General features: G+C 69.1%; 55 protein-coding genes, 1 tRNA gene and 1 pseudogene (1 of these 57 running past the window's edge). 25 read left to right on the forward strand and 32 right to left on the reverse strand.

All coding sequences use genetic code 11. The features are described from left to right. From ACWDX9_RS12340 to ACWDX9_RS12355, 4 genes are all read right to left on the reverse strand, one after another. Positions 1-1,862: heavy metal translocating P-type ATPase (locus tag ACWDX9_RS12340; RefSeq protein WP_449952363.1), on the reverse strand; the 1,862-nt coding region annotated here is incomplete at its 3' end. Positions 1,863-1,881: 19 nt separating this feature from the next. Then, positions 1,882-2,781, reverse strand: a complete 900-nt coding sequence (locus ACWDX9_RS12345; RefSeq protein ID WP_449952366.1) for a hypothetical protein — start codon at positions 2,779-2,781, stop codon at positions 1,882-1,884. Further along, positions 2,778-2,990, reverse strand: coding sequence for a heavy-metal-associated domain-containing protein (locus ACWDX9_RS12350; protein WP_364267437.1), 213 nt, complete (start codon positions 2,988-2,990; stop codon positions 2,778-2,780). Before ACWDX9_RS12350 ends, ACWDX9_RS12345 begins: the two co-directional genes overlap by 4 nt. 64 nt (positions 2,991-3,054) lie before the next feature. After that, positions 3,055-4,389 (reverse strand): MFS transporter, encoded by a 1,335-nt coding sequence (locus ACWDX9_RS12355; RefSeq protein ID WP_449952371.1) that lies wholly within the window; start codon positions 4,387-4,389, stop codon positions 3,055-3,057. Between the two features lie 367 nt (positions 4,390-4,756). On the opposite strand from ACWDX9_RS12355, the gene ACWDX9_RS12360 reads away from it, so the two are divergent. The 5 genes from ACWDX9_RS12360 (at position 4,757) to ACWDX9_RS12380 (ending at position 8,423) form a co-directional block, all read left to right on the forward strand. Continuing rightward, positions 4,757-4,876 (forward strand): DLW-39 family protein, encoded by a 120-nt coding sequence (locus ACWDX9_RS12360; protein ID WP_020542320.1) that lies wholly within the window; start codon positions 4,757-4,759, stop codon positions 4,874-4,876. Positions 4,877-4,892: 16 nt separating this feature from the next. Next, positions 4,893-5,621, forward strand: coding sequence for an HAD-IA family hydrolase (locus ACWDX9_RS12365; protein WP_357752501.1), 729 nt, complete (start codon positions 4,893-4,895; stop codon positions 5,619-5,621). A gap of 15 nt (positions 5,622-5,636) precedes the next feature. Beyond that, positions 5,637-5,709, forward strand: a tRNA-Ala gene (locus ACWDX9_RS12370). Between the two features lie 896 nt (positions 5,710-6,605). Further along, positions 6,606-6,992, forward strand: coding sequence for a hypothetical protein (locus ACWDX9_RS12375; protein WP_449952373.1), 387 nt, complete (start codon positions 6,606-6,608; stop codon positions 6,990-6,992). 600 nt (positions 6,993-7,592) lie between these two features. After that, on the forward strand, positions 7,593-8,423 hold the full coding sequence (locus ACWDX9_RS12380) for a hypothetical protein (RefSeq protein ID WP_449952376.1): 831 nt from the start codon (positions 7,593-7,595) through the stop codon (positions 8,421-8,423). Between the two features lie 1,152 nt (positions 8,424-9,575). Here the strand turns inward: ACWDX9_RS12380 and ACWDX9_RS12385 are convergent. The 8 genes from ACWDX9_RS12385 to ACWDX9_RS12420 all read right to left on the reverse strand — a co-directional run bounded on the left by ACWDX9_RS12385 (position 9,576) and on the right by ACWDX9_RS12420 (position 16,362). After that, positions 9,576-11,441: a WD40 repeat domain-containing protein gene (locus ACWDX9_RS12385; protein WP_449952378.1), complete on the reverse strand. Its 1,866-nt coding sequence runs from the start codon at positions 11,439-11,441 to the stop codon at positions 9,576-9,578. A 299-nt stretch (positions 11,442-11,740) separates the two neighbouring features. Next, positions 11,741-12,163 (reverse strand): PIN domain-containing protein, encoded by a 423-nt coding sequence (locus ACWDX9_RS12390; protein WP_449952381.1) that lies wholly within the window; start codon positions 12,161-12,163, stop codon positions 11,741-11,743. Beyond that, positions 12,160-12,480: a type II toxin-antitoxin system Phd/YefM family antitoxin gene (locus ACWDX9_RS12395; RefSeq protein WP_449952384.1), complete on the reverse strand. Its 321-nt coding sequence runs from the start codon at positions 12,478-12,480 to the stop codon at positions 12,160-12,162. Before ACWDX9_RS12395 ends, ACWDX9_RS12390 begins: the two co-directional genes overlap by 4 nt. Before the next feature lie 598 nt (positions 12,481-13,078). Continuing rightward, entirely contained in the window at positions 13,079-13,771 is a 693-nt protein-coding gene (locus ACWDX9_RS12400) for a hypothetical protein (protein ID WP_449952387.1), read from the reverse strand. A gap of 46 nt (positions 13,772-13,817) precedes the next feature. Continuing rightward, entirely contained in the window at positions 13,818-14,399 is a 582-nt protein-coding gene (locus tag ACWDX9_RS12405; RefSeq protein WP_449952390.1) for a hypothetical protein, read from the reverse strand. 56 nt (positions 14,400-14,455) lie between these two features. Beyond that, a complete protein-coding gene (locus ACWDX9_RS12410; RefSeq protein WP_449952392.1) occupies positions 14,456-15,394 on the reverse strand; it encodes an alpha/beta fold hydrolase in 939 nt (312 codons plus the stop codon). 60 nt (positions 15,395-15,454) lie between these two features. Further along, positions 15,455-15,937: an RNA polymerase sigma factor gene (locus tag ACWDX9_RS12415; RefSeq protein ID WP_449952395.1), complete on the reverse strand. Its 483-nt coding sequence runs from the start codon at positions 15,935-15,937 to the stop codon at positions 15,455-15,457. Further along, positions 15,934-16,362, reverse strand: a complete 429-nt coding sequence (locus ACWDX9_RS12420; protein ID WP_449952398.1) for a hypothetical protein — start codon at positions 16,360-16,362, stop codon at positions 15,934-15,936. The genes ACWDX9_RS12415 and ACWDX9_RS12420 overlap by 4 nt, the downstream gene beginning before the upstream one ends. 102 nt (positions 16,363-16,464) lie before the next feature. On the opposite strand from ACWDX9_RS12420, the gene ACWDX9_RS12425 reads away from it, so the two are divergent. The 5 genes and pseudogenes from ACWDX9_RS12425 to ACWDX9_RS12445 form a co-directional block, all read left to right on the forward strand. Next, positions 16,465-16,890 (forward strand): hypothetical protein, encoded by a 426-nt coding sequence (locus tag ACWDX9_RS12425; protein WP_449952400.1) that lies wholly within the window; start codon positions 16,465-16,467, stop codon positions 16,888-16,890. Between the two features lie 172 nt (positions 16,891-17,062). Beyond that, positions 17,063-17,596 carry an RNA polymerase sigma factor gene (locus ACWDX9_RS12430; RefSeq protein ID WP_449952403.1) on the forward strand — a complete coding sequence of 178 codons (534 nt, stop codon included), beginning with the start codon at positions 17,063-17,065 and terminating at the stop codon, positions 17,594-17,596. Continuing rightward, positions 17,596-18,699: a CU044_5270 family protein gene (locus ACWDX9_RS12435; protein WP_449952406.1), complete on the forward strand. Its 1,104-nt coding sequence runs from the start codon at positions 17,596-17,598 to the stop codon at positions 18,697-18,699. The genes ACWDX9_RS12430 and ACWDX9_RS12435 overlap by 1 nt, the downstream gene beginning before the upstream one ends. A gap of 105 nt (positions 18,700-18,804) precedes the next feature. Then, positions 18,805-19,428, forward strand: coding sequence for a hypothetical protein (locus ACWDX9_RS12440; protein WP_449952409.1), 624 nt, complete (start codon positions 18,805-18,807; stop codon positions 19,426-19,428). Positions 19,429-19,705: 277 nt separating this feature from the next. Next, positions 19,706-20,938: pseudogene (locus tag ACWDX9_RS12445) on the forward strand (ATP-binding protein); the annotation flags it as partial. Between the two features lie 1,686 nt (positions 20,939-22,624). On the opposite strand, the gene ACWDX9_RS12450 reads toward ACWDX9_RS12445, so the two are convergent. After that, positions 22,625-23,461, reverse strand: coding sequence for an ABC transporter permease (locus ACWDX9_RS12450; RefSeq protein WP_449952412.1), 837 nt, complete (start codon positions 23,459-23,461; stop codon positions 22,625-22,627). After that, on the reverse strand, positions 23,458-24,483 hold the full coding sequence (locus ACWDX9_RS12455; protein ID WP_449952415.1) for an ATP-binding cassette domain-containing protein: 1,026 nt from the start codon (positions 24,481-24,483) through the stop codon (positions 23,458-23,460). The genes ACWDX9_RS12450 and ACWDX9_RS12455 overlap by 4 nt, the downstream gene beginning before the upstream one ends. A 133-nt stretch (positions 24,484-24,616) precedes the next feature. On the opposite strand from ACWDX9_RS12455, the gene ACWDX9_RS12460 reads away from it, so the two are divergent. After that, complete coding sequence (locus tag ACWDX9_RS12460) at positions 24,617-24,955, forward strand: MiAMP1 family antimicrobial peptide (protein WP_449952418.1); 339 nt, start codon at positions 24,617-24,619, stop codon at positions 24,953-24,955. Positions 24,956-24,974: 19 nt separating this feature from the next. On the opposite strand, the gene ACWDX9_RS12465 is transcribed toward ACWDX9_RS12460, so the two are convergent. From ACWDX9_RS12465 to ACWDX9_RS12475, 3 genes are all read right to left on the reverse strand, one after another. Then, positions 24,975-25,721 (reverse strand): hypothetical protein, encoded by a 747-nt coding sequence (locus ACWDX9_RS12465; RefSeq protein ID WP_449952420.1) that lies wholly within the window; start codon positions 25,719-25,721, stop codon positions 24,975-24,977. Between the two features lie 79 nt (positions 25,722-25,800). Beyond that, the gene (locus ACWDX9_RS12470; protein WP_449952423.1) at positions 25,801-26,565 is read right to left on the reverse strand and encodes a class I SAM-dependent methyltransferase; all 765 of its coding nucleotides are present in this window, start codon (positions 26,563-26,565) and stop codon (positions 25,801-25,803) included. A gap of 170 nt (positions 26,566-26,735) precedes the next feature. Further along, positions 26,736-27,380 (reverse strand): DNA alkylation repair protein, encoded by a 645-nt coding sequence (locus ACWDX9_RS12475; RefSeq protein WP_449952531.1) that lies wholly within the window; start codon positions 27,378-27,380, stop codon positions 26,736-26,738. Positions 27,381-27,756: 376 nt separating this feature from the next. On the opposite strand from ACWDX9_RS12475, the gene ACWDX9_RS12480 reads away from it, so the two are divergent. Genes ACWDX9_RS12480 through ACWDX9_RS12500 form a run of 5 tightly spaced genes read left to right on the forward strand, consistent with a single transcriptional unit; the run spans position 27,757 to position 33,487 of the window. After that, a complete protein-coding gene (locus tag ACWDX9_RS12480; RefSeq protein ID WP_449952425.1) occupies positions 27,757-29,202 on the forward strand; it encodes an ABC transporter substrate-binding protein in 1,446 nt (481 codons plus the stop codon). Then, positions 29,199-30,143, forward strand: a complete 945-nt coding sequence (locus ACWDX9_RS12485; protein ID WP_350742198.1) for an ABC transporter permease — start codon at positions 29,199-29,201, stop codon at positions 30,141-30,143. Before ACWDX9_RS12480 ends, ACWDX9_RS12485 begins: the two co-directional genes overlap by 4 nt. Positions 30,144-30,145: 2 nt before the next feature. Then, positions 30,146-31,015 (forward strand): ABC transporter permease, encoded by an 870-nt coding sequence (locus ACWDX9_RS12490; RefSeq protein ID WP_449952428.1) that lies wholly within the window; start codon positions 30,146-30,148, stop codon positions 31,013-31,015. A gap of 13 nt (positions 31,016-31,028) precedes the next feature. Beyond that, positions 31,029-31,829 carry a creatininase family protein gene (locus ACWDX9_RS12495; RefSeq protein WP_449952431.1) on the forward strand — a complete coding sequence of 267 codons (801 nt, stop codon included), beginning with the start codon at positions 31,029-31,031 and terminating at the stop codon, positions 31,827-31,829. Further along, positions 31,826-33,487, forward strand: coding sequence for an ABC transporter ATP-binding protein (locus ACWDX9_RS12500; protein ID WP_449952434.1), 1,662 nt, complete (start codon positions 31,826-31,828; stop codon positions 33,485-33,487). The genes ACWDX9_RS12495 and ACWDX9_RS12500 overlap by 4 nt, the downstream gene beginning before the upstream one ends. Before the next feature lie 22 nt (positions 33,488-33,509). On the opposite strand, the gene ACWDX9_RS12505 is transcribed toward ACWDX9_RS12500, so the two are convergent. Continuing rightward, on the reverse strand, positions 33,510-34,190 hold the full coding sequence (locus tag ACWDX9_RS12505) for a GntR family transcriptional regulator (protein WP_449952437.1): 681 nt from the start codon (positions 34,188-34,190) through the stop codon (positions 33,510-33,512). 58 nt (positions 34,191-34,248) lie between these two features. Between ACWDX9_RS12505 and ACWDX9_RS12510 the strand changes: the two genes are divergently transcribed. Both ACWDX9_RS12510 and ACWDX9_RS12515 read left to right on the forward strand, forming a co-directional pair. Then, a complete protein-coding gene (locus tag ACWDX9_RS12510) occupies positions 34,249-34,980 on the forward strand; it encodes an HpcH/HpaI aldolase family protein (protein ID WP_449952440.1) in 732 nt (243 codons plus the stop codon). Between the two features lie 10 nt (positions 34,981-34,990). Next, the gene (locus ACWDX9_RS12515) at positions 34,991-35,785 is read left to right on the forward strand and encodes a carbon-nitrogen hydrolase family protein (RefSeq protein ID WP_449952442.1); all 795 of its coding nucleotides are present in this window, start codon (positions 34,991-34,993) and stop codon (positions 35,783-35,785) included. A gap of 76 nt (positions 35,786-35,861) precedes the next feature. Here ACWDX9_RS12515 and ACWDX9_RS12520 read toward each other — a convergent pair whose 3' ends face one another. Both ACWDX9_RS12520 and ACWDX9_RS12525 read right to left on the reverse strand, forming a co-directional pair. Beyond that, positions 35,862-36,206, reverse strand: a complete 345-nt coding sequence (locus tag ACWDX9_RS12520; RefSeq protein ID WP_449952445.1) for an ester cyclase — start codon at positions 36,204-36,206, stop codon at positions 35,862-35,864. After that, entirely contained in the window at positions 36,203-36,637 is a 435-nt protein-coding gene (locus tag ACWDX9_RS12525; RefSeq protein WP_350742211.1) for a MarR family winged helix-turn-helix transcriptional regulator, read from the reverse strand. Before ACWDX9_RS12525 ends, ACWDX9_RS12520 begins: the two co-directional genes overlap by 4 nt. Here ACWDX9_RS12525 and ACWDX9_RS12530 point away from each other — a divergent pair. Beyond that, positions 36,632-37,024: a hypothetical protein gene (locus ACWDX9_RS12530; RefSeq protein WP_449952447.1), complete on the forward strand. Its 393-nt coding sequence runs from the start codon at positions 36,632-36,634 to the stop codon at positions 37,022-37,024. The genes ACWDX9_RS12525 and ACWDX9_RS12530 overlap by 6 nt on opposite strands. A gap of 91 nt (positions 37,025-37,115) precedes the next feature. Here the strand turns inward: ACWDX9_RS12530 and ACWDX9_RS12535 are convergent, their stop codons facing one another. Both ACWDX9_RS12535 and ACWDX9_RS12540 read right to left on the reverse strand, forming a co-directional pair. Continuing rightward, complete coding sequence (locus tag ACWDX9_RS12535) at positions 37,116-37,760, reverse strand: class I SAM-dependent DNA methyltransferase (RefSeq protein ID WP_449952450.1); 645 nt, start codon at positions 37,758-37,760, stop codon at positions 37,116-37,118. Between the two features lie 70 nt (positions 37,761-37,830). Continuing rightward, the gene (locus ACWDX9_RS12540) at positions 37,831-38,556 is read right to left on the reverse strand and encodes an ArsR/SmtB family transcription factor (RefSeq protein WP_449952453.1); all 726 of its coding nucleotides are present in this window, start codon (positions 38,554-38,556) and stop codon (positions 37,831-37,833) included. A 64-nt stretch (positions 38,557-38,620) separates the two neighbouring features. Here ACWDX9_RS12540 and ACWDX9_RS12545 point away from each other — a divergent pair, with 64 nt between their 5' ends. After that, on the forward strand, positions 38,621-40,006 hold the full coding sequence (locus ACWDX9_RS12545; RefSeq protein ID WP_449952456.1) for a DHA2 family efflux MFS transporter permease subunit: 1,386 nt from the start codon (positions 38,621-38,623) through the stop codon (positions 40,004-40,006). Between the two features lie 9 nt (positions 40,007-40,015). Here ACWDX9_RS12545 and ACWDX9_RS12550 read toward each other — a convergent pair whose 3' ends face one another. Continuing rightward, complete coding sequence (locus ACWDX9_RS12550) at positions 40,016-40,981, reverse strand: S66 family peptidase (RefSeq protein ID WP_449952459.1); 966 nt, start codon at positions 40,979-40,981, stop codon at positions 40,016-40,018. A gap of 170 nt (positions 40,982-41,151) precedes the next feature. Further along, positions 41,152-41,478: a hypothetical protein gene (locus ACWDX9_RS12555; RefSeq protein WP_449952462.1), complete on the reverse strand. Its 327-nt coding sequence runs from the start codon at positions 41,476-41,478 to the stop codon at positions 41,152-41,154. A 526-nt stretch (positions 41,479-42,004) separates the two neighbouring features. Here ACWDX9_RS12555 and ACWDX9_RS12560 point away from each other — a divergent pair. The 5 genes from ACWDX9_RS12560 (at position 42,005) to ACWDX9_RS12580 (ending at position 47,318) form a co-directional block, all read left to right on the forward strand. Next, entirely contained in the window at positions 42,005-43,354 is a 1,350-nt protein-coding gene (locus ACWDX9_RS12560) for an arabinofuranosidase catalytic domain-containing protein (protein ID WP_449952465.1), read from the forward strand. A gap of 143 nt (positions 43,355-43,497) precedes the next feature. Continuing rightward, positions 43,498-45,909 carry a sensor histidine kinase gene (locus tag ACWDX9_RS12565; protein WP_449952467.1) on the forward strand — a complete coding sequence of 804 codons (2,412 nt, stop codon included), beginning with the start codon at positions 43,498-43,500 and terminating at the stop codon, positions 45,907-45,909. After that, positions 45,906-46,340, forward strand: coding sequence for a roadblock/LC7 domain-containing protein (locus ACWDX9_RS12570; protein WP_397375473.1), 435 nt, complete (start codon positions 45,906-45,908; stop codon positions 46,338-46,340). The genes ACWDX9_RS12565 and ACWDX9_RS12570 overlap by 4 nt, the downstream gene beginning before the upstream one ends. Next, entirely contained in the window at positions 46,337-46,738 is a 402-nt protein-coding gene (locus ACWDX9_RS12575; RefSeq protein WP_355212771.1) for a DUF742 domain-containing protein, read from the forward strand. Before ACWDX9_RS12570 ends, ACWDX9_RS12575 begins: the two co-directional genes overlap by 4 nt. After that, positions 46,719-47,318: a GTP-binding protein gene (locus ACWDX9_RS12580; protein ID WP_350742709.1), complete on the forward strand. Its 600-nt coding sequence runs from the start codon at positions 46,719-46,721 to the stop codon at positions 47,316-47,318. The genes ACWDX9_RS12575 and ACWDX9_RS12580 overlap by 20 nt, the downstream gene beginning before the upstream one ends. A gap of 6 nt (positions 47,319-47,324) precedes the next feature. On the opposite strand, the gene ACWDX9_RS12585 is transcribed toward ACWDX9_RS12580, so the two are convergent. The 8 genes from ACWDX9_RS12585 to lanL form a co-directional block, all read right to left on the reverse strand. Further along, a complete protein-coding gene (locus ACWDX9_RS12585) occupies positions 47,325-48,371 on the reverse strand; it encodes a radical SAM protein (RefSeq protein ID WP_449952472.1) in 1,047 nt (348 codons plus the stop codon). Next, positions 48,368-50,131, reverse strand: coding sequence for an ABC transporter ATP-binding protein (locus ACWDX9_RS12590; RefSeq protein ID WP_449952474.1), 1,764 nt, complete (start codon positions 50,129-50,131; stop codon positions 48,368-48,370). The genes ACWDX9_RS12585 and ACWDX9_RS12590 overlap by 4 nt, the downstream gene beginning before the upstream one ends. After that, entirely contained in the window at positions 50,113-51,873 is a 1,761-nt protein-coding gene (locus ACWDX9_RS12595) for an ABC transporter ATP-binding protein (protein ID WP_449952476.1), read from the reverse strand. Before ACWDX9_RS12595 ends, ACWDX9_RS12590 begins: the two co-directional genes overlap by 19 nt. 64 nt (positions 51,874-51,937) lie before the next feature. Next, positions 51,938-52,072: an ALQxL family class IV lanthipeptide gene (locus ACWDX9_RS12600; RefSeq protein WP_363978582.1), complete on the reverse strand. Its 135-nt coding sequence runs from the start codon at positions 52,070-52,072 to the stop codon at positions 51,938-51,940. Next, positions 52,072-52,191 (reverse strand): ALQxL family class IV lanthipeptide, encoded by a 120-nt coding sequence (locus ACWDX9_RS12605; protein ID WP_350742719.1) that lies wholly within the window; start codon positions 52,189-52,191, stop codon positions 52,072-52,074. The genes ACWDX9_RS12600 and ACWDX9_RS12605 overlap by 1 nt, the downstream gene beginning before the upstream one ends. Positions 52,192-52,224: 33 nt before the next feature. Continuing rightward, positions 52,225-52,344, reverse strand: a complete 120-nt coding sequence (locus ACWDX9_RS12610; RefSeq protein ID WP_350742721.1) for an ALQxL family class IV lanthipeptide — start codon at positions 52,342-52,344, stop codon at positions 52,225-52,227. Positions 52,345-52,433: 89 nt separating this feature from the next. Next, a complete protein-coding gene (locus ACWDX9_RS12615; protein ID WP_449952478.1) occupies positions 52,434-54,215 on the reverse strand; it encodes a S9 family peptidase in 1,782 nt (593 codons plus the stop codon). Beyond that, a protein-coding gene (gene lanL, locus ACWDX9_RS12620; protein ID WP_449952480.1) for a class IV lanthionine synthetase LanL crosses the window boundary here: on the reverse strand, positions 54,212-56,180 show its 3' portion. 719 nt of this gene lie beyond the right edge of the window; 1,969 of the gene's 2,688 nt are visible here — the last part of the coding sequence; its start codon lies beyond the right edge, outside the window — the gene reads right to left on this strand; the stop codon is at positions 54,212-54,214. Before lanL ends, ACWDX9_RS12615 begins: the two co-directional genes overlap by 4 nt.

The raw sequence follows: 56,180 nt of genomic DNA on the forward strand, positions 1-56,180 counted from the left end.
ACGACCCGGCCCTCGGACTGCAGCTTCTTGACCACCTCGACCTTGTCGGCGGGCAGCACCTCGGCGATCACCTCATCGATGCCCACCTCGGCCGCAACGGTCCTGGCCACCGCCTCGTTGTCCCCGGTCAGCAGCACCGGCCGCAGGCCGAGCGCTCTGAGCTGCTCGATCGCCTGGCGGCTGGTGGCCTTGATGACGTCGGCCACCACGAGGACGGCGCGGGCCTGGCCGTCCCAGCCGACCGCCACCGCGGTGCGGCCCTTGGCCTGCTCGGTTTCCAGCGCGCTTTGCAGGCTGTCGGGCAGGTGCTGGGACCATTCGGCCAGCAGTTGCGGGCGGCCGACCAGCACCGCGTGGCCGTCCACGATCCCCTGCACGCCCAGGCCTTCGACGTTGGCGAAGTCCTCCACCGTCGTCTTTGACTGGGCCGCGCGGGCGATGGCCTGGGCGATCGGGTGCTCGGAGGCGTGCTCCAGCGCACCCGCCAGCCGGAGGACCTCCTCGCGGTTCTCCCCCTCGGCCAGGTGCACCGCTACCAGGGTCATCTTGCCTTCGGTGACCGTGCCGGTCTTGTCCAGCACGACGGTGTCGACCTTGCGGGTGGACTCCAGCACCTCCGGACCCTTGATCAGAATCCCGAGCTGGGCACCCCGCCCGGTGCCCACCAGCAGCGCGGTCGGCGTGGCCAGGCCCAGCGCGCACGGGCACGCGATGATCAACACCGCCACCGCCGCCGTGAACGCCGCCGCCACCCCGTTGCCGGTCCCCAGCCAGAAGCCCAGCGTCCCGACCGCCAGCGCGATCACGATCGGCACGAAGATCCCCGAGATCCGGTCCGCCAGCCGCTGCACCGCCGCCTTACCGGTCTGCGCCTCCTCCACCAGCTTGGCCATCTGCGCCAGCTGCGTGTCCGCACCTACTCGGGTGGCCTGGACGATCAGGCGGCCGCCCGCATTCACCGTGGCACCCGTGACCGCGTCCCCCGGCCGCACCTCCACCGGCACCGACTCGCCGGTCAGCATCGAGGCGTCCACCGCCGAGGAGCCTTCCAGGATGACGCCGTCGGTGGCGATCTTCTCGCCGGGCCGCACCACGAACGTGTCGCCGGCCTTGAGCTGGTCGGTGGGGATCCGCCGGCCGTCGGCCAGCTCCACCTCCTTGGCGCCCAGCTCCAGCAACGCCCGCAACGCCGCCCCCGCCCGCCGCTTGGAACGGGACTCGAAATACCGGCCGGCCAGGATGAACGCGGTCACCGCCGCCGCGGTTTCGAGGTAGATGTTGCCGGAGCCGTCGGTGCGCTCGATCGTGAAGGAGAACGGGTGGGTCATGCCCGGCGTGCCCGCGCTGCCGAAGAACAGCGCCCACAGCGACCAGCCGAACGCGGCCAGCGTGCCGACCGAGATCAGCGTGTCCATCGTCGCCGCGCCGTGCCGCAGGTTGGTCCAGGCCGCCTTGTGGAACGGCCAGCCCGCGTACACCACCACCGGCGCCGCCAGCACCAGCGACAACCACTGCCAGTTCGTGAACTGCAACGCCGGGATCATCGCCATCGCGACCACCGGCACACTCAGCACCACCGCGGTGATCAACCGCTGCCGCAGTTCGTCCTGCGGGGGTGCTTCGCTCGGAGCCGGGGCAGCCGGCAGCGCGGCCGTGTACCCGGCCTTCTCCACCTCGCTGATCAGGTCCTTCGGGTCCACGCCATCCGGGAAGGTGACCTTCGCCTTCTCCGTCGCGTAGTTCACCGTCGCGCTCACACCGTCGAGCTTGTTCAGCTTGCGCTCGATCCGGTTCGCGCACGACGCGCAGGTCATGCCACCGATCGACAGCTCGACGGATCTGTCCTGGGCCAGGGAAGTCATCACCCCTCCTTTTCCTGATTCAGTGCCCGTGACCGCTGGTGCCCGGCTGGGCCGGTCCCGCACCACTCGCCCGGGCGGTGAAGTCCGCGGTACGGACCTTGCCGTCATGCTGGAAATCCAGGAACAACCGGTAGTCGCCGCCGCTGGGCACCTCGGCGTAGAAGGTGATCTCCGGCCCCGCCTTCACGCTCTCCTCCGGATGCACGTGCAGGTAGGCCAGGTCACCGGCCCGCAACGCCACCAGATGCCCGTACGCTCCCAGATACGGCTGCAGGTCCGTCACCGGCTTGCCGTCCTTGCTCACGCTCAATGTCAGCTTGCTCGCCTGACCGGGTACGAGATCACCCGCCAGGGAGACCGTGTAGCCGTCCACCTCAGCCGTACGAGCCACCGGGGCAAGAGGCTGCGGCTTGTAGTCACCCGCGACCAGCAGATCCGCACCCAGCGTCAGGTTACCGCCGCCCACCGGAGTGAAGTCCGCGAAGGCCCGGTACGCGCCCGGCTCCGCCAGCGTCAGCCGCACCGACCACGCCCCGTCCCCGTCCTGGACGGGGTGCAGGTGCTGGAAGCTCGCCAGATCCCGCGACACCACGATGAAATGCAGCTTCTTGTCATGCTCGACCTGGTAATCGGTCACCGGCCTGCCATCAGGGCCGGTCACCGTGAAGCGGAAGTCGGTCGGCTCGCCGGCCTTGACGGTGGTCAACGGGTTGAGGGTGTAACCGTTCTCGGACACTTGAAGCCCCCTAGGGGTATCGCTCTTCGTCTGTTCGTGCTCGCCTTGCGGGGCCATCGCGGCATGGTCCTCGGCCTGCGCCGGGGCCGCCGTCGGGCCGACCACCTGGCCCACGCCCAGGGCGCCGCCGAAGACGACGGTCAGCCCCAGGACGTAGGCGCCGAGCTTGGCGGCGGCGTTCATGCCTGGCCCGCCAGCTCGTATCCGGCCTCCTCGACCGCGGCGGCGATCTCCGCCCGGTCGACGGGGCCTTCGCTATTGACCGTCAGCAGGCCGCCGGCCAGGTCCACCTCCACGGAGGTGATCCCCGCGACCCCGCTGACCTCTTCCTTCACCGAGCTCACGCAGTGGCCGCAGGTCATGCCCTTGACGATGTAGGTGGCGGTGCTCATGACGTCTCCTTCTTCGTAGTCTAACACCCTACCCCCCTAGGGTATGTAGAAGGGTTTTTGGGATTCAGCCGACAGGGTCGCTCTCGCGTACGGCCGGCCTGCGCATGAGAGCGGCCGTGAGCGCCGCGCCCAGGACGGCCACCACCGCGGCGCCCGTGAAGGCGGCCTGGAAGCCGAGCTGCTCCTGGGAGGTGGCCAGCGCGGTCATGACGGCCAGGCCCAGCGCGGAGCCGACCTGGTAGGTCGTGTTGACGATGCCGGAGGCGAGCCCCGCCTCCTCCGGGCGGGCGCCCGACATGGCCGACATCATCGCCGGGATGTATGCCAGGGACATCCCGACCGCCGCGATCAAGCTCGCGGGGAGCACGTTCGTGGCGAACCCGCCGGTGAACCCGAGCGCGGCCACCCCGGCCGCCAGCACCGCCAGCCCGACCACGATGAGCGGCTTGGCCCCGAACCTGCCCAGCAGCCTTGCGGTGATGCCGATCATGAAGATCATGATCGCCACGGTCATCGGCAGCAGCGCCGCGCCGCTGGCGAACGCGCCGTACCCGAGGACCTGCTGCAGGTAGAGGTTGAGGAAGTACCACATGGGGATCCAGGCCGCGCCGAGCAGGGCCATGGCCAGGTTGGAGGTGGCCAGGCCGGGCGTGCGCCAGATGGCCAGGGGCATGAGCGGCTCTCGTACCGTACGCTGCACGAACAGGAACAGGGCGAGCAGCGCCGCGCCGCCGAGTCCGGCCGGCCAGTTCGCGGCGACGATGGCGTACACGACGAGCGCGATGCCCGCGGTGACGGACGCGGCGCCCACGAGGTCGACGGATCCGCGCTTGCCGCGCACGGCGGGCAGCAGCCTGGTGACCGCCAGCGTGGCCAGGCCGATCGGGACGTAGATGATGAAGACCCAGGGCCAGCTCAGATACTCGGTGATCACGCCACCGAGGAACACGCCCGCCGTGCCACCCGCCGGGGCGGCGGCGCCGTACAGCGCCATGGCCTTGCCCAGCTCGCGGGCGTTGTGGCCGAAGAGCATCATGAGCAGCGCCATGGCGGCGGGCGCGATCAGCGCCCCGCCGATGCCCTGCACGGCACGCCCGGCCACCTCGACCCAGGCGGTGGTGGCAGCGGCGGCGACCACGGATCCGGCGATCAGGACCGCCCACCCCGTGACGAACACCCTGCGCGCCCCGAACAGGTCGGCCAGTCGCCCGCCGAGCAGCAACAACCCGCCGAAGGCGACCACGTAGGCGTTGAACACCCACTGAAGCCCGCCGTCGGAGAAGCCCAAGTCGCGCTGCATGTCGGGGAGCGCGACGCCGATGATGGAGGTATCCATGATCACCATGAACTGTGCCGCCGCGAGCACGAGGAGCGCCCACCAGCGTCTTTCGTCAGCCATGACGTGACCCCTTCCTTCCTTGCTACCCCCGGGGGGTATATCTGGGAACGGCGAGGAACGTAACACACCCCCATGGGGTATGTCCAGTTCGAAGTCATGCGCGCCCGGGCGCGATATTTGGCATGATCGAGCTGTTGCCTGACGGGTGACCCCCTGAGTGGAGGGGGATGGACACGGAGAGGAATCCGAGATGTCGTGGGGGATGGGGTTAACGCGCCTCACCTGGGGCTGACCACTCGTTCTCCGCGCATTCCGCGCATCTGGTCTGTGCGCAACACAGGGAGCGCAGCCATCCCTTGCTAGGCTGCATGTCAACCGTTGGGTCTCACCCCGGCAGGTGAGGCCGTCGAAGAAGTGGGGTCACACCGTGAAGAAGCTGCTCGTTCTGGCGCTGATCGCCCTTGGGGGGTTGCTGATCTGGCGTAAGGTGCAGGCCGACCGCGCAGAGCTCGATCTCTGGACCGAGGCGACCGGCAGCGAGAACTAAACCGACCGGCGAGGCGATGAGTGACGTCGTCCCCATCAAGCTGGTGTGCCTGGACCTGGCAGGCACCACAGTCGGTGACATCGCCATGGTCGAGCGCGCCTTTGCCGAGGCGATCGCGACCCAGGGCATAGTGCCCGGGACCGGAGCATACGCGCGTGCCATGGTTCACGTGCACCGGTCCCGGGGCTGCCCCAAGATCGATGTCTTCCGTGGGATCTTCCCCGGGAACGAGGCCCAGGCGCAAGCGGCGAACCTGACGTTCGAGCGCTCCTACGAGGGCACTCTGGAGCGGGCGGGTCTCGTCCCCATGCCCGGAGTTCTGGAGGTCCTCGACAAACTCCGCGGCACCGGCATCAAGCTCGCCCTGATCACCGGCTTCAGCCGCACCACCCTGAGCCGCATCCTGAGCGTCCTCGGCTGGCACGACAAGATCGACCTGGCCATCTCCCCCGAAGACGCCGGCGGCCGCGGCCGCCCCTGGCCGGACATGGTCCTGCACGCGGTGCTGCGTCTGGGGGCGGAGGACGTCCGCCAGGTGGCCGTCATCGGCGACTCCGAAAGCGACATGCTCTGCGGCAGGCGCGCGGGGGCGTCGATCGTGGCGGGGGTGATGACCGGGGTCCACAGCCGGGAGCGCCTTCTGAAGGGCGGCGCGACCCACATCCTTGACTCGATCGCCGACTTCCCTAGTTTGGTACTGAGCGATGACCTTGGTACGACGCAGGTAGCTTCGTCCGCCCGGTAAGCTATCTTCGTCGAAGGGGCCTTAGCTCAGTTGGCAGAGCGCCTGCTTTGCAAGCAGGAAGTCAGGAGTTCGAATCTCCTAGGCTCCACCCCAGGTCAAAGGCCACTCCCCGTGATCGGGAAGTGGCCTTTACGATCTTGTACAGCTGCAAAGTACAGCTACAGCCTCAACCGTTCTCCACACGCTCGCCCTGCTCCTGCGGGATAGGGAAGACGTACCGCTGGGAGATCTCCTTGAGTGCGTCAGCACATGCTGACTGCACCGGCTCGGAATCCGCGTACCTGAGCTTCAGGCTCGCGTACGGCTTGTGGGGACACGGCCCCCGCCCGGAGGTCGTCCCGTGCCAGCCGCATAGGCCCTTGTATCCCTCTGTGCCTGGGTTGTGATTCTTGCGTTCGTAGGGCTTCACCCAAATCACGACATCCGCCATGACTGCTGACGTTACGAGCGTTGGCAATGGAAGGGTAGAGATCGGCTGCAGTACAAAGCCGAGAACTGCCAGAAGGCCCACCCGGCAGGGGTGGCCTTTCGTGATAGATCCTTTTGCCTCTAGCGTTCTAGATGATCTCCTAGGCGCTTGAGTGCCTTACGTGTCTCTTCGGAGGACACTTCGTTGTAGATGTTCATGGTCACCACGATCTGCGAGTGACAAAGGATCTGCATGGCCACGTGCCCACCCTGCCTGCGGGTTGAGGCGCGGTCCGCCCAAGAAGGCTCAGCGGATGTCCGCCACCGCTTATGGAAGGCGCGTTCGCCTCAAGCGAGTCTCCCCACGCGTAATGTCAGTCGCATGCCCTAGCGTGTCCACCTGCCAAAAGGCGGCCATCTCGCCATGGACCACGGGACAGGAGCGCTTACGTGGGTGTCTTCTATGAAGTACTACCGCACCGCGCACCGTGCTGCGGCGACCGTCCAACCTGAGCATTCCCGGGAGATCGCCGATGCCTCGCGTGGAGTTCCGGAGTTCGATGTGGTGGTGACCAAATGGATCGACCCCGAAGTGGTCCTGGCCAGCTTGTCGCGTTCGCCGGCCAAGTCGGCTATTCCCTGGGGCTGGTCGAGACGGTGGGGCTGTATCCACCCCCGGAGGATGCGCCACGAAGCGACGACGAGTGGGATGCCCTACCCGAAGACTCTCCGTACAGGGAAGGGCCCGGCATCATGGAACTGTCGGCGAAGGCTCGTGACATGCTCGCCAGTGTGGATGACGCCGGCCTGCCGATGCTGGCGGAGCAGTGGGCAGCCATCGAGGAGTTCTCGCACTTCACCGACGACGACGGTTACATGCTGTCGCTCACCAAGGATCTTGTTGGCCTGGCACGCCGCGCGAGAGAGAACGATCAGCTGCTCTACTGCTGGTGCTGCTTGTGACGTGCCTGGCGACCGTGCCCGTTGCGTGCCCGATGGGGTGGGAAAGTCCCCGGCTGGACTCAATCTTGCGGCGTGTGTGATGCGGAGGGGATGCCGCGCTCGCGGAGGAAGCGCGGCGGCTCGAATGGGTGATAGGCGAGTGGCGAATTCGCACCATTTCCCATGGTGATCCGCAGGGCCAGGTGAAGGGTCTGATCCGCGAATGATTAAGGCCCGGTGAACGATCCTCAGGGCCTTCCCATCGGGTGGCCACTGTGTCGCGTCCAGGCGTTCGAGGCTTGCATGGAGCCCTACACTGCAGGCAGCCAGACCTTCCTCAGATGCTTCGACACTCCGGGGAAGCCATGACCGACTCTATGAATTCGTCCCGCCATGGCCTTCCTCTATATCGCCCAGCCAACCAACCCTGTACGATCGTCGATCGCTGTGTCATTCCTGGCTCGACATCCACTCCAGTGCGGATACGAGTACGGCCTGCTACTCAGCGGATAGATCCGGATCACGGAATTATGACATTTTTCCATCCTGGCCATCGGCGGCATGGACCACAACCTGAAAATCGACCAAACTGTCTGATCACTAACAGGCTCGGGGGCGATCATGAAGCGAACCATCATTGCCGGAATCGCGGTCTGCTTGATCGCGTCGCTGGCGTCCTGCAGGGCAAAGCCGCACCTGCCTGACCAACCGGTAGTGGCGTCATTGGAACATCTTCGGATGGTGGTCGGCAACTCGGCCATGGTCGCAAATCCCGAATATCGCCTTGTGGGTCATGAACTCGAGCCCGTACCGGAGGGGTACGAGTTTCAGTTCCTTGGTATCGCACCGAAGCCGAACGATGGACAGAATTTCTCTTTTGGATCGCCGTTCAAAGCGTTGATCGGCCGGTCCGGCGAAGTGCGGGATGTCACCAAACTTCGCCCTACTGATCTGTCGTCCGCTATCACTGAGTTCGGATCAGGCGTACGGAAGATTCATGCGGAAAACCCTCCACACGAATTCAAACGGGGGACGATGGCGACAGTCCTGATCGAATTCGAAAGGCCGGAGACGGAAAAAAGCCTCGGCCTTGAGAATGGACCGGCGGAGGACGTTTTCTTGTCACGGCAACGGCCAGGAGCCAGGCCGATATTTTGGTCAAGTCAGACAGGATGTTCAGATAAAGACTTACCTGATCCATGTATTGACTATTCGTCGGTCAGCCAGATTCGCAGTTGGGTGTCGCAGCTGGCGGCGGCGGATGGTGATGTACTGAGTAAATTTGGACTGAATCTGTCCGATCTCCAACGGGCTGCAGCGGATGGGCTGATCTACGGAATCATTATGGATGTCTCGCCCTATGCACTGAGGCGGCGTCTGAAGGAGGGAAATATTCGAGCTGTTTGGGTGGCAGAGGTTCGGATATGCCCCATCAAAAAAGAATGTCCGTAATTACGCATTTGAACGCGCGTCGGCTCTACAGGCGGGCCGAACCCTCTTGCTGCCCTTGGCAGGTGCCGCTCGCGATAGGACACAGCTGGCCCATGCCGCGGCGATCGCTGACTTTGGTGCTGACGGGCACGAGTTGGAGCGATCAGGGCAGCAGCCTCCTGCGTCGGACCTTGCCATCGGAGGACCAGGCTGAGATGGCGCGAGTTACGACAACAGTGACAACAACGTCGGCCCCCACGAGCACACGATGGCAGCGTCTCGCCCCCGCTGAACTCGGCCGACCACACGAGCGCCAGGGCAGTCTGTCCGTCTGAAAGCGGACGATCCCTGAGGTGTCCAAGCCTCTGCCTACACAGCCCGAGGACGAGCACCAGGACGTAGGCCGGGTACATCGGGTCATTGTTCTTACGGGTCTACTCCAGGAAGGTCCGCGCCTCCTCGACGGACCAGGGCTTGACCTTGCGCTGGCGGGAGACCGACAGTCTTGGACGAACGCGGACGCGGCGCGGAAGAGGGTTGGACGAAGGACCCGGATTTCTGTGAATTCCGGGTCTTTCTCCAGCAGGCGGCCCAAGCGCACCAACACCGTTTCGGCATCGTTGCCGACTTCGTCGGTTATGGATCCCAGCCGGTCCAGCAGCTCCTGGCGTAAGGGATACCACTGGCCATCCTCGCGACTTGGCACCAAGGTGTCGGTCCGCGGATCGCTGAGGATCGCAGCGGCGTACAAGGCCGCCGGGCCCTGTCGCAGAGTGGGGAGTATTTGATGGTGCACTGGGTCGTTGAGGTGACGGACGGGCTTTGGCTTGGGCCTCTAAGGGCCTCCCTTCGGTCGAGCACCCTTTCGAGGTCCCACCCTCTGCTCAGCCAAGTGATCAGCCAGTTAGATCCCGCCCTGCTCCATCGTGCTCCGCTTCGCTCCGTGCGTTCCCAAAGCGAGCTTGCGCCATCGAGGACCGAACAGGCTCATATCCGGGTATCCACGTAAACCGCTGTGGCGTCATACACCTTGCCTCGCGGCCATCGTTTGCCTTCGGGGTCGGAGTGTTCGGCTTGGCGGACCTGCGTGATCAGAGCTTGAGGGCCATGCTTGGCGAGGAGGTCGAGGGCCTGGCGCAGAGGGTCTCTACGGTCCTGTCGAACATGCCATGGTCAGCTCGATCGGGTGGCGGTGAGTACGGCGATGTCACGGTCGAAGCAGACGACGATGTGGCCTTGTGGGGTGGCAGCCACGGCGTTGACCGAGTCGAGGAATTCGATGTCAGGGCTGATCCTGTCAAAGGTGGTGAGGCTCCATGCCGCCACCGTCCTGTGGCTGGCGGCGACTGCGATGGGGTGGCCGTCGATCGTGGTGGCGGCGAGTGCGACCACGGTTCCCATGGAAAGCTGGCCGATCTGCTGAGCGGTGGCGACGTCCCATACCTTCATCGGTGGGTCGCGCCAGTCGTCGTTCGTGGTGATGGCGATGGGTCGTCCGTCCACGATGGTGGCGGCCACGAGGCGTACCTGCTTGCCGTTGCTACCGGTTGTCTGGAGTCCGGTGTCGCGGTTTGCGGTGAGGTCACGGACCCGGAAGCCGCCGCCCCACCGTCCGAGGACGGCGACCGGCTGGTCGTCGAGCGTGGTGGTGGTGAGGTCTTGTACCCATCGATGGTCGCTCTTGCGAGGGTTTCCGGTCTCTTCGCCCGTGCGGAGATCCCATACCCGGATGGTCTTGTCGTCGCTGGCGGTGATGGCCCGGGGCGGGTCGTCCGTGTTGTCGGCCGCGACCGCGGTTATCGGGCGGCGGTGGGTGGTCAACGGTGCTCCGGCCGCTTTCCCCAGTGCGAGGTCCCAGAGGTGGACTTTGCTGTCCTTGCCTCCGCTGATCGCCACCGCGCGACCGTCCACTTGGGTCGCGGCCACGGCAGTGACGGCGCCGGTGTGGTCCGTGAGAGGCTGGCACACCTGATCGCCGGTGTCCAGATCCCATACTCGTACGGTTTCGTCATCGCTGCCGGTGACCGCCACCGGCCGGCCGGCCACTGAAGTGGTGGCCACCGCCGTGATCGCGGCGTCGTGGCGAACTGGCTTGTCGGCCGGTTGGCCGACGACCAGATCGGACACCCGGACCGACCCACCGTCGCAACTCGACACCACCACCTGCCGGCCGTCCACCACTGCCGTCGCCACCGCATGCACCGTGCGGCGATGCTGAGGGAACAGCTCCCCGACCAACTCGGCCGTTTTCAGGTCCCACACCTGGATGGTCGGCTCATTGGAGTTGCAGGTGATCGCCACCAGTCGGCCGTGTACGACCGTGGTCGTCACGGCCTCCAAGTCCGCAGATCGGGGAAGGTCACCCACCGGCAGTCCGGTGGCCAGGTCCGACACGCGTGTGGTCGTCTGGTAGCCACCGGAGACGACCACCAGATGGCCGGCAGTCAGCTCCGCAACCGCAACCGCGCTCACGTACCCACTGTGGCCAGTGAACGGGCTGCCCACCGGATCACCGGTATCCAGGTCCCATACCCGGACCGTTCGGTCGCCGCCCGTGACAGCAACCCAGCGGCCGTCCAGCATCGCGGTCGTCACGGCGTACACCGGGCCGGTGTGGCCGCGGATCGGTGCCATCACCTCCTGCCGCGTTTCCAGGTCCCACACCCGTACCGTCGTGTCGTAGCAACCGGTGACCACCACCTGGCGGCCATGGCGTTCCGCGATCGCGAGGGCCTGCACGCTGTCAGCCTGAAGGTGGAACGGCTCGCCCACCGGCCTACCGGACGCGAGTTCCCACACCCGTACGGTGTCGTCGTCACCACCGCTGACCACAACGGGGCGACCGTCCAGAACGGACATCGCCAGCGCCCGCACCGCGTTCGTGTGACCAGTCCATGGGGCGCCGACCAGCTCGCCGGTTGACAGATCCCAAACCCGTACTGTGTCGTCGCCGCCCCCGGTGACCGCCACGGCACGGCCGTCGAAGACCGCGGTCGTCACCGCCGCCACCCAATTGGTGTGGCCGTCGGTGGTGCCCACCGGCGGGCATGACTTCACGCCCTTCGGCAGCAGACTGGTCCAAGTTGGCTGCACACGCCAGGCAGCAGGACGAATAACCGGTACCTCATGGCGGGACGGAGACGACATGCCGCGCATATTAGTTGCCGACGCCGGGACGCGTCTCAAGAAACCTGGGGGGCCGTCTTCCCGGGTGGCGGCGTGTGGCCGGAGTTGGCGGGGCCCACATGGACGATGTGGGACGGTCCTTCCTGAGCTGCAAATACGATTTGGTGAGTGGTATGCACGCGGTTGGCTACCGCTTCTTGAGCGCTTTCCATTCATCCATCGGTCCACCTCGGACGGGTTACCGGGATTACGGTGAGCAGGTGATCAAGTCCTTTGAAATCCTTGGGATTGCAGGTGTACAGCGGTAGCCGGTTCGCGATCGCCACACAGGCAATCATCAGGTCTGCAGTGCGGGGGCGTGGTTTGCGTCCTGAAGCGATGACGGCCGTCCACAACTGGCCGTACTCGCGGGCTGCGGTGTCGTCGAAGGGGAGTGGGTCGAATTCGGCTTCAGCGGTCTGAAGGATCTTCATTCGCTGGGCGAGTTCCAGTGGTCCTTTCGACACCAAGACGCCGACCGAGAGCTCTGCGGTGGTGATGGAACTGATCATCATCTCATCGGGGAGCTCTTCGGGATCGATGTCTGCGCGCAGGATGAGGATGTTGGTGTCGAGCAGCCCAAGGGCGTTGGTCATCCCTCGTCCTCTGCGGATTCGCGTCTGCCGTATGCGCGATCGTAAGGGTCGTAGAGATCGTCGTTGACGTGGCGGTCCATGTCCTCGCGATATTTGCGGTCGTCCAGTCGTGGCATGCCACGCGACATGGCGGCGAACTCAGCGCGTGACACGGCCCGGCGCCGGCGGCGGAGAGGGACCAGATCACCGATGTGATGGCCGTTACGGGTAACGGCGTACCGCTCCCCACGTTCCAGGCCGTCCATGATCTCCGCTGACCGATTGCGCAGGTCGCGTTGAGAGATCTCATGGGAGTGGTCACGCTCAGGAGTGCTCACATCGGAAGTCTACAGCGTTGTGCTATTCGGTGCTACATGGTGGCACGCTGGACGATCATCGAGCCCGATGGGGCCGTGCTGGTAGGAGCGACCGGACGCGGAGGCGAGATCGTTTCCCGGGCCCACGTGGAGGTTCCTGTACAGCAGAGAAGAACAGCAACGGGGGCCGCACTGTGGCTCGTCCTGACGTTCTCCGGCACATGCCCGACCAGGGCCGAAGCTCTCTGCGTCGTGACCGGCTCCCGTTTGCAAGCAGGAAGTCAGGAGCCGCCCGGTCGCCGTCCGTGCCCCATCCGCGCTTTGAGGTCCGCCAGACCCGCGCCGAACTGAGCCGCGAGCGTGTTGCCGGTGTGGCGGAGATCATGGGAGAGCAGCCCCTGTAGTCCCATCTCCTTGAGCGCTTCCGCCCACTCGGACTCGCGCCGGAAGCTACCGCTGCGCAGGAACGCGCCCGCTTGCCGAGGAACATGAAGGCCTCGTCGGTCTGGTCGACGTAGGTGGCGAGGTGCTCGGTCAGGGCCGAGTCGATTGCACTGACTGCCCGCACGGATGAACCGGACCAGGTGATTCACCGTTGGCAGCGGGGGCCTCTTGGGTGTCAGCGTGGCCCGCGCCAGTAAGCGAGTTGCCCGCTCGTGCTCTTGATCACGCGTGGCGTCGACTCGTTCTGAGGCCAGATCTGCAGGAGATAGCGGTCGATGACCTCGTCGGATGTGTCCACCTCCGCGGCCTCGTCCATGTTCTGGGCGTGGTAGCGCAGTCGGTACCAGCCCGGTCCTGCGGGCAGCGCGGGGAGTTCATGGACGTCACCGCCGCCCCACTCGTACAGGGACAGCTGCCCGGCCTCGGACCTGAAGCTGATCTCCACGATGTCCTCATAGCCGTCAATGTCTGCCCCTGGGTCGTGGTCGGCCACGGCCGCCGAGAAGCCGACCGCTCCAGTGTGCAGGCCCGTGATCAGGAAGGCCCCGCCGTCATCCACCCGTATGATCCCGACGGGATGCACAGGATGGTCGGCGGGAACTCCGTCCGGGCCCATGGCGTCGTCGGTGTCGTCGACTAGGTACGCCTGCCCATAGTGAACGCCGAGATCGAACGACACAGTGCGAGGATCGGTCATGGCCGGCAAGCCTACGATCATGAACTGACATTTCCAGCCGTACAGGCTTGTGCAATATGTGCGCATCTTGGCACGCGTCCACGCCCACAAACCAAAGAGGGTGGAACTTCCCCTGAGGCCGCGCTCGGTAAGTTCTGCGACGCGCCAGCGCGGCGGCTTGGGCTGCGGCACGAGACCCCGAGATCCCTCAGTGCCTCGATTTCCCGCGCGTTCGGGGTCAGTCGATCAGTTCCTCCACCGGCACCGTCTCATCGGCCGGCGGTGGCACGATGTGCACCTTCATCCCCCAGTCCGACAGGCGGAGGTCTTCCACAAAGGCGTAGTACGGGTCGCCGCTGACCGATCTGTCACGGCTGTCGTTCGGCTCGCGCCAAGAGCTCCACGCTCTGCGGACGAGTCGGTCGCCACCGATCCACAACCGCCGGGACACCTTCCAGGTGCCGTACCTACCAGTGGGCTTACTCCGGAAGCCGATGCGCAAGCCTGGTTTCGCCTTGCTGAGCTGTGCGAAGGTGATGCTGCCCTGATACAAGGTGGTGCGCACGCCGTCGTACACGCCCGCGGGCCGCTTGTCCGTCGTGGTGGCCGGCACAGCTCTGAGCGTGGTCGGGTCGGCGAGGTCGACAGAGCCGGACTTCAGCACAAGCTGGCACAGCCGCCTACTGGTTGGCTTGCCAAGCTGTACCCATGCGGGGAGGCGCGGCGCAATGCCGAAGACCGTTCCAGCGAGGAAATCGCCGTGCCCGTCGCGCGTGGCGTGCTGGTAGATCAGTGCTGCCCGGTCGCTGTCGTGGCCCATCCGCGCCTTGAGGTCCGTCGGGCTGGGCCGCGAGCGTGTTCCTAATGTGCCGGAGATCAGGGAGATGCGGGCCCTGAAGCCAGGTAGTCCGCCATGAGCCGTACGACCTCCTCCGGACAGTCGGTGGTCAGCGCGTGGCCGCAGCCGTCAAGTTCGCGCACCTGCGCAGCGGGCATCCGGCGAGCGAACTCCTGGGCCTGCCACACCGGGTTGACGGTGTCCTGGCGGCCCCAGATCACCAAAGTGGGAGTGGCGGTGGATGGCATGGCGGCCAGGGTTTCGCGCCAGTCCAGGCCGCGTTCGAGCAGGACCTGGCTCTCCAGGTTGTCGGGGAAGGTGCCGGGTGCCCAGAACGCGTCGACGTCCTGCTCCAGGATCCTGCTTCGGTTGACGTGGATGCGGTCGAGCGCGGCGCGGGAGCTGGACCTGTCGGCGTAGTACCAGTTGTTCCACAGCTCCCCGATGACCGGGTACTTCATGAGTTCGTACACCCAGGTATCGCGGGTGGCGGCGCCGGAGGGGGACAGCAGGAGCAGGCTGCTGACGCGTTCCGGGTGGCGCTGGGTGTAGGCCAGCGCCCAGCCTCCGCTCCACGACAGCCCTCCGAGCGCGGGACGGTCGATGCGCGCCGCGTTCAGGAACACGCCGATCGCCGTGGTCATCCCCCTCAGGTCCCAGGTGAAGGAGCGGTCCTTCAGCCGGGTGAATCCCTGACCGGGGAGGTCCACGACGTAGACCGTGTGGTCGCGGGCGAGCTCCGGCACCTGACGGCGCCAGCCGTACGTCCATGAAGCCCCGGGCGACAGCAGCACGACGGGGGTGCCGGAGCCCTCCTTGACGTAGTGGAAGCGGGCGAGTGGGGTGTCGAGGAACCGCGCGTTCTCCGGCGGTCGGTAGGCGGCCGCCGCTGGGCGGTAGCCGTACGCGCCATAAAGGGCGGCGCCGACGGCCAGGGTGAGGATCAGGCTCAGGACCGCGAGGGTACGAGGTCTCATGGGTGCTCTCCGTTCTGTGGGATTCCACCAGAAGGAGGCGAACGAGCCTCACGAGGTTCCTCACGATTGCCACGCTTTGCGGAAGCTTCGGCGGGCGCGGTGCAGGCGCGATTTGACCGTCCCCTCCGGTACGTGCAGGAGCCGTGCGGCCTCTTCCTCCGGCAAGCCCTCCAGGTCACGCAGGACCAGCACCGCCCGATGCTCGGGTGGCAGGCGCTCGAGCACGTCGCGGATGTCCACCGCGCTCTCGACGTCCTGCCTCGACGGGAGTTCGGCGAGCTCCACCGCGTGGTGCCGCCGTTTCGCGATCCTGACTGCTTCCCGTACGGCTATCGCCCGGGCCCAGCCGTGGAGCGCCTGCGGATCGCGCAGGCTCCCCAGGTTCCGGAAGATCGCGATCAGTGACTCCTGGACGGCGTCGGGCCCGTTGTCGAGCGCGATGGGCCCGCAGATCCGGCCGAGGTAGGGCGTCAGCTCGCTGAGCAGGTCGTTCATGGCCATCGTGTCGCCGCCCTGCGCGGCGCGTACCAGGTCGGCGCTCATCGACGCACGACCCTCGCCTCGAGCCTGGCCAGCGCCTTCTCTCCCGCGACCCGCACACCCAGGGGCACCAGCGCCGCCCGGCCGGGGACGCGGATTCCTCCCGTCTGGGCGACCAGGGTTCCTCCCGGTACGGCCGCCGCCGCGACGCCGATGATCAGGAACCTGCTCTGCATCCAGCACCAGCCGGGCCGCAACTCGACGTCGAACCTCGCACGCATGCCGTACCTGCTTCGCGCCTTGGCCACCAGGCGCTCGCTCCCGTGCCCGGACACGATGGTCAGGCGGCGCATGTCCGGCTCGAAGGTGCCGAACTCCTCTTCCAGGGCACTCACCACGGACCAGACGTCCTCGAACGGGGCGGGGATGACACGTTCCGCCATGTACGCCCCGGGGATGGCGGAGGCGAGCACCCGCAGCCTACGCACCGGGTCCAGATCAGCAACAGGCCAAGTCATATCCATCCAGAGGCGTCGAACGTGGAGAAGGTTCCATGGAACCACCGGCGATTTCCGCGCCTCCTGCCGGGCATGAGAATCTCACTCCCAGCGGCCTTCGTCGCCGCCGTCCTGCTGCTCGACGCGTTCCTTCACCTTTCCTGGCTGGTACGGCCGGCCGCGGACCCGCGAGCGCTCTCCCTGGCGACGCTCAACTTCGACACGCCCTTCACGGCGCGCATCCTCGTACCCCTGGTCGTCGTGCTCACCGTCGCCGCCCGCTCGGTGGTCGCCGTCTCCCGCGGGCGGGGCGGTCGGCTCGCCAAGGCGGTCGCTCTCGCTCTGGGCGGCGGGCTGCTCGCGCGTGCGGAACTCGGCCTCGCCTGGGCCTTCGGGCTGGGCACGGACACCGGCACCCCGTTCTACTGGCTCAACCTGCTGCTCTACACCCCGTTGTGCGTGGCGCTGGCGTTCGCGACCGGTGCCGTGCTGATGCGGGCCTTCTCCCCGGGGGTCTGAGCCGGGACAGTGTTGCCGGCAGGTGCGCTTCGTAGCCGGCGTGATGGACCGTGAAGAGGAATGGGGGGTTCGCCGAACTAGGGGTGTTCCGAGGTAATCGTCTGAAAGGCCGGCATGCATGACAGCTCCCCCCCAAGATTCGGCGCCTCCCAGCGAGGGCACCGACGCGCAGGTGATCGAGGCGTCGTGGCGTCACCCTGATCGCTTCGGCGCCGTCTTCGATCGCTATTTCGCATCCATCCACCGCTATGTTCACCTGCGCCTGGGTGAGTCGGCCGCGGATGACCTCGCGGCGGAAACCTTTCTGCGCGCCTTCCGTAGCCGGGACCGTTTCGACCTCACCTGTCCCAGCGCCCGGCCCTGGCTGTACGGCATCGCCTCCAACCTGGTCGCCGAGCACCGTCGCGGTGAGGCGCGCAGGTATCGGGCGCTGGCCAGAAGCGCAGATGCCGCGGAGATCGCCAGTCACGACGAGCGCGTGGTGCAGCGGATCTCCGCCGCGGTCATGCAACCGCGGCTGGCCGCCGGTCTCGCCCGGCTCTCGTCCGGGGACAGGGACGTCCTGCTGCTGGTCGCCTGCGCTCAGCTCAGCTACGAGGAGGTGGCCGAGGCTCTCGGCATACCTCAGGGAACGGTGGGATCACGTCTCAACCGCGCCCGCAAGAAGCTCCGCAAGATCATCGGTCCCGCCGGGGAGGCACTGTGATGAACGAACTCGAAGCGATCAAGGCCCACCACGACAGCCTGCCCGGACCCGCGCCCGAGGTGACCGCGCGCGCATGGGTGCTGGTGGCCGAAGAGATCGAGGCCGAGCGGACCGGGAGCGGCCACCGCCGGCCGGCGCGGCCACGTCGGCAGTCTCTTCGCGGTTTCCCGGCCGGCTGGTGGGCGATGAGGGCCGGCGTGGCCGTGGGCCTCGCGGCGGCGGTGACCGCGGGACTGGTCATGGTGCGTGGCGATCACGACTCCGCTCCGTTCGGGGCCCCTCCGGCCAGCGCCGCCGAGTTGCTAAGGCATGCGGCCGCGGTCGCGGCGCGGGAGGACGTACGGCCCGGGCCTGGGCAGTTCGTCTACGTCGATCAGAAGAACGTCACGTTCGCCAGCGGTTCCGAGGGCGAGTACACCCAGGACGTGCGCCGAGAGGTATGGATGCCCGCCGGGGATCCCGGCAGGGCCCTGACGCGCTCGACGTACGGGCAGACACACGCCACCAGCGGGCGCCCTGAGCACGTGCAATCCCCCGGAACGGTGGAGTATCAGCGCGCGGGGCAGTGCCCCGAGCACTCCCTGAGCCTGCCGTTCCAGGCCGCCGATCTTCCCGCCGATCCTGATCGGGTTCTGGCGAAGATCCGCCAGGGAGCGGAGACGTTCGTCCGGTCGGACCAGCGCAGACGAGGAGAGACGGGCCTCGCCCAGGACGAGATCGACATGCGGGTCGAGAAGGTCGTCGCGAGCTCGTTGCTCGGGCTGGCGCAGGACCCGCTCACCTCGTCCCGGACCAGGGCCACGGTCTTCGGCGCGCTGTCGAAGCTGCCGACCGTGACCATCGTCCCGGACCTCACCGACCCCGCCGGACGACACGGGGTGGGCGCCTCGCTCAAGCTTGAGAACCCCTACGGCTGGGAACGTGGGGAGCTCATCTTCGAGCCGGCCACCTACCGGTTCCTCGGCTACCGGAGCTGGATCGGGCGGCAGGAGGGCGGACAGGTCAGGGAGACTCCGGGCGCCAGTACGGCGGTGATGACCGTGAAGGTCGTCGACTCCATGCCGGAGGTTCCGAAGGATGCCGGCAAGCCGATGTTCTGCTGACGGCGTTTTGGGGCAGAAGGTAATGAAGTACAGCACAATTGACGCATGGGACACCCTCGGCAACCCGGTCCGCGGGAGTACCCCGGTCTCGTTTCTGCTCTGGTCGTGATCCTGGCAGTGCTTCTGCCGGGCGGCTTCACGTTCAGCGTGTACAAGTACCTCAACGCCCCCGACCCGAGCACCGCCGCGGCCTCGCCCACCACGGATCCCACACCCGAGCCCAAGGAGCCGAGCCCCGGCGAGAACGAGCGCCGCCCGGACTCTCCGATCGACGCCGACGCGTACGGCGACTGGAACTTCCGTCTGGGCGGCGTCACGTTCAGGGCCGAGAAGGTGGGCGGCTGGACGTACGACTCCTGCGCGCCGGTGGACAGGAACGGCGTGCTGGCCAGGAACAAGTGCGAGCGCGCCGTTCAACTGGCCTATAAGGCCTACCGAGGGCATCTCACGGCGGTCCAGGTCATCATGTCCTTCCCCACCGTGAAGGCGGCCAAGGCCACGGCCGTCCACCTGGCGGGCTCCTCCCGGGCGGTGAAGTGGCGCCGGGACAAGATGCTCGACACGTACGTCTACGGCAAGCAGCGGGTGGCCGCGACCAAGAGGTACGTCGTCCTCACGATCGTCACCGCCGACAGGACGGCCCAGGCGAAGGCCACGCGGTTCCACCACTACCTGCACACGGATCGTTCGAACAGCTTCCTCTTCCGCGACTCGACCGCTTCGGACTGAGCGGTCACGCCGCTCACGCCTGACTCGTCCGTAAGCTGAGGGTGTGTCCCCCGCTCTGGTCCTGCTCGACGGCGTCCGCTGGCAGGGTGTGCCCGTGGTCGGCGATCGTGCGCAGACCCTGCTGTCCGTGCTCGCCCTGCACGGGCGTGCAGGGGTCAGTGACGAGCGCCTGGTCGAGGAGCTATGGCCCGATGAGGCGCCGGCCAATCCGACGAAGGCGCTGCAGGTGGTCGTCTCGCGGACCAGGGCGGCGACCGGTGCCGATGTCGTGGTGCGGATGCCGCGTGGTTACCGGCTCGGACTGGCCGCCGATCAGGTGGACGCGCTGCTGGTCGGCGCGCTGGTGAAGGAGGCGCGGGCCGCACTGGGCGAGGACGACGTGGCGCTCGCGCGTCGCCGCGCCGAAGAGGCCATGGCTCTCGTGGCCGGCGGCTCGGACGGTGCCACGGGCGCGCTCGCCGAGCTGAGGGGCATGGCAGCGACGTGGGTGGCCGAGGCCCGGCGGGTGGCGGCGATCGCGCGGGGCCGGAGCGGCGCTCACGAGGCCGCGCTGCCGCTGCTGGAGGAGGCCGCGGCCGACGGGCCGCACGACGAGGAGCTGCTGGCCTGCCTGCTGCGGAGCGAGGCCGCCGTACGAGGTGCCGCCGCCGCTCTGGAGCGCTACGAACGGTATCGCGCGGGCCTGGTAGCGCGGCTCGGCACCGAACCGGGGCCCGAGCTCGCCCGCGTGTACGCCGAACTCCTCGTCGCGGACCGGCCGGTGCGAGCGGGCATCCTGTTCGACGGCTCCTCGTTGCTCGGCCGCGATGGCGACATCCGTGCGGTGCACGCCCTGTTGCGGACCAACCGGGTGGTCTCCGTCATCGGCCCTGGCGGGCTGGGCAAGACGCGGCTGGCCCATGTCGTCGGCAGAGACGTCGCGCAGCCCGTCGCTCACTTCGTCGAGCTCGTCGGCGTGTCCTCGCCCGAAGGCGTGGTGGGCGAGGTGGGCTCGGCACTCGGGGTGCGGGATTCGGTCAGCGGGCGTCGTGTCCTGACCGCCGAGCAGCGCTCGGACGTTCGCGCCCGGATCGCCCAGCATCTCGATCAGGCTCCGGCGCTGCTGATCCTGGACAACTGCGAGCACGTGATCGAGGCCGTCGCCGACCTGGTGGCGTTCCTGACCGTGACGACCCGCGACCTGCGGGTGCTCACGACCTCGCGCGCCCCCTTGTCGATCCCCGCCGAACGCGTCTACCCGCTCGGCGAGCTGCCCACGGGCGACGCGGTGGAATTGTTCCGCCAGCGCGCCACGGCCGCCCGCCCGGATGTGCGGATCGACGAGGGAGTGGTCGAGGAGATCGTCGCCCGCCTTGACGGGCTGCCGCTCGCGATCGAGCTGGCGGCGGCCAAGGTACGGGCGATGTCGGTGGAGGAGATCGCGCGACGCCTGGCGGACCGGTTCGCCCTGCTGCGCGGCGGGAACCGTACGGCCCCCGATCGGCACCAGACGCTGCTCGCGGTCATCGAGTGGTCGTGGAACCTGCTGGACGAGCCGGAACGGCTGGCGTTGCGGTGGATGTCGCTGTTCGGCGACGGTTTCACGCTGGCCGCGGCCGAGCACGTACTGGGCTCGGACGCCCTGTACGTGGTGAACGCGCTGACCGAGCAGTCGATGCTGAGCGTCCGCGAGACGACGTACGGCCTGCGCTACCGGATGCTGGAGACCGTCAGGGAGTTCGGGCGGATGCGGCTGAAGGAGGCCGGCGAAGAGGCGTCCGCTCGGGCGGCGCAGCGAGCGTGGGCGACGGCGTATGCCCTCGAACACGGCTCCAAGCTGTTCGGCCCGGCGCAGTTCGCGGCGGCCGACGCGTTGCACGCGGAAGAGAGCAACTTCGCCGATCTGCTCCGGCAGGCTCTCGTCGAGCCCGATCCCGTCACGATGGTCCAGTTGCTGGCCGGCGTCGGCGCGCTGTGGTCGATCCGCGGCGACCACTCCCGGATTCTCGTTCACCGGGACGCGATCGCCCAGGTGGTCAGCGGCTGGCTGCCGCCGCCGCATCTCTTCGAGGTGGCCAGGGCCGCCATGCTGATCACGCTCATGAACAGCCTGAACTTCACCGACCGCGGCAGCGGTCCGATGCGCGACCTCCTCCGTACGCTGCCGGCCAGTGACGCGACCGATCCCCGAATCGCGGCGATGGCCACGGTGCTGCTCGCGTGCGACGCGGACGACGGCGCCGACGTGCGCCGTCGGCTGGAGGAGTTGTCCCGGAGCACCGACCGTTACGTGGTCTGGGCGGCGACGCAGATGAACGCCCAGGTCCTGGAGAACACGGGAGACGTCACCGGGGCGATCGAGGCCGCCGAGCTCACCCTGACGATGGTCCGCGAGGACGAGGGGCCGTGGTTCGCCGCGATCATGCACGCCATGCTGGCCCACCTGGTCATGCAGCACGGCGACCGACGGCGGGCGGTCGGACACGCGCGTACCGCCATCCCGGTGCTGAGCCGGATCGGCGCCGCCGACGACGAGGTTCAGCTCCGCGCGCTGCTGCTGATCTCCGCTCTCGCCGACGGCGACCTCGACGCCGCGGAGGCCGAACTCGCCGGGATCATCCGGATCAACGACAACGAGACCGTGCTCGGCGGCGTGGCGATGGCCTCGCTGTGCGCGGCCGAGCTCGCCCTCGCCCGCGGCAGGACGGCCGCCGCGCTCGCGGAATACCGCCTGGCCGTTCAGCGGGCGCACGACCTGCGTCTGCCCGGGGTGTTGCACACGGAGATCGCGCCGTGGACGATCATGGCGGTGTCGGTCACTCTGACGGCGTACGCGTACCACGCGCCGCCGGAAGACGCCCGGTACGGCGAGGAGCTGTTCTCCACCCTCCGGGGCTACGACCTGCTGGCCGCGGACAACCCGATTCTCGACTATCCGCTGTGTGGCTCGATGCTCTTCGCGCTCGGCGCGTGGGGGGTGCTGCGCGGAGCCATGGCCCCGCGCGACGCGATCGGGATGCTGGTGCTGGCCGAACGGTTCGCGTACAACACCAGCATGCCCAGCATGGCCTTCGAGCGGATCGAACCGTACGCGGAGCGGGCCGCGCCCGGGATGATCGCCGCCATGCGGGCCGAGTACGGCGATCGGCGCGGCTCCGACCTGCTCGACGAGGCGCGCGGTCTCGTCGAGCGGGTCTCCGGCCGTGACGGGCACACGTCACATGTGCCGCTTGTAGCTGCGTACCGACAGCGGCGCGAAGATCGCGATGACGATCAGGCACGCCAGCAGCGTCCAGGCCACCTCTCCGCTGACGAGGCCGCTGTTGGCGAGGTCGCGGGTGGCCGTGACCAGGTGTGAGACCGGGTTGAACCGGACGAACGCGGCCAGCCAGCCGGGCAGGGTCTCGACGGGGACGAACGCGTTCGACAGGAACGTCAGCGGGAACAGGATCATCATGGAGATGCCCTGCACCGCCTGGGCGCTGCGGGCTATGGTGCCGACCCAGGTGAAGACCCACGCCAGCGACCAGCCCGTGAAGATCGCCAGGAGGATCGCGGCGAGCACGCCGCCCGCTCCACCCCCAGGGCGGTAGCCCATCACCAGGCCCATGCCGAAGGTCAGAGTGGCCGCGATCGCGTAGCGCACCAGGTCGGCCACCATGGGGCCGGCGAGCGGCGCGATCCGGGCGATCGGCAACGACTTGAACCGGTCGAAGACGCCCTTCTCCATGTCCTCGCGCAGTTGCGTGCCCGTGGCCATGCACGTCGTCAGCACGGTCTGGGCGAGGATGCCGGGGATCATCAGGGGGAGGTAGCTCTCCACGTCACCGGCGATGGCGCCGCCGAAGATGAAGGCGAACATCGCGGTGAACAGGATGGGCTGCAGCGTCACGTCGAAGAACTGCTCCGGGTTGCGGCGCATCTTCTTGAGCGCCCGCCATGCCATCGTCAGGGTCTGACCGATCGTCTCCCCCATGGAGACGCGACGCCGGGCGGCCGCCACACGGTCGGCGGCCCGTACCGCCTCGCGGGCGGGTGCGATCACGGTGCTCATCGGTTCTCCTTCGTGCCGGCCCCATCGGACCCGTTCGTCTCGTGACCGGTGAGGGCGAGGAACACCTCGTCCAGGCTGGGCTTGGCCACGCTCACCGAGGAGATCGACACCCCGGCGGTGCGCAGCGCGATCAGTACGTCCGCGGCCAGGTCGGCCTGGTCGAGGGCGACGTTGAGGCGGCCCTGCTCAGGGCTGAGTACCGGGTCGTCGCCGAGGACGCGCCGTACGACCTCCACAGCGGCGGGTACCTCGCCCGGGTCGGCGAGCAGCAGCTGGAGCGTGGAGTTGCCGACCTCGGTCTTCAGCTCGTCGGGCGTGCCCTCGGCGACTTTGCGGCCATGGTCGATGACGGCCACACGGTCGGCGAGCTGATCGGCCTCGTCCAGATATTGCGTGGTCAGCAGCACCGTGCAGCCGTCGGCGACCAGACCGCGGATGGTGTCCCACATCTGGCCGCGGGTGCGCGGATCGAGACCGGTGGTCGGCTCGTCGAGGAAGATCAGCGGTGGCCTGGTGATCAGGCTGGCCGCCAGGTCGAGGCGCCGGCGCATGCCTCCGGAGAAGTGCGCGATGGCCTTGTCGGCGGCCTCTTCCAAGCCGAACTGGCCCAGCAGCTCGGTGGCGATGCGACGGGCGCGCGGCGCGGCGATGCCCTGCAGGCGGCCGAAGAGCCAGAGGTTCTCGCGGGCCGTCAGGTTCTCGTCTACCGACGCGTATTGTCCGGTGACGCCGACCAGCTGGCGGATCACGTGCGGGTTGCCGGCCACGTCGACCCCGAAGATCTCGGCGCGGCCCGCGTCGATCGTCAGCAGGGTGGCCAGCATCCGTATCGTGGTGGTCTTGCCGGCGCCGTTCGGGCCGAGGACTCCGAAGATCTCACCGGGGCGTACCTCCAGGTCGATCCCGTCGACGGCGCGGTGCTCGCCGAACGTCTTCACCAGCCCCCGCGCGCGTACGGCCAGATCGGCGCCCCCGCCGACAGCTGGAACGCTCTCGGTACGTCCGAGTTCTGTGATGCTCATGGCTTCACTTTCGGCGGTGCCGGTTTCACGGCGCCCTCGGCCGGGTTTCACCGGTGGCTTTACACCCAGGTGTCACGTGTGGTGTAACTGGGGCGCAAGTGATGATCAAGGGCTGATCCATATATTCCTCGACGTGAAGAGCATCAAGAAAATCGCCCTTGTCTGCGCCGTCTCCGCCTCCCTGATCGCCATCACGGGTGGTGCCGCCAACGCCTCGACGGCCGAGGACACCGGCTCGACGTACGTGGCCTACGAGGGGCCGGGCTTCACCGGCCAGACTCAGGTCATCGACAGGTGCGGCGTGACCAACCTCCGCTACCGCGGGTCGTACAAGTGGTACGGCTCCGGCCAGGCCGGCCGGATGCACAACCAGATCAACACCAGAGGGCCGGTGCACTTCACGCTGCCCGCCACGGGCAACGCGAAGCAGGCGACGGGCGTCGGCTGGAAGAGCATCTTCGTGGAGTGCTGACGCCCGGACCCGGCATCGTTCAGTTGAACAGCTTGTCGGTCACGGTCTTGGGATTCGGCGCCTTGACCGACACCTTGCTTCCCCAGCCGGTGTAGCGGGTGTCGACGATGAAGGTGCTGTTCTCGTAAGTGGAGTAGTCGTTCGGGACGCCCTTGGCCGTGAACGAACTCCACAACCTGCTGACCAGGCCGGCCGAGGTCAGCGTCATCGTGTATTCGACCTGCGTGCCGCCGGGCCAGGAGCGGACCTCCGAGCGGGTGAACCATGGCGAGACCTTGGCCAGATCTGTGAAGGTGATCTTTCCGGTGACCTTGTTCCCGGCCGTCTTGCCCTTCTTGAGCAGCGCGGACAGCGTCGCCGGCTCGGCGGGATTGAGGATCTGCCCGTACAGGTACGGCATCCCGCCGCCGCCCTTGTACTTGAACCAGGTCTTGCCCTTGGACAGCTTGTCCACGAGGGCGCCGGAGACGTATGTGGTCTTGTCGAGGTAGATGATGCGATCCTTCTCCTCCTCCCAGCCCGCGCTCGAGATGTCGTAGGCGGCCGGCCCCTTCTTGTCGAACTGTAAGACGCCCTTGTTGGTGTACGCCTGCTGAGTGTCGGTGCCGTCGGACCAGTCGGCCGTCTCGGTGATACGTACGCCGAGCCCGGCGACCAGCTTGGTCTTCAGCGCGCGTACGGGATCCTGGGGGGCTGCCTGAGCAGGCGCCGCAGTCACCAGGAAGGCCCCGCACACCACCACAGCAGTGATCATCATCTTCTTCATGACAGGCGATCATGCCGCAGCCGGATCACGTCCCGAGCACGAGGTCTACATTGGATCTGCATCGCGATGGACCCGCGGTTCACCGGCAGCGTTCGAGCGTGAGCAGCGGCTCGGAGAACACGGGCGCCGGTGCGGTGGGATCTGCGGCGACAGCCTGCTCCAGGCGGCGGAAGCCGGCCTCCAGCTCGTCGGGGCTGAGCTGGGCGAAGAACGAAAGGGTGCGCAGGCGCAGCCGTTCGAGCATGTCACCCCGGGTGCCGACGGACGGCTCGGTGACCGTGCCGAAGCCGGCGACGCGCCAGCCGCCGGCCGACGTGAACATCGCGATGACCTCGTGCAGCGGCTGAAACAGCGAAGCGTCCGCCTCGTAGCCGCGGGGGAAGTGTTCCAGCCACCACGGCCTGGGATGGTGGTCGCTGAAATTCGCGCGCAGTAGCAGCCGCCCGGCGGGCTTGAGCACTCTGGCCAGCTCCTGGACCGCCCGTGGCTTGTCCTGGACGTGGTGCCAGGACAAGAACATGAGAGCGTAGTCGGCGCTGCCGGACGGCACTGGGATGTCCTCGGCGGAGCCTGCCAGATACCGCACCCCGGGATGCTGGGACTGCGCCTGCGCCACTTCGCGCATGCGGACCGACGGCTCGACGCCGGTCACCGGCCCGAATGTCCGCGCCAGCGCGGGGGTGTACCTGCCGGTCCCCGAGCCGACGTCCAGCCCCGTCAGCGGACGCCGCTCGGGCAGCACCGCTTCGAAGGCGCTGATCCAGGTCTGCAGCTGCTGCTCGGACAGCGCACGGCCTCGTGCGTAGTCCTGGTACTGCTCGGTGTCGTAGTCGATCCGCCTCATCGCAGCCCCCGCGTCAGCCGGGCTACGGCGAACCGTCAGCCCGATATATCGACTTGATACATCGGCACGATACGTAGTGTCGCGTCATGCCGCAAGAGGGCATGGGGGTGGGGAGACGCACCGGCGGTTCCTGCGGGAGGCGGAGGCGGCGCGGCGGGTGGCGGACCTTCCTACTGATCGTCCTGCCGGCGCACCATCTCGGTGATCCAGGTGGGCGCGAACGGAGACGTGCAGCCCGGGGAGGTCGGGTAGTCCTTGAGCACCTCCAGGCGCTCACCGATGTCGATCGCGCGGGCGCGGTGCTCGGCGTGCTCGATCCCGATCTGGGCCAGGCAGTGGTTCATCGCCCACTGCAGGCGATCCGGGGCGTCCTTCATCTCCGCCTCGATGACGTCGAGCAGCCCTGAGAGGTCGAGGACCTCGGGCTTCTTCGCCACGCGTTCGGTGGTCAGCGCCCAGCCGGCGCTCGCGACCGCTGGATCCGGATCGGCGGACCAGGCCAGGCGCAGCTCTTCGGCGTGCGGGTTCTTCTTGACCACGTAGTTCACGAGCCAGTCGTGCACCTTGGGTGCGCGGGCCTCGCGCACCATGACGTCCAGCTCGTCACGCTCGAACGCCTTCGGCCGGCAGATCAGGATCGCCAGCAGTCTCGCCGCGGTGTCATCCGTCTTCCAGAGCCGGCCCGCGAGTTCCTGCTGCGTCTTCAGCCGCTTCGCGAGCGCGCGCAGCTTGCCGAGGTTCACACCGTGATCGTCACCGTGTCTCTCGTTCACCGCGCGTGCCTTCGGGTCCTCGAGCCCGGCCAGCTCGGCCATCACCTCGGCCACCGTCGTCTCGGCCACCTCAGCCTCCTGTCCGTTACGTGCGGGACTCAGCCTACGACGGCTCATCGGCGAGCGTTTTGTCCTGGCCGGTATCTCAAATTCCGCCAGGCTGCAACCCGTTGACCGTGGTGTGAACGCCATGTATACATACGCAATACCTGATGGATCCCCAACCCAACGACTCAGCGCCAGGCCCTGACGAGGCGGAGATGTCATGGCAGTGATCAGCAGGCGAGGTTTTCTCGCCGGAAGCGTAGCCACGCTGGGGGCATCTGCCCTGACGGCCTGCGGCAGCCCAGAGACCTTGCCCCTATCGATGCAGGAAATCCGCCCGGGCGAGGGTGGCGGTGGACCGAGTCGCGGCGGGGTGCTGTATTTCGGTCTCTCCACCGACCCGGCCAACCTCGACCCCCACCTCACCAGCGGCAGCGCCTCCGACTACCTGCGCCAGCTCGCCTACAACGGGCTGGTCCAGTACAACGGGGCCGGAGAGATCGTCGGTGATCTCGCGAGCGAGTTCGGATGGGCCGACGAGCTGACCTACAAGGTCAAGCTGCACCCCGGGATCACCTTCCACGACGGGTCGGCGATGACGGCCGACGACGTGGTCTTCTCCTTCCGCCGCATGATGGACAAGGCGACCGCGGCGGCGTCGGCTCCGCTGCTCGACCAGGTGGCCTCCGTCGAGGCGCCCGACGCCACCACCGTGGTGTTCCGGCTCAAGCAGCCCGACGTGGCCTTCCCGTTCGCCCTGGCCGCGCCCACGACCAACATCGTCTCCAGGAAGTGGATCGAGTCGGGAGCGAACACCAAGACGCAGGTCATGGGCACCGGACCGTTCCGGTTCGTGGAGCGCATCCCGGGGGTGAGCACCACATACGTCCGGTTCGAGAACTACTTCGAAGACGGCCTGCCGTACCTCAACGGGATCGTCTTCCAGCCGATGGGCGACGACTACGCCCGCGTGACGGCGCTGCGCACGGCGACCGTGGACATGATCGACTACGTCCCCGCCACCCACGTCGGCGTCATCTCCGAGAACCCGCGGTTGCGGTTCGTCTCGGACAAGACCTTCGGGTTCGGCTTCGTGGGCTTCGTGACCAGCCGGCGTCCCTTCGACGACGTACGCGTCCGCAGGGCCATCGCGATGTCGATCAACAGGCAGTCCGTCCTGGACACCGCGCTGCTCGGGCACGGCAAGCCGATGGACGGCGCCCTGATGTCGGAGACCTTCGCCCCGTACGCGCCCCAGCTCGCCGGCTCGATGCCCTACGACCCGGAACAGGCCAGATTCCTGCTCAAACAGGCCGGGCAGGAGGGCCTGACGCTGCCGGTGGTGACCACCAGCTCGTACTCGGTCATCGCCAGGCCCGCGCAGGCGATGCTGCCCGGCCTGCGCGCCGCGGGGCTGAACGTGAACCTCACCCAGCAGGAATGGCTGACCTTCCGCTCCAGCGTGTCGACCAAGGTCTTCCCCGTCCATTCGTGGGGGACGGCGCCGAAGTTCGGTGATCCCGCCTCGCTCGGCGACTTCATCGGCAGCACCGGCGCCTTCGCCAAATACCTCGACTTCGCCGACGACAAGATCGACGAGCTGCTGACCCAGGCACGCAGGAGCTCCGACCAGAGCCTGCGCAACGAGATCTACCTGGACATCGAGAAACGGGCCCTGGAGCTGGTCCCGATGACGTACACGATCCGCCGCGAGCAGGGCGAGGCCCACTACAACCACGTCAAGGGCTACGAGCACCCCCCGAAGGGCGCCTGGACCGCCACGGCCCTGCGCCGGACCTGGATGGAGAAGACGGCGTGAGGCGTTTCCTGGCCAAGCGGTTCGCCCAGGCGATCCTGCAGTTGCTCCTCGTCGGAACCATCGTGTTCTTCCTCGTACGGCTCATCCCCGGCGACCCGGCCCGGGCGGTGCTCGGCGACGCGGCCACCGACGAGCAGGTCGCCGCCACGCGGGCCGCGATGCACCTCGAAGAGCCGTTTTTCAGCCAGTTCGTCGGGTTCTGGACCCGGCTGTTCCAGGGTGACCTCGGCACCTCGCTGATCAGCGGCCGCCCGGTGATGCAGGACCTGCCGTCCCGGATCGGCAACTCGCTGGAGCTCGTCCTCATCGCGCTGGCGATCTCGCTGGTGGTCGGCATCGCGCTGGGCCGGATCGCCGCCACGCGCGCCGACAAGCCGGCCGACCACGCGCTGGTCGCCGGGTCGATCTTCGGGATCTCGCTGCCGGTCTTCGTGATCGGCACCTTGCTGCTGCTGGTGTTCGCGTTCTTCATCCCGATCCTGCCGCCGCGCCGGTTCGCCTCGCCGTTCGACGATCCGCTCGCCCACCTGCAGATCCTCATCCTGCCCGTGGCCACATTGACGGCGGCCTCGTGCGCGGTGGTGACGAGGATGACCAGGGCGTCGATGCTGGAAACGCTCAACGCCGACTACGTCCGTACGGCCCGGGCAAAGGGCCTGGTCGAGAAGCACGTCATCAACCGGCACGCGCTGCGTACGGCGCTGCTCGCCGTCGTCTCCGCGACGACGGTCGAGCTGACGACGCTGATCGGGAGCACGGTCCTGGTCGAGACCATCTTCGGGTGGCCGGGGATGAGCTCCCTGCTCATGAACGCCGTGGGACAGCGCGACTATCCCGTCATCCAGGCCGTCGTCCTCGCCGCGGCCACCATCGTCATCCTGGTCAACCTGGTCGGAGACCTGGTCGCCAGGGCACTCGACCCCCGGGCGGAGGACAACTGATCATGGCCACCGTGCTGTCAGGCGCGCCTGCGATCGAGAACGCCGACAGGAGGACCTTCCTCCGGCGCATGCTGTCCAACCGCAGGACGTCCGTCGCGGGTGCGTTCCTGCTGCTGATCGCGATCGTCACGCTGTTCGCCAGGCTGATCGCGCCGTACGACTACCGCGACATCGTCGGCAAGCCGTTGACCTCGGCCTCCGTGCTCGGCATCGACGACTTCGGGCGCGACGTCCTGTCGCGCCTGCTGGTCGGGCTCCAGGTGTCGCTCGGGGTGGCGCTGTCGGCGGTGCTGGTGGCGGCGGTCATCGGGGTCGCGCTCGGGCTCGTGGCCGGGTACGTCGGCCGCTGGGCCTCGACGATCATCATGCGCGGCATCGACGTCCTGCTGAGCTTCCCCCCGATCGTGCTGGCCATCGCGGTGGTGGCGATCATGGGTCCGGCCCTGGTGAACGTCGTCCTGGTGATCGGCGTCCTGTACATCCCGAGGTTCACCAGGATCGTCTACACCCAGGTTCTGGCCATCCGGAACCTGGAGTACGTCGAAGCCTCGAAGATCATGGGCGCGCGGCCCGCGGGAATCCTCGTCGGGACGATCCTGCCGAACGTGGCGGCGCCCATCATCGTCCAGCTGAGCCTGTCGGTGAGCTTCGCCATCCAGATGGAGGCCGGGCTGAGCTTCCTCGGCCTCGGCGCGCAGCCACCGCTGCCCTCGCTCGGGACGATGGTCGGCTCGGGCCGCGACTTCCTGGAGGTCCAGCCGACGCTGCTGCTCTACCCGTCCGTGCTCATCATCCTCGTCGTCCTCGCGCTCAACGTGTTCGGGGACGGCATCCGCGACCTGCTCGACCCGCGGCGCCGTGGCACCAACTGAAAGGAACGCATTCATGACCCTCCCTTCCACCCACAGGCTCGGCGAGCTGTCCTGGACCCAGGTCAAGGAGCTGGCGGAACGGGACCCGATCATCCTGCTGCCGATCGGCGCGGTCGAGCAGCACGGCCCGCACCTGCCGATCCACGAGGACTCCATCGTGGCGGAATGGGTGGCCGACAAGCTGGCGAAGGAGAACGGGTGCTATGTCGCGCCCGCCCTCCACTACGGGCACTCCGGGGTCTTCCGCGGTTTCAACGGCAACCTCTCGCTGAGCCAGGCGACGCTGCGCGCTGTCACGTACGAGATCATCGAGGCTCTGGTGCAGTCCGGCTTCCGCCGCGTGATCATCATCAACAACAACGGCGGCAACGTCGGGCCCGTCATCGACGCCGGCCTCCAGGCACGTCATGACCTGGGCGTTCTCGTCGGCCACCTGTACCCGTGGCAGCTCGGCTACGCGCTCATGCGGGACGTGTACGACGACCCGGCCACGGCGTACGGCCACGGCGCGGAGCCCGAGCACTCCGCGATGCTCGCGATGTTCCCCGACCAGGTCCAGAGCGAGCTGGCCGTCTCGGGCGGCCTGGCGTCGGGCAGCGGCTGGACCCCGACGAGCTACACGGAGGCGGCGATCCCGGGGCACGACGTGCGCGGGACCGTCCTGTGGGACTTCTCCGAGGTGAGCGCGACCGGCTGCACCGGCGACGTGAGTCTCGGCAACGCGAAGACGGGCGAGGTCTGGATCGAGCGGGTGATCGGTTTCTGCTCCGCCTACATACAGGAATACGACCGGAACACCTCGAGGGACGCATGACAACCGGCACGAATCCCGCGGAGCCGATCCTCTCAGTCGAGGGGCTCTCGGTGGACTTCCAGATCGCGGGCACGTGGGTGCCCGCCGTCAAGAACGTCAGCTTCACGGTCGCCAAGGGCGAGGTGGTGGCGCTCGTCGGGGAGTCCGGCTCGGGCAAGTCCGTCAGCTCGATGTCGGTGCTCGGGCTGCTGGCCAAGAACGCGCGCCGTCGCGGCAGCATCCGGTACGGCGACACCGAGCTGCTCGACCTCGGCGAGGAGGCCCTGCGCGACATCCGGGGCAAGCGGATCGCGATGATCTTCCAGGAGCCGATGACCGCGCTGAACCCGGTCTACACCATCGGCGAACAGATCATCGAGGCGATCCAGTGCCACGAGCGCGTGCCGGCCGCCGAGGCCCGCTCCCGTACGTTGGAGCTGCTGAGGAAGGTCGGCATCCCGGAGCCGGAGTCGCGGATCGACAGCTACCCGCACCAGCTCTCCGGCGGTCAGCGGCAGCGCGCGATGATCGCGATGGCGATCGCCTGGTCGCCCGAGGTCATCATCGCCGACGAGCCGACCACGGCCCTCGACGTCACGGTGCAGGCGGAGATCCTGGAGCTGCTGCGCCGCCTGCAGAAGGACCTCGGCTCGGCGGTCGTGGTCATCACGCATGACATGGGCGTGGTCGCCGACCTGGCCGACCGGGTGGTGGTGATGAAGCAGGGAGAGGTCGTCGAGGAGGCCCCGGTCGCCCGGCTGTTCGCCGAACCCCGGCACGAGTACACCACCAAGCTGCTGTCCGCGGTGCCCCGGCGCGGCCAGGCCGAGCCGGCTCCGTCGGGCGGCGACACGCCGGAGGGCGCCACGCTGCGGGTCGCCGGGCTCCAGGTCGAGTACCCGGGACGACTGGGCCGCAAAGGGTTCAAAGCGGTGCACGACATCAGCTTCGAGATCGGGAAGGGGAAGGTCCTCGGCCTGGTGGGCGAGTCGGGCTCGGGCAAGTCCACGATCGGCCGGGCCATCGTCGGGCTGGTCCGCGCCACGTCCGGCACGATCGAGATCTGCGGACGGGACGTGACCGGGCTCGGCGCCAGGGAGCTGCGCGGGTTCCGCAGGAAGTACTCGATGGTCTTCCAGGACCCGGGGTCCTCGCTCGACCCGCGCCGGTCGATCGGCGACTCGATCGCGGCCCCGATGATCATCAACCGGTACGCGGGCCGCGCCGCCGTCCGCGAGCGGGTGCTGGAGCTGCTCGACCAGGTGGAGCTGCCCAGGAACTGGGCCGGCAGGTTCCCGCACGAGCTGTCGGGCGGCCAGCGGCAGCGCGTCGGGATCGCCCGCGCGCTGGCGCTGGAGCCCGAGCTGCTCATCGCCGATGAGCCCACCTCGGCGCTGGACGTCTCCGTGCAGGCCACGGTGCTGCGGTTGTTCCAGGAGCTGCAGGACAGGCTCGGTTTCTCCTGCCTGTTCATCAGCCACGACCTGGGCGTGGTCGAGCTGCTCTCGCACGACGTCGCCGTCCTGCAGCAGGGGCGGATGGTCGAACACGGCCCGGCCCGCGAGGTGCTGAACGATCCCCGGACGGATTACACCAGGAGGCTGGTCGCGGCGGCGCCGGTGCCCGACCCCGCCGAGCAGGCCGAGCGCCGCGAGCTGTGGCGGGCGATCGCCAGGTGATCACTTCAGGTCTCCGGGGTGATCACCTCAGGTGGGAGACCACCCGCTCGTCGGGCCGCAGGTGGTTGCGCAGGGTGCGTTCGGCGGTGTCGAAGTCGTGCATGGTCAGGGCCGCGAGCAGGGTGCGGTGCTCGGGGTTGATGACCGCCAGCCGGTCGGGGCGCGCCGCCACGGCGCTGACCCCGATCCGCTGGTGCCGTGGCTGGAGGCTGCCGAACAGGTCGGTCAGCACGGTGTTGCCCGTCGCCCTGACGAACGCGAAGTGGAAGAAGAAGTCCATCTTGGCGTGCTCGGCGATCGCGTCGCGGTCGCCCGCCCTGCACCGCGCCACCATCTCCGGATCCTCCATCAGGTCCAGGTGCCCCGACAGCTCCTGCGGGATGTCGGTCTTCTTGTCGCACAGGATCCGGAAGCCGTGGATCTCGAGCACAAGCCGCATCTCGTACGTCTCGAACAACTCGGCGGCCGTCACGCTGCGCACCTGCGCGCCGCGCCTGGGCAGGAGGTCGATGTACTTCTCGGCCGCCAGGCGGTGGAACGCCTCACGGACGGGAGTGCGCGACACGCCGGCCTCGTCGCAGACCAGCTTCTCCTCCAGGAAGGACCCCTCGGGAAACCGGCCGCCGAGAATCGCCTCGCGCGTCCATCGGTAGGCGCGCTCGCCCGCGGTAGCCGCCGGCGCGATGTCCGGTTCCCAGTTCATGCCACCCCCACGCTCGTGTGTATACACAGCGTATATTAACCGTGAGAAGGAGTATCCGTTGCAGCGGAGATACGCCGCCTGGCTGTCCGGTCCGAGTTTCGCTGCGGCCGAGATCGTGGCCGACCTGGGCTACGGCGCGGTGGTCCTCGATATCGAACACGGCTCTTTCGACCTGGCCGACCTCGAACGCTTCATCCCGTTCCTCCGTGGTCTCGGCCTGGAGGTGCTGGCCAAGGTGCTCGGTCCCGAGCGGGGGCCGATCCAGCAGGCCCTCGACTTCGGGGCCACCGCCGTCGTCGTGCCCCACATCGAGGGCGCCGCGCACGCGGCCGCCGTCTGCGCCTTCGGGAAGTTCCCCCCTCTGGGCGACAGAAGCTTCGCGGGCGGACGAACGGCGCGGTACGGCGGGTTCGACGACGAGTGGATCGTACGCCAAGATCGCGAGACCCGCGTCTACCCGATGATCGAGGACGCGGGCGCCATCGAGCAGATCGACGACATCCTCGCGCTCGACACGGTCGACGGCGTCTTCATCGGCCCCAGCGACCTGTCCATCCGCCGCGGCCGGGGCGCCTACTCCCGCTCGGAGGGGGACTTCGCCGACCTCAGGATCGTGGCGGACGCGGCCCGCGCGGCGGGCAAACCCTGGGTGCTGCCGGCGTGGTCGCCGGAGGAGAAGGCGTTCGCGCTGGAGAACGGGGCCGACCAGCTCGTCCTGACCATGGAGCACGGCGCCATCATGGCCGGTTTCAAGGCCGCGCTCGACCAGACCCACGAACTCACCCACTAGGAGACCCTGCATGCTCGTCACCGTCGGACAGTTCAGCGCCACCACCGACAAGCCCGCCAACCTCGACGCCGCCACCGGGCTGATCGAGCAGGCGGCGGCCCAAGGGGCGCGGCTCGTCGTCCTGCCGGAGAACGCCATGTACTCCAACCCGGACGTGACGGCCGACATCGTCCCCGACTCGGAGCCCCTCGACGGGCCCTTCGCGACCGCGATCGGCGCGCTGGCGAAGAAGCACGGCATCGCGGTCGTCGCCGGCATGACCGAGGCGCCCGCCGGGGAGCACGGCAAGCCCAGCAACACCGTGCTCGCCGTGGACGCGGGCGGCGACCTGCTCGGCGTCTACCGCAAGGTGCACCTCTACGACGCCTTCGGCTACCGGGAGTCCGACCGGGTGCAGGCGCACGCGCCGGAACCGCTCGTCTTCACCCTGGACGACCTCATTTTCGGCGTCCTGACCTGCTACGACCTCCGTTTCCCGGAGATGGCCCGGTTCCTGGTCGACGCCGGGGCCGAGGCCTTCGTCGTACCCGCCGCGTGGGTCGCCGGGCCCGCCAAGGAGGACCACTGGATCACGCTGGTCCGCGCCCGCGCGATCGAGAACACCGCGTACGTCCTGGCCAGCGGCCAGACCGGCCCCGTCTGCACCGGGCAGAGCGCGGTCGTGGACCCGATGGGCACGGTGGTGGCGTCGGCGGGCGAGGCGCCGGGGGTGGCGTCGGCCGTCATCGGCGCGGAGCGGCTGCGCGCCGTACGCGCCAAGAACCCGAGCCTGGTCAACCGCCGCTTCAAGGTGCTCCCCGCCTGAGCCGGTCTCAGTAGATCGGACCAGGGAAGAGATGTCACGCGGTTTCGGCGCCACAGCCGTGCGCCGAACCGCTGTGTCAGGAGTCGCGTCGCAGCGACGACAGCCCCCACAGCTCGGCGATCCGTCCGTCGCGCACGCGGAAGATCTCCAGCATGGTCGGTGGTTGCCGCCCGGGAATGCCGTGCACACTCGTACGGACGGCGGCCGTGTCCCCTTCGACGACCATGTCCTCGACGACGACCCGGGCATCCGGGAAGATCTCGTGGAACCGTTGCCACGACCGGGTGACGCTCTCGGGGCCGGTCGTGTCCAGAGGGTGGCTGTAGAAGTCCGCGGTGAAGATCTCCGCCGTGGCGGCGTGGTCGTGGGCGTTGAACGCCGCATACATGCGCCGGGCAGCGGCCCGCACGTCTTCGGTCATCGGCTCTCCTGCTCGATCATGTTCGCGCGGATGCGGCGTAGAACGCCCAGCACGATCTCCTGCTGTTGCGGGGTGACGCCGTCGAGAAGCCGTTCCTGGTACGCCTGGTGCGATCGCTCCAGATCGGCCGCGACGCGCTCGCCGGCGGAGGTCAGCGCGGACAGGGTGTAGCGGTTGTCCGCCGGGTCCAGGCGGCGACCGACCAGCCCTTCGGCCTCGAACTCCTTGACCAGCCGGGTGACGCTCGCACCGTCGATGCCCAGGGTCCGGCGCAGGTCGCTGTGGCTGGTCTCGCCGTCACGCCACAGCCGGACGAGCAGCTGTACGCGGTGGGGGCTCATGCCCACGTGCCGGGCGAATGCCTGCCGCAGCTCGGCGCAGGCCCCTCCGAGCTCACGGAAGAACGTGTCCTCCGACGTCTCTTCATGCACTATCTCTTTATAGCCTCAACTCTTGATGTCATCAAGAGACAGCTGCTGTCCTCGGCACCGGCAAGCGCGGCCTCCGCCGCGACGAAGGCTGGTACGGCGTCGGCCCGAGCCGGGATCGAGCGCGACAGCGTCAGTTGCTCCAAGCCCAGGGGCAAGTGGGCCAACTACTCCTGGGGCGAGGGCAACACGACCGCGACCATCTACTTCAACAACCACTGCAGCCACAAGGTCAGTGTCAAGATCATGTTCGTCAGGAAGGGATCGGTCGGCGACAAGGCCGCCAAGTACCGCTGCATGACCGTCAACGCCCACACCAAGGGCAAGAAGAAGTTCTACGCCGCCGCCTACAAGCCGTACTCCGTGAGCCGGGTCGCGCGCTGCAGCTGAGCCGAGGCAGCGCCGCTTCTCGGGAAGCGGCGCTGCACGCGCTGCGATTCTGGCAGTCGAGGTGGCCGGCGCCGCCGGCCGGCTGTCGGATCTACTGTCTGCGCATCAGCAGACGGCCTTGGCGGAACTGCCGCTCGTCTTCTTGGGGCTCGCGCAGCATTCGTCCCACCTCGACGAACCCTGCCTCGCGCGCCAGTTCGGCGAGGCCGTCGATCGGCCAGCGATAGGCAAGCGTCACCTTGTGATCGAATTCCATCACCGGCCCGCCTTCGGAGTCGAAGAAGCCGAGCAGGAGGTAGCCTCCCGGAGCCAGCACTCTGCGGAACTCGGCGAAGTACGGCGGCAGTTCCTGCGGCGGAGTGTGGATGATGGAATACCAGGACAGGATGCCGCCCAGCTCCCCGTCAGCCAGGTCGAGGGCGTCCATCGAACCAACCTCGAAACGCAGGTCAGGGTGGGCCTCACGGGCAAGGTTGATCATCACTGGGGACAGGTCGATGCCGAAGGCGTCCAGCCCCAAGTCCCGGAGGTGCGCCGTCATGTGCCCGGGGCCGCATCCGACCTCGGCGACCGAGGTCCCGGCACCGCCGGTTCGCACGAGCTCCGCGAACGGGGCGAGCGCCGCGCGGTCCAGGGGCTGGCGGTCGAGCGCATCATGGAAAAGCTCGGCGTACAGGACGGCGACGGCGTCGTAGGCCTCCGCCGTCGTGGTCAGATGGGAGGGGGTTTCGGTCACGGTGGACGACTCTAGACCCTGACCGGCGCCGTCCTACGCACCCGATCATCGGCGCCCCGACCGGCCCGGATCAGCGGGATACGGCTTGCGGGGTGTCCCAGTCGAGGGGGACGCCGAAGGTCTCGTGCAGGCCGGTGCGGCCCGCGTCGGTGAGCTGGACGACCCGGCGGGCCCGGCCGCGGCGCAGCCAGTCCAGCGCGAACAGCCGGGTCGCGACGGCCGCGCCGAGCGCGCCCGCGAGGTGGTGGCGGCCCTCGCCCCAGTCGACGCAGTAGCGGATCGCCGGTCGCCGCCGGGAGAACTCCTCGACGTCGATCCCGAACTCCCCCAGCCTGCCGAGGCCCGCCGGGGTGATCCGGTAGCCGTTCGCGCCGGTGGCGGCGAGCACGCCGCCGTCCACCAGTGCAGCGAGCAGCACCACCCCGAGCCGCCCGGCGAGGTGGTCGTAGCAGAGCCGGGCGCGCAGCAGCGCCTGGTTGCGGACGTCCTCCCGCAGCGACGTGACCGGCAGCGGCCGGGCGATCCTGGCCAGCTCCTCCAGCGCCCGCGCCACGTCGGTGCTGGCCAGGCGGTAATAGCGGTGCCGGCCGTCGTGCTCGACGGTGAGCAGCTTGGCCTCGCGCAGCTTGGTCAGGTGGCCGCTGATCGTGGACATGCTCACCCCGGCCTCGGCGGCCAGCGCGCTGGCGGGCAGCACGCCGCCGTCGGCGAGGGCGCGCAGCACCTTGGTCCGGGTCGGATCGCCGATGGCCGCCGCGACGTGCGCGATGTCGGCCTCCGTGGCGGTCTTCCACATGAGGCCAGTCTAGGACGACGACAGTTCGGCGTTCGCCGTAGTAGTTCCGTTCCAGACTGAAGGCATGACCCCTACAACGAGAGAGCCGACCGCGTCCCTCTCGCGGACCGCGGGCTGGTCACCGCTGATCGCGCTCTGTCTCGGATATTTCCTGGTCATCCTGGACGTCACCGTGGTCACCGTGGCGATCCCGGTGATCGGCGCCAGGTTGCCCGCCGGGCTGACCGAGCTGCAGTGGGTCGTCGACGGCTACACGCTGGCGTTCGCCGGGCTGCTGCTGTTCTGTGGCGGGCTCAACGACCGGCTCGGCGGGAAGCCGGTTTTCCTGGCCGGGCTGGCGGTGTTCACCGTGGCCTCGGCCTGGTGCGGGCTGGCGACGTCGGCCGGTGCGCTGATCGGGGCCCGGCTGGTGCAGGGCGCCGGCGCCGCGGCCATGGTGCCGGCTTCGCTGGCGCTGCTGCGCGACGCGTACCCGGAGCGGGAGGCGCGGGCGCGGGCGTTCGGCGTGTGGGGCATGGTCGCGGGGATCGCCGCCTGCACGGGGCCGGTGCTCGGCGGCGTGCTGGTGTCCGCGATCGGCTGGCGGGCGGTGTTCTTCGTGAACATCCCGTTCGGCCTGCTCGGCGTCCTGCTCACCGTACGGCACGTCCCCGGCCGGGCAGAGCGGGGTACGGGGCGCAGAGGGCTGGACGTGCCGGCGCAGGTGGCCGGGGCGTTGTGCCTGGCCGGGTTGACCGCGGCGTTGATCGAGGCCGGGGCGAGCGGCTGGACCTCGCCGGTGGTGCTGGGCGGGCTGGCCCTGTTCGTGCTCGCGCTGCCGGCGTTCCTGCTGCTCGAACGCCGGGCGAGCGCGCCGATGCTGCCGCTGGAGCTGTTCGCGAGCCGCCGCTTCTCCGCCTCGGCCGCCATCGGCGTGCTGCTCAACCTCGGCTTCTACGGCCTGCTGTTCGTCGTGCCGCTGTACTTCCAGCAGGTACGGCACCTCGACGCGATGGCGACCGGGCTGGCGATGCTGCCGATGGCCCTGATGCCGCCGATCGCCTCGCCGCTGAGCGGCTGGGTCGCCGCGCGCACCGGGCCGCGCCCGCCGATGGCGTACGGGCTGGTCATCGGCGGGATCGGCCTGCTGAGCTGGCTGCCGGCCGACGCCGGCACGAGCTACTGGGCGCTGGTCGTACCGCTGATGCTCACCGGCTTCGGGACCGGTTTCACGATGCCGGCCGCCACCGCGGCGATCATGGAGGCGGCGCCGCCCGAGCTCGGCGGGGCGGCCTCCGCGGTGTTCAACGCCGCCCGTCAGACCGGCAGCGCGATCGGGGTGGCGCTGGTCGGCACGCTGGTCGCGGGCGGCGGTCTCGTCGCGGGCCTGCACGCCGACGTCGTCGTCGGCGGCCTCGGCTTCCTGATCGCCGCCGCGCTGGCCGTCTTCGCACTCCGCCCCGCACATTGATCCGGGCGGTCAGTGGCGGAGCAGCGTCAGGCTCGACTCGGTGTCGGTGACGGCGAGCCCGGCCTGGCCGCCGATCGGGAAGGTGGCCAGGGGGTTGGTGTGGCCGACGTCGATGTTGGCCAGGACCGGGACGCGGCTCAGCGCCGGTTGGGTGGCGATGATCTGTTCCAGCAGCGGGCGGGACATGCGGCTGGCCTGCTGGAACCGTCCGACGGCCAGTCCTCGGATCTTGGGGGCGTCGGGAAGCTGCAGCAGTGAGGTCAGGTCACGGGCGAACTTCCCCGGGTGCGACTCGAGGTCGTCCTCGACGATCAGGATCGCGCCGTCGAGGGATGGCATGTACGGGGTGCCCGCCAGCAGGTTCAGTGTGCACAGATTGCCGCCGACGATGCGTCCCTCGGCGGTGCCGGGCCGCAGCGGCCACCATCCCTCGTTGGGGATCGGTTCGCGCTTGTCCTGGTCGAGGAACCAGAGATCGTCGGTCCACCGCACCGCCGGGGTCAGCGCGACCGGAGCGGTGTCGAACATGACCGAGGTGAACCAGCGCAGGGTCTCCTCGAAGTGATCCCGCATCCCGAACGTCGACCAGTGCGGACCGGAGTAGGTGACCAGCCCGGCGCGAGCGAGGATGGCGTTCTGCAGGGCGGTGATGTCGGAGTAGCCGCACAAGATCTTCGGGTTGGCGCGGATCAGCTCCCAGTCCAGGTACGGCAGGAGTTCGTTGCAGTTGTAGCCGCCGATGACCGTCAGGATCGCCGCCACCGACGGATCCGCGAACGCCTCGTGCAGATCGGCCACCCGCGAGGCGACGCTGGACGAGTCGAACGCGTCCCGCTCATCGACATGGGCGCCGTAGGAGAGCGTCAGGCCGAGCTCGGCGAATCGGGACCTGATGAGGTCGGTGTGATCGTGCTCCATGACCATCGAGCGGGACATGGCCGGGGCCACCACTCGTACGACGTCGCCTGCGTTCAACTTGGGAGGAGAGATCACATCCATACGACCGAAGCCTAACGCCGAGTTCGGCGTCGGGAACAATGGATAAACCACTCCATTGTTCCTCGACGCCGATATCGTCCACCGTCACCGAGCAGGCGCGAGCGATTCTCACCCGGCGCCGGCCGCGGTGTCAGCGGAAGGACCCCTCACTCCGCCGAGGTGTCTTCCGACCACTCCGGGGTCTCGGTGGCGGAGTTGTCGGTCCAGGTGCCATCGTTCTTGTGATTGTCCTGGTGCTCGTGGTGGCGGCGCTCACGCCGGCGCTCGTGCCTGTTGAGGTTGCGGTTGCGGTTCTCCACGTCGACGAAGACGCGCTCGCGTCCCTGCCGGATGAACCGAGGAATGAAGACGGGCTTCTCGTGGCTGACGACCCTCGGCGCGGCCTGCTGCACCACGCGGGTCACCTTACGCGGCGCCGGCGGGCCGCCGGCCGCGCTCGCGGAGGCCACCCCCTGGCCCAGTGGAAGGAGCATGACACCGGCGACCGCGCCGGTGATAGCTAGTGCTGCGAGTCGCCCTCGCGTCCGCCGACTGTTGGTGTTCACGTGTCTCGTTTCCGTTCATGGATAGATCGGTCCGGAACCTGGCATCCGCCGTTTCAGCGGACACTCAGATGGAACCGGACATACCCATACAGATATTCTCAGTTACCTCGTTAATCGCAAATAGCACGTCAAAGCCCAAGCGTCATATGTAATCACGATTTTTGTGTTTGAGCGCATCCGCCACAGCAGCCCCGAGCGATCTACCGATCGTTGCCGAAGAAACGGATGAAAGTTTCTCCTCCGACCGGTTCCCCCAGCTGCCGAGCCCCAGGTCAGCGGGGATCCGGAATTGAAGGGAGCCGAGCTCGTTGACTAATCGCTCCCCGCCGAGGACCGTCGGCTCGACCGCATCTCGGAGAATGGGAAAACACCAGTGCGACATGTCAGCTCTTTCCGCCGACGGTGGAAACTGTCGGCCGCGGCCGTCGCCGCGCTGTTGACGGCCGGTGTTGGTTTGGCCGGAACGCACGTCGCGTCGGCCGTCGCAGCCGGTTGCCAGGTCACCTACACGGTGACCAACCAGTGGCCCGGAGGTTTCGGCGCAAATGTTAGCGTTAACAATCTGGGTGACCCGATCAACGGCTGGAAGCTCACCTGGGCGTTCCCCGCCGGTCAGACCATCACCCAGCTGTGGAACGGCACCTACACCCAGTCCGGCTCCCAGGTCACGGTGTCCAACGTCAGCTACAACGCCGGCATCCCCAGCGGCGGCAGCACCGGCTTCGGGTTCAACGGGGCGTACAGCGGCTCCAACCCGGTGCCGACGAGCTTCGCCCTGAACGGCGTCACCTGCACCGGCGGCGTCTCCACCCCCACTCCCACCCCCACCGTCACGCCGCCGCCGTCGTCGAACCAGCCGTGCGACATCTACGCCGCCGGCGGCACGCCGTGCGTGGCGGCGCACAGCACGACCCGCGCCCTGTACGCCTCCTACAACGGCTCGCTCTACCAGGTACGCCGCTCCTCGGACAACGCCACCCAGAACATCGGCGTGCTCAGCGCGGGCGGGTCCGCCAACGCAGCCACGCAGGATTCGTTCTGCGCCGGCACGACCTGCCTCATCACCATCATCTACGACCAGTCCGGCCGGGGTAACCACCTCACCCAGGCGCCTCCCGGCGGTTTCTCCGGCCCGGCCCCGGGCGGATACGACAACCTCGCGAACGCGACCGCGGCGCCGACCACGGTCAACGGCCACAAGGCGTACGGCGTCTATGTGGCCCCCGGCACCGGCTACCGCAACAACAACACCAACGGCGTCGCCAGGGGAGACCAGCCGGAGGGCATGTACGCCATCTTCGACGGCACGCACTACAACGGCGGCTGCTGCTTCGACTACGGCAACGCCGAGACCAACAGCCGCGACAACGGCAACGGCACGATGGAGGCCATCTACTTCGGCAACATCAAGGTCTGGGGCTACGGCACGGGCAACGGCCCCTGGGTCATGGCCGACCTGGAGAACGGCCTCTTCTCCGGGGTGAACGCGGGCTACAACGCCAACGACCCGACCGTCAACCACCGCTACCTGACCGCCATCGTGAAAGGCGAGCCGAACCACTGGTCGATCCGGGCCGGCAACGCCCAGTCGGGCAACCTGTCCACCTACTACAACGGGGCACGCCCCAACGTCGCGGGCTACAACCCGATGAAGAAGGAAGGGGCCATCATCCTCGGCATCGGCGGAGACAACAGCAACGGCTCCGCCGGCACCTTCTACGAAGGCGTGATGACCTCCGGCTATCCGACGGACGCCACCGAGAACGCGGTGCAGGCCAACATCGTCGCCGCCGGCTACAGGTGAACCCGCCGCCGCCCCTGGCCCACGCCGGGGGCGGCAAAGCCCGGGAAAGCGGGGCTTTCGACTCAACTGCCGTATGGCTACTATCAGGCACCAATCGCCTAGTTGGGTGATTGTCACCGATTGGTGAGGAGAGTGTCCTCCACGTGGCTGGATGGGGCAGGGCCGGGCGACGGCGGACGGAGACCGTGGGCGACGGGAGCGCGTCGTCCCAGCCGCGACGGCTGGCCGGTGCCCGCCGGCTGCCCCTGCGTACGGTGCTGCTCATCATCGTGTTCGTGCCGAGCCTGACCTTCACCCCGCTGCTGGCCTCGGGCATGTTCCAGCTGTCCTCCCAGTGGCGAGCCGAGAAGGCCCAGATGGATCTGGCCACCAAGACCGTCGGCGTGCCCGCGTCCGACCTGTTCTTCAGCCTCGACAAGGAACGGCTGCTCACCGCGGAGACGCAGGCCGACCCCGGTGGCGCCGCGGCGGGCAAGCTCGCCAAGCAGCGCGCGGTGACCGACCAGGCCATGAGCGCCTTCCGTCCCCTGACGGCCCTGGACACCGCCAAGGGGCCGGAGGGGCTCGCCGACGCCATCTCCCGTACCGACCGCAGCCTCAACCTCCTCGACGAGCAGCGCCGGGCGGTGGACGCCGGTTGGGCCAGCCCGCAGAAGGCGTTCGACTACTACAGCGGGGTCATCGAGTCGGACCTGCGCGTGCTGACCGTCCTCAGCCACACCGACGAGGGCCAGGTGAACAGCAGAGCGCAGACCCTGGTCGACCTGTTCTGGGTCGTCAACCTGATCGGCCGCGAGGACGCCGTCCTGGCCCGCGGCTGGAAGACGGGGCACCTGACGAAGGACGAGTACGGCCTCGTCACCGACGCCGCCGGCACCAGGAAACACCTCATGCGCTCCCAGGTGATCCCCAGCCTCATCGGCGACGAGAAGCGGTACGAGACGCTGATGACCGGCAAGGCGTGGCTGGCCATGACCGCGCTGGAGGAGCGGCTGACTCCCTCGGGCGGCAACCAGGTGACCCTGCGCGGGGACAGCACCGAGTGGCGTTCCTCGGTGGACACGGTCACCGAGCAGGTGACGCAGCTCCTGCGGCTCCGGCTCGCCGACGTCAGCAAGATCGGCTACGACCACACCGGCATACTCTTCGTCATCTTCATGAGCGTCACCAGCGTGGGCCTGCTCGCCCTGGGTCTGGTGATCTTCACCAGCTGGCGTCTCACCTCCATCCTTCGCCGGCGCATCCTGCACCTGCGCGAGGACGCCCAGGAGCTCCAGGAGCGGCTGCCCAAGGTGGTCGCCCGCCTGGAGCGTGGCGAGGACGTCGACGTGGACGCGGAAGTCCACATGCTCAAGCCCACCCCCGACGAGCTCGGCGAGCTGGGGCAGGCCCTCAACCTGGCCAGCCGCAGCGCGGTCTTCACCGCCGTGCGGCAGGCCGAACAGCACCGCGGCTTCCAGCGCATGCTCCAGCGCATCGCCCGCCGTACCCAGATCCTCATCGGCCTGCAGCTGAAGAAGCTCGACGAGCTGGAACGCAAGCACGAGGACCCCGAGGTGCTGGAGGGCCTGTTCGACCTGGACCACCTCACCGCCCGGCTGCGCCGCTACGAGGAGAACCTGGTGATCCTCGGCGGCGGGCAGCCGCAGCGCCGCTGGCGCAAGCCGGTGCACCTGCTCGACGTGCTGCGCGCCGCGCAGGGCGAGGTCCAGGACTACCGGCGGATCTCGATCGACGTCGAGGGCGAGTCCTGGGTGAGCGAGCGCGCGGTGGGACCGCTCGTCCACGTCCTGGCGGAGCTCATGGAGAACGCCACCACCTTCTCCAAGCCGATGACCCCCGTCGAGGTGCGGGCCGCGCCGGTCAGCCGGGGCGTCGCCGTGGAGATCGAGGACCGCGGCCTGGGCATGGAGGCCGAGCAGTACGCCGCCGCCAACGCCCTGATGAAGTCGCCGCCGCAGCTCGACGTGATGACCCACGCCGACGACGTCCGGCTCGGCCTGTACGTGGTCGCCCGGCTCGCCGCGAGCCTGGGCCTCCAGGTGGAGCTGCGGTCGTCGGCCTTCGGCGGCACCCGGGTCATCGTGCTGCTCCCGGAAGCGTTGGTGGTGGACCGTCCGCGGGCGGTGCCCGAGGAGGCCGCCCCGGCCCCGGCACCGGCCCCGGCACCGGCACCGGAGGCGACCCGTCCGGAGCCTCGCCCGCAGGAGGAACCGGCGGACGGGCAGTTGCCGACCCGCTCCAGGGGCCGCGCGATGGCGTACGTGACGGCGCCCACCGGAATCCCGGACGACGCCCTCCCGCCGTCCGCCCGCCGGCCGCTGCCCCAGCGGGTGCGCCAGGCCAGCCTGGTCACCGAGCTCAAAGTCCCGGCGAACGAGGATGAACAGACCGAGCAGGAGGCCTGGGCCCCACGCGAGCAGCCCGGCCGATCCAGTGCGACAATCGGCGCGTTCCAGAGGCAGTCTCGCAGGCGCCGGACCGGTGATGACGCCTTCCAGCCCCGGCCGGACGGATCCCCCGAGCCCGGCTCACCCACGACGGAAGATCGATGATGACGCAGCGAACCACCGCCACCAACGCAGACCTGGACTGGCTCCTGGACGGTCTGGTCGATCAGGTCGCGGGCACCCGGCACGCCATCGTGCTGTCCGACGACGGCCTGGTGATCAGCCGGTCCCGGACCATCGAGCGCTCGGACGCCGAACGCCTCGCCGCGATCGCCACCGGCCAGCAGAGCCTGGCTCGCGGTGTGGGGCAGCTCTTCAGCGGCGGACCGGTGCAGCAGGTCATCATCGAGATGGCCGAGCTGTGGCTGTTCATCACGACCGCCGGCCGCGGCACCCATCTGGCCGTGGTCGCCTCCCAGGAGGTGGACGCCGAGCTGATGAGCGTCGCGATGCACACCCTCGTCCAGCAGGTCGGCCAGAAGCTGGGCACCGACGCGCGTACCCCGCAGGCCGATGACGCGGGGAGACGCGGATGAAGCACTGGACTGAGGGGTTCGACGACGATGACGCCGACGAGCCCCTTGTCCGCCCCTACACGATCACCGGCGGACGGACCGCCCCAGAGCGGGACGACCTCACGCTGATCACGCTGGTGACCTCGCTCTCCGGCGTCTCCTCGCAGACCGGACGCGGGCTGCGGCGCATGCAGCCGGAGCACCGCACCATCTTCGCCTTGTGCGAGCGGCCGCTGGCGGTGGCCGAAGTCGCCTCGGCGCTGAACCTCCCGGTGTCAGTGACCAAGATCCTCATTGGCGACCTGATCGAGAACGGTCAGATGCGGGCCCGGCCACCGCTGGCCTTCGCCCAGGCGGGCGGCGGTCTTCCCGATGTGACAATTCTTGAGGCGGTGAGGGATGGCTTACGCAAGCTCTGACCAAGGGGACGACGCTCCCCTGGCGGTGAAGATCCTGATCGCCGGCGGGTTCGGCGTCGGGAAGACGACCATGGTCGGCGCGGTGAGCGAGGTCGCCCCACTGCGTACGGAGGAATATCTCACCCACGCCAGCGTCGGCGTCGACGATCTGGACGGCGTGAGCGGCAAGTCCACCACCACCGTCGCGCTGGACTTCGGACGCATCACCATCAACCGCGAGCTGGTGCTCTATCTGTTCGGCACCCCCGGGCAGGAACGCTTCTGGTTCATGTGGAACGACCTGGTCCACGGGGCGATGGGCGCGGTCGTCCTGGTCGACACCCGGCGGCTGGACGTGAGCTTCGCCTCGATCGACTTCTTCGAGAGCCGCGGCATCCCCTTCGTCGTCGGCGTCAACTGCTTCCACGGCGTCAAGGACCGGACGCCGGAGGAGATCCGCAAGGCGCTCGACCTCGACCCGCAGGTGCCGCTGGTGCTCTGCGACGCCCGCGACCGGACGGCGGCCCGCGACGTGCTGCTCGCGCTCATCGACCACCTGCTGGCCGCCCGGCCCCGCACCGCACCCCACCCCGTGGCCTGACGCCTGTCACCTCCCGGCCGGTGCCGGGACCAGCGCCGGGCGGCGGTCGATGCGGCGGCGGACCTCGTCGGTGCCGAAGTGGTAGTCGATGCGCCGGGTCGCCTCGGCCCAGTCCTCCATCGACCGAACCGCCGACAGGGCCTCCACCACCACGGGGTCGCTCCACCTTTCCACCGCGCGCCGCCACAGCGTGCCGGCGTCCTCGGTGAGGAGGCTGCCGACGGTGCCCTCGTAGATCGGCATCGCGCGCACCTCGCCGTCCGGCTCCACCTGCAGCAGCGGGAATCCGTAGCGGCGCAGGGCGTTCGGATGCATCATCAGGACCATGTTGTCCGACGTCGCCACCTGCACCTGGCGGGGTGCGAGGGAGCGCAGGCGTTCGACGTGCTCGCCGCTCACCAGCGCGCCCAACTGGTCGAAGCTCAGCAGCTCGTGGTCGGCGAACCCCTGCCGGCTCGCGAGCCCGGACGGCACCGCGGCGGCGAAGGTGAGGAAGCGCAGGTACGGGAAGCGAGGGGCGACCGTGCGGCAGAACTCCTCCACCTGGTGGAGGTTGGAGCGCAGGACCGCGTAGTCGACCCCGAACTCGACCGGGTCGAGGCCGTTGGCCACCCGCTCCTCCGAGAGGTCGTTCAGCAGGGTCAGCGCGTTCATCGCCCGCTCGAACGAACCGGCCCGCCCGCGGATCCGATCGTGCACCTCGGCGTCGGCCCCGTCGACGCTCACGGTGATCCGGGAGAAGACCCGGGTCACCTCCTCGGCCGAGCGGCGGTCGAGCGTCCATCCGCCGGTGTAGACGTTGACGCCCACCCCCGCTTCGCGGATCCGCCCGGCGACCTCGGTGATGCCTCTGACCAGCAGCGGCTCGCCGCCGGCGAACTCCACCGCCCGCGGGCCGATGGAGACGATCGCGTCGGCGACCTTGAGCATCTCGTCGTGGTTCAGCTGCCGGGCCGGCCGCCTGCCGGACTCGGAGTAGCAGTGCACGCATCGCAGCGGGCAGGCGTAGGTGACGTCCCAGACGATGTCGCTGGGCCCGTTCGGGGTGCTCATGGCATGGTCCTTTTCTCGTTCGTGCGCCAGTGGCCGACCAGGTCGGCGTACAGGGGGGATCGGGTGAGCAGTTCCTGATGCGTTCCGGCGGTCGTGGTGCCGCCGTCCATCAGCAGGACGCGCCGCGCTCTCATGGCGGAGCTGATGCGATGCGCGATGACGACGAGCGTGCCGTCGCGTCCGGCGAACGCCTCCTCGGCGCGCTGCTCGGCGGCCGGGTCGAGGTGGCAGGTGGCCTCGTCCAGCACGACGGTCCGCGCGGGCGAGGCGTGCACGCGGGCCAGGGCGATGAGCTGCTTCTCCCCGGCGGAGAGCGAGGCGGGCTCCTCGATGACGGCGTCGAGCCCGCCGAGCCGTTCGACCAGCGGCAGGGCGCCCACGGCGGCGGCCGCCGCCCGCAGCCGCGCGTCGGTGTCCGCGCCGAGGTAGGCCAGGTTCTCGCGGACGGTTCCGGCGAAGACGTACGCCTCCTGGGGCACGAGGGCGATCAACGTGCGCAGGCGGTGTTCCGGAGTCTCGTCGAGCGGGAGTCCGCCGAGCAGGATCCGGCCGCCGGTCGGTGGCAGGAGCCCGGTCAGCAGCATCGACAGGGTGGACTTGCCCGCGCCGCTCGGGCCGACCACGGCCAGATGCTCCCCTTCGGGGATCGCGAGGTCGAGGTCGCGTACGACCGGTGTCGCCCCGGGCGCGTAGCCGAAGGTCAGCCGTTCGGCGTCGAGCCGGTGCCCGAGCGGTCCGGGCCCGGTCCCGGTCCGCGGGGAGCCCGCCGGCACGGTGACGGACTCGGCGATCCTGCGCAGCGTGACGGCGAGGGCCACTCCCCACCCGCCGACCGTGCTGATGAGCATGCGCAACGCCGGGTCGAGCCCGGTGGCCAGGTAGGTCACCGCGCCGATGACCTCTCCCGCGCTCAGGTGGCCGCCCTCGACCAGGGGACGGGCGGCGATCAGCAGGACGAGCAGCGGGACGTGGACGCCGAGCGTGACGACCAGCCGCCGGCCGGTGCCCGCCCAGGCCATGGACATGGTGGCCGCCACCTGCGCGGAGACCGCGGCGTCCACCGTCGCGCGGGCCTGGTCGTGGGCTCCGCAGGCGGCGACGTCCCGCAGTCCGGACAGGATCGGGGTGGCCTCGGCCGTGAGCCGCTCGTCGGCCAGGATCAGCGCGCGTTGCCGGCTCGCCAGCGTACGCAGCAGCCAGCCGAACACCGCCAGGGCCAGCACCACCGGTCCCACGGCGATGGCGGCCGCCGGCGGAGAGAGGGCCAGCAGCCCCACCAGCGCGGCGATCAACGACATGCCGAGCTGGCGGGTGCTGCGCAGCAGGGCGGACACCAGGTTCCGCACCGTTTCCACCTGCGCGGTGAGCCGGTTGACGGCGGCGGTGTCGGGTGGTTCGGCGCCGCCGGCCGCGCGGGTCACCGTGGCGGTGACGACGGCCCGTACGAGGTCGTCGCGCAGCGGTTCGACGACCTTGGCCAGGACGGGGAGCGTCAACCGGGTGGCCACCGCCTTGAGCGACATGACGGCGGCCAGCAGCCCGAGCAGGGCGAGTCCGGTCCCCGGCCGCCCCGCCAGGAACCCGCGGTCGATCGCGGCGGCGATGAGCAGCCCGGACAGCAGCGTCGGAGCCGATTCGACGGCGGACAGGGCCAGGGCCACGGCCAGCGGGCGCTTGCGCGGCCGGAGCAGGGCCAGCAGCAGGCGCGGCGCGCTGAGCGTGCGCGGCCCCAGGAGCGGGGTCAGCGAAGCACCGGACACGCCTCCTCCTTTCCACTGGTTTCCTCGGCGGCGAACAGGGCTCGGTAGGACGGGTCGTTCCAGAGCTCGCGGTGTGTGCCCTGAGCGCTGATCCGGCCGTTCTCGAGCCAGACGACCAGGTCGGCGTGGGCGGCGGTCGTCGCCCGGTGCGCGACGACCAGGCGGGTGCGTCCGCGCATCCCGTCCACGAGGGTGCGGGTCACCTGAGCCTCGGTGGCGGTGTCGAGGCTGGAGGTGGCGTCGTCGAGCACCGTCACCCGGGCGCGCCGTACGAGCGCGCGAGCCAGGCCGAGGCGCTGGAGCTCGCCGCCGGACAGCGGCGCGCCCGCGGCCGGGGTGTCGTACCCCTGGGGGAGCCGGCGGATGACGTCGTCGACGCGGGCGGAGGCGGCGGCCTCCTGTACGGCGGCAAGGCTGGTGCCGGGCCGCCCGTAGGCGATGGCCGAGGCCAGGTCACCGCCGAGGAGCGCGGGGCGTTCGAAGGCGTAGGCGACGACGTCGCGCAGCGCGTCGGGGGCGAGCTCGGCCAGGGGCCGGCCGTCGAGCAGCACCTGCCCGCGGTCGGGGTCCAGCAGCCTGCCCGCCACCATGGCCAGCGTCGTCTTTCCCGCGCCGGACGGCCCGACGACGGCGGTCAGGGATCCTGCGGGGAGCTCCAGGTCGAGCCCGTCGAGCAGCCGGGCGCCGTCCCGCGTGACGGTGACGCCGCGGAACGACAACGTGCCGGGGCCTTCGGGGGCCGGGCTCGTACCGGGAGCCTGGGTGGGCAGAGCGAGCACCTGCGAGACCCGCCGCGCCGCCGAGCGGGCCTGCGCCACGCTCATCACCGCGTCCACGTGTTCGATGAACGACAGGCCCAGTGTGGCGTACCCGGCCACGGCCAGCAGCTGCCCGGGTTCGAGGCGGCCGGCCACGACGCCGAGGCCCGCCACGGCGAGGACCGCCACCTCCATGAGCGGCAGCACCAGGCCGATCCGCCACCCTCCACGGGCCTGGGCCCGCCACAGGGCGTGACCGGTCTCGGACAGCTCGGGCAGCGGGGTGAGCACGCGGGCGATCTCGCGGTCGGCGGTGCCGGAGGCCCGCACGGTACGGATGCCCGCCAGGGTGTCGGTGAGCCGCGCCGCCAGCCGGCCCTGCGTCTCCTGGTAGCGGTCGTACAGCCCGGACATCCGGGAGACGAACAGGAGGATGATGACGAGCGCGACGGGCAGGCCGGCCACGAAAGCGAGCCCGGTGCGCCAGTCGATGAGGAAGAGCGCGGTGATGCCGCCTGCCGCGGTGACGAGCCCGGCGGCGGTGTCCAGCAGGGCCAGCGGGACCTGCCCGGCCCCGGCGGTGTTGCTCACGAGCCGGTTGGCCAGCTCCCCGGTCGGGAACCGGCGGGCCTCCCCGACGCCGAGGCGCAGGATGTGGCCGGTGAACCGCAGGCGCAGCGCGGAGGTCGCCGAGGCGTTGGCCGCGGCGCCCGCGACGTGGCACACCAGGTCGGCGAGGGTCATGACGGCCAGGACCAGGGCCAGCCGCGCCGCCGCGGCGAGCACGTCCTCGCCCGCGAGCACCCTGTCCACCGCGGCGGCCAGCAGGGCGGGCATGGCCAGTGTCGCGGCCGAGGCGGCGGCGGTCGCGGCGGTGACCACCGCCAGCGGCCGCCAGGCGCGCCGTGCGAGAGAGGCGAGCAGGCGGTCGCCGTGCTCGTGGGTCACCCGCTCCCCGGCGGTGCCTGCCACGGGATCCGACATCCTTCCGCTCCTCTCTCGACGGACCCGGCGGGCCACCGCCGGCGGCGGTGACCCGGGGATTTCACTAGGACAGGCTGAGGGTGATGAAACAGGTCTCATCGCCCTCGCACGTCACGCCGAAGCAGCTCAGCGTGCAGGGGTACAGCCAGGACTCTTCTGCGGCCGGGAGCATGTCCAGGGCCTTGATGTCGATTTCCATCAGACGGTGATCCAGCAGCTGTCGTTCTTGCACGAGATGAAGCACGTGATGACGCAGGGCCACAGCGAGGTCTCCTCGGCGGCCGGCAGCATGTCGAGAGCCTTGATGTCGATTTCCATGGTGTTCTCTCCTTCAGTAATGGGGATTTTTCGTCAGATGGTGACCCAGCAGCTGTCCTTGCAGGTCTTGACCTCGCAGGTGATGAGACAGGGCCACAGCGCGGCCTCCTCGGCGGCCGGGAGCATGTCCAGCGCCTTGATGTCGATTTCCATCGCGTTCTCCTTTCTTGGGTGGTGCCGCTCGTTTCGAGACGGCGTGGGGTACCGGCCCGCGTCGACGGGCCGGGGTCTGTGAGCATCCGCTAGGCGGTGACGGGCCTGCCGCTCAGGAAGTCGATGAGCAGGCCGGTGATCAGGTGTCCGTCGCCGGAGGCCAGCGGGTCGTGGTCGGCCACGGGGATCTCCAGGTAGACCGGCGGCACCGGGTGACCGGCCGCCAGCAACCGGCCGTGCAGCCGCCGGGAGTGAGTGACCGGGATGATCGAGTCCTGGAGGCCGTGGATGATCATGATCGGCAGGCGCATCCGGTCCGCCAGCCGGGCCAGGTCGCGCGGGCCGAGCTCGTCGTCCGCCTCCGCGCGGCCGCCGAGCCGATCGAGCAGCGTGCGTACGCGCTGCGCCCCGTCCTGGTACAGCTCCCGCCCGGACAGGAACGGCGCGACGACCGCGGCCCTGGTCCACAGGTCCGGCTCCGCGGCGGCGGCCAGCAGGGCCAGGTAGGCGCCGTAGCTGATGCCGTACAGCATGGGCCGTTGCCGGCCCGGGCCGCGCGCTTCGGCCAGCGTGCGCCCCAGCTGCAGGATGTCCGCCAGGTCGGGGCCGCCCCACGCGCCGTGGATGGCGTCGCGGTGCGCGGCGCCGTAACCGGTGCTCCCCCGCTGGTTGGGCGCCACCACCGCCATGCCCGCCGCGGCCATCCGCTGGAACAGCGGATCGAACCCGAAGGGCCAGGCGGCTTCCGGGCCGCCGTGCAGCGCCAGGACGACCTGCTCGCTCGTCGCCGGGTCGCCGTACACGATGGCCTCGATCGGCCCGGCCGGGCCCTGGTGGTCCACCGTACGGGCCGGTGCCCAGCCGCCCGCGTGCTCCTCGGCGGCGGCCCGCGCCCGGGGCCGGAGCGGGTCGGTCAGGGTGACCACGCCGAGCGGGCGGTCCGGCGTGCTGTGCAGCAGGTGCAGCCCGCCGGTGGTCCAGCGCGCCAGCGGCTGCAACGTCCCGGCCGGCAGCTCGGCCTCGACGGCGGTGTCCGCCACGAGGTCGTGCAGCAGCAGGTCGGAGCGGCTGCGGCGGACGACCGACAGGGCCAGGTGCCGTCCGTCGGGGTCCAGGGTCAGCGGTGCGACGGTGCCCTCGACGCGGTTCAGCCGCTCGGGGAACGCCGTCGGCGCCGGGTCGTCGCGGTGCCGGACGCCGAGCCGGAACGCTCCATCGCGTTGTGCCGCGGTGAGCAGCACGCCGGTGCGCGGCGCGGCCATCAGCAGGTGCTCCCCGTCCGCCGGCCCGTCGAGTGCCGTCAGAAGGCCGGTGGTGAGGTCGAGGACGAGCGTGCCGCCGGTACCCGGCTCGGGGCGGGCCAGCGCGAGCCGCCGGCCGTCCTCGTCGAGCCAGACTCCCCCGCCAACCGCACCGGTCAGCCTGGCGACCTGCTCAGGAGCCTCGGCGCGCCCTGACACGCGCCACACCGTGGTGCGTCCGTCCGCGCCGCTCTCGAACAGCAGGGCGGCGGTGCCCGGCGCGACCCCGGCGACGATCCTGAGCCCTCCGCTGCGCGGGGTGAGCAGCTCGTACTCCTCGGCCGGCGCGCCGTCCGGGCCGGGGACGGCGAGCAGCAACCGCGCCGACCCCTTGCCGTGGCGGCACAGCAGCACGTCGCCGTCCCCGGTCGGGAGCGGGAGCGTCCAGGAGGTCTCGCCTTCGCGAGTGGGTAACAGGCAGGGCCGCGGCGCGGGGCCGGTCAGGTCCCACAGCTCCGGCATGAGCTTGTCACGGCCGTACGCGGCCAGGCAGGTGGCATAGTGCCCGTTGCCGGAGAACCGGAAGCTGATCCGCCTGAGTTCCGTGGGCAGGGTGGTGACGGTGCTCATCGCGCGGCCACCTCATCGGAGACCATCCACGGGCGGGGACCGCCGTGGCGCAGCCGCCACAGGAAGGCGAGCACCCCGGCCAGCCCGGTGTTCCAGCCGAACGTCACCTCAAGGGCGTTCTCGTCGGGCACCACGAGCAGCCCGTCGCGCACGGTGGCGCGCGTCCACAGCACGGCGGCCAGTTCCTCGGCCTGCTCGTGGTAGATCGGATCGTCGGCCAGGTCCGCCAGGTCCAGCAGGAACTGCCCGTCTCCGGCCAGACCGTGGCAGGCCGCGGTGCCGGAGCGCAGCCGGTGGCCGTGCACCGCCCTGGCGGCGGCCCTGGCCACCTCCAGCGCGTCCCAGTCGCCGGTGGCCGTGTGCAGGCGCACCAGGAACGTTCCGATCCCCGAGGATCCGTTGCACCAGTGGGGCATCTTCGCCCCGCCGTGCGGGCCCTCCCCCCACCAGGCCGCCTCACCGTGGTAGTCGACCGCGTCCAGCAGGGTACGGCCCGCGGCGACGGCGGTCTCCAGGCAGTCCTCGCGCCCGAGCGCGACGCCGGCGGCCAGCAGGTACGCGCCGACCCCGGCGACGCCGTGGGCGAAGCCGTAGTGCACGACGCCCGCCAGCGCGGAGTCGAAGTCCTGGGGGATGGGCCACAGCACCGTGTCGGGGGTGCGCTGCGCGACCTTGAGCAGCTCGTCGGCGCAGTCGCTCGCCCGGTCGCGGAATCTGGGGTCGCCGGTGGCGTTCCACAGATGCAGCAGCGCCGTCCCGGTGCCGGCCAGGCCGTGGCAGATGTCGGGGTTCGGCCAGCTGACGGGCAGGTCGAGGGCGAGGTCCAGGCCCGCCGAGCGGATGTCGTGGTCGTCGAGTGCCGTGCCCGCCTCGTACAGGGCCCAGGCCATGCCGGCCCGGCCGAAGTACAGCCCCGGCGAGGGGCGGTGTTCGCCCGCGAGGCGGTGGATCATCCAGTTCGCGCCGTCGCGCAGGGCGGTGGCGAGGGATTCCTGGGGGGAGGTCCTCAGCACGGAGGCCATCAGCTGGAGCACGCCGGCCGCGCCGTACTGCACGCCGCAGGGGTCGGCGGTGGCGCCGTACCCGGTGCTGGGCCAGAGCCGCGCGTCCCCGCCCATGGTGCGCAGGGTGTACGCCAGCCCGTCGTGCAGCAGCCGGTCCTGGTCGGCCGTGGCGAGCCGGTAACCGTTCCCCGCCTCCGGGCCGGTGGTCAGGCCGTCCAGGAACGTACGGACCCTGGCCAGGTCCCATCGCCGGGCGGGATCCTCCGCCATCAACCCCAAAATCATGGGAGCCAGCTCGGTGGCCACGGGATCGCCGGCGACGGCCACGTCGACCAGCGTGCGCACCCGGGAGTCCCACGGTCTGGCGTGCTCGTCCTGATCCTTGACCAGCATCGGCTGGCAGGAGGTCACCAGGTAGAACACCGTCGCGCCCAGCGCGTACAGGTCCACTTCGACGCCGGGGCAGGGGCCGAGGGCGGGGGAGTTCTCCTGCTCCGGCGGCGCGTAGCCGGGGGTGTGGGTGCGCCCGACCAGGGTGCCGGGCCTCGCCGCGGTCTCCAGGTCGATCAGCCGGCAGTCGCCGTCCTCGATGACGATGATGTTGTTCGGGGTCAGGTCGCGCACGATGTAGCCGCGCTCGTGGACCGTCGCCACCAGCTCGGCCAGGCGCCCCACGAGGCCCAGCACCGTCTCGCGCCAGCGCGGGTCCGGGCCTTCGGCTCCGCGCTCGCCGGCCCAGACGGTGAGCACGGTCCCCTCGATGCGCTCCTGGACCAGGAACAGGTTGTCGTCCTTGTCGAACAGCGTCACCTTGCGCGCCGTGACGCCGAGCGGCCCGAACAGGTCGAGCATCCGCCATTCGTGGCGCAGCGCGTCGCGCTCGTCATGTCCGTTCAGCCTGGCGCCGACGTGCGGCCTGGCCTGCTTGACGATCACGTTCCCGCCGGTCTCGCGGTCCTCG

It is taken from the genome of Nonomuraea sp. NPDC003201, assembly GCF_053590415.1.

Bases quoted from the DNA above. Each gene is read 5' to 3' on its own strand.
- ACWDX9_RS12450 (WP_449952412.1), bottom strand. From the start codon at position 23,461: ATGAGCACCGTGATCGCACCCGCCCGCGAGGCGGTACGGGCCGCCGAC.
- ACWDX9_RS12545 (WP_449952456.1), top strand. From the start codon at position 38,621: ATGACCCCTACAACGAGAGAGCCGACCGCGTCCCTCTCGCGGACCGCG.
- ACWDX9_RS12455 (WP_449952415.1), bottom strand. From the start codon at position 24,483: ATGAGCATCACAGAACTCGGACGTACCGAGAGCGTTCCAGCTGTCGGC.
- ACWDX9_RS12575 (WP_355212771.1), top strand. From the start codon at position 46,337: ATGAAGCACTGGACTGAGGGGTTCGACGACGATGACGCCGACGAGCCC.
- ACWDX9_RS12605 (WP_350742719.1), bottom strand. From the start codon at position 52,191: ATGGAAATCGACATCAAGGCTCTCGACATGCTGCCGGCCGCCGAGGAG.
- ACWDX9_RS12390 (WP_449952381.1), bottom strand. From the start codon at position 12,163: ATGACCAACGCCCTTGGGCTGCTCGACACCAACATCCTCATCCTGCGC.
- ACWDX9_RS12425 (WP_449952400.1), top strand. From the start codon at position 16,465: ATGAGAATCTCACTCCCAGCGGCCTTCGTCGCCGCCGTCCTGCTGCTC.
- ACWDX9_RS12610 (WP_350742721.1), bottom strand. From the start codon at position 52,344: ATGGAAATCGACATCAAGGCGCTGGACATGCTCCCGGCCGCCGAGGAG.
- ACWDX9_RS12600 (WP_363978582.1), bottom strand. From the start codon at position 52,072: ATGGAAATCGACATCAAGGCCCTGGACATGCTCCCGGCCGCAGAAGAG.
- ACWDX9_RS12515 (WP_449952442.1), top strand. From the start codon at position 34,991: ATGCTCGTCACCGTCGGACAGTTCAGCGCCACCACCGACAAGCCCGCC.
- ACWDX9_RS12490 (WP_449952428.1), top strand. From the start codon at position 30,146: ATGGCCACCGTGCTGTCAGGCGCGCCTGCGATCGAGAACGCCGACAGG.
- ACWDX9_RS12415 (WP_449952395.1), bottom strand. From the start codon at position 15,937: ATGAGCGCCGACCTGGTACGCGCCGCGCAGGGCGGCGACACGATGGCC.
- ACWDX9_RS12505 (WP_449952437.1), bottom strand. From the start codon at position 34,190: ATGAACTGGGAACCGGACATCGCGCCGGCGGCTACCGCGGGCGAGCGC.
- ACWDX9_RS12580 (WP_350742709.1), top strand. From the start codon at position 46,719: ATGGCTTACGCAAGCTCTGACCAAGGGGACGACGCTCCCCTGGCGGTG.
- ACWDX9_RS12570 (WP_397375473.1), top strand. From the start codon at position 45,906: ATGATGACGCAGCGAACCACCGCCACCAACGCAGACCTGGACTGGCTC.
- ACWDX9_RS12500 (WP_449952434.1), top strand. From the start codon at position 31,826: ATGACAACCGGCACGAATCCCGCGGAGCCGATCCTCTCAGTCGAGGGG.
- ACWDX9_RS12615 (WP_449952478.1), bottom strand. From the start codon at position 54,215: ATGAGCACCGTCACCACCCTGCCCACGGAACTCAGGCGGATCAGCTTC.
- ACWDX9_RS12350 (WP_364267437.1), bottom strand. From the start codon at position 2,990: ATGAGCACCGCCACCTACATCGTCAAGGGCATGACCTGCGGCCACTGC.
- ACWDX9_RS12595 (WP_449952476.1), bottom strand. From the start codon at position 51,873: ATGTCGGATCCCGTGGCAGGCACCGCCGGGGAGCGGGTGACCCACGAG.
- ACWDX9_RS12530 (WP_449952447.1), top strand. From the start codon at position 36,632: ATGCACTATCTCTTTATAGCCTCAACTCTTGATGTCATCAAGAGACAG.
- ACWDX9_RS12475 (WP_449952531.1), bottom strand. From the start codon at position 27,380: ATGGCCGAGCTGGCCGGGCTCGAGGACCCGAAGGCACGCGCGGTGAAC.
- ACWDX9_RS12470 (WP_449952423.1), bottom strand. From the start codon at position 26,565: ATGAGGCGGATCGACTACGACACCGAGCAGTACCAGGACTACGCACGA.
- ACWDX9_RS12410 (WP_449952392.1), bottom strand. From the start codon at position 15,394: ATGAGACCTCGTACCCTCGCGGTCCTGAGCCTGATCCTCACCCTGGCC.
- ACWDX9_RS12435 (WP_449952406.1), top strand. From the start codon at position 17,596: ATGAACGAACTCGAAGCGATCAAGGCCCACCACGACAGCCTGCCCGGA.
- ACWDX9_RS12520 (WP_449952445.1), bottom strand. From the start codon at position 36,206: ATGACCGAAGACGTGCGGGCCGCTGCCCGGCGCATGTATGCGGCGTTC.
- ACWDX9_RS12405 (WP_449952390.1), bottom strand. From the start codon at position 14,399: ATGGGCCACGACAGCGACCGGGCAGCACTGATCTACCAGCACGCCACG.
- ACWDX9_RS12375 (WP_449952373.1), top strand. From the start codon at position 6,606: ATGGATCGACCCCGAAGTGGTCCTGGCCAGCTTGTCGCGTTCGCCGGC.
- ACWDX9_RS12345 (WP_449952366.1), bottom strand. From the start codon at position 2,781: ATGAACGCCGCCGCCAAGCTCGGCGCCTACGTCCTGGGGCTGACCGTC.
- ACWDX9_RS12585 (WP_449952472.1), bottom strand. From the start codon at position 48,371: ATGAGCACCCCGAACGGGCCCAGCGACATCGTCTGGGACGTCACCTAC.
- ACWDX9_RS12355 (WP_449952371.1), bottom strand. From the start codon at position 4,389: ATGGCTGACGAAAGACGCTGGTGGGCGCTCCTCGTGCTCGCGGCGGCA.
- ACWDX9_RS12540 (WP_449952453.1), bottom strand. From the start codon at position 38,556: ATGTGGAAGACCGCCACGGAGGCCGACATCGCGCACGTCGCGGCGGCC.
- ACWDX9_RS12465 (WP_449952420.1), bottom strand. From the start codon at position 25,721: ATGAAGAAGATGATGATCACTGCTGTGGTGGTGTGCGGGGCCTTCCTG.
- ACWDX9_RS12555 (WP_449952462.1), bottom strand. From the start codon at position 41,478: ATGCTCCTTCCACTGGGCCAGGGGGTGGCCTCCGCGAGCGCGGCCGGC.
- ACWDX9_RS12380 (WP_449952376.1), top strand. From the start codon at position 7,593: ATGAAGCGAACCATCATTGCCGGAATCGCGGTCTGCTTGATCGCGTCG.
- ACWDX9_RS12365 (WP_357752501.1), top strand. From the start codon at position 4,893: ATGAGTGACGTCGTCCCCATCAAGCTGGTGTGCCTGGACCTGGCAGGC.
- ACWDX9_RS12495 (WP_449952431.1), top strand. From the start codon at position 31,029: ATGACCCTCCCTTCCACCCACAGGCTCGGCGAGCTGTCCTGGACCCAG.